A 57671-nucleotide genomic window follows, 5' to 3' on the forward strand; every position below is an offset into this window, starting at 1 on the left:
AAAGAAACAGATATTGAAATCCCACGTGAAGAAACATGTGGTACATGCAGCGGGTCTGGTGCTAAAAAAGGTACCAAAGCAGAAACATGTCAGCACTGTCATGGAACAGGACAGTTAAATATTGAGCAAAATACACCATTTGGCAGAGTTGTTAATCGCCGCATTTGCCACCATTGTAATGGTACAGGTAAAGAGATAAAACATAAATGCTCAACCTGTGGCGGCACTGGTAAAGTGAAAAAGCGGAAAAAAATACATGTTAAAATCCCTGCAGGTATTGACGATGGGCAACAGCTAAGAATTTCTGGACAAGGTGAGGGCGGAATTAACGGAGGCCCATCTGGCGATTTATATATTGTTTTCCACGTAAGAGAACATGAGTTTTTTGAGAGAGATGGCGATGATGTTTATTGTGAAATGCCAATAACCTTCGTTCAAGCGTCTCTTGGTGCAGAAATTGAAGTGCCAACACTGCATGGAAAAGTAAAACTTAAGGTTCCTGCTGGAACACAAACAGGTACTAAATTCCGACTTAAAGGTAAAGGAATTCCTAATGTACGTGGTTATGGGGTAGGGGACCAGCATATTATTGTCCGTATGATCACTCCTACGAAGTTAACGGATAAACAAAAGCAGCTTCTTCGTGAGTTTGCAGATCTTAGTGGTAACTCACCAATCGGTGAACATGAAGAAGGGTTTTTCTCAAAAGTAAAACGAGCCTTTAAGGGCGAGTAAGGATTGGAGTTGGTAGAATGAAGTGGTCTGAACTTAGTATTCACACTACAAATGAAGCGATTGAACCAATATCGCATATATTACATGAGGCCGGTGCCAGCGGCGTAGTTATTGAGGATCCTTTTGAACTAACAAAGGAAAGACAAGATCAATTCGGGGAAATCTACCAACTCAATCCAGATGATTACCCTGAAGAAGGAGTTATCGTTAAAGCATATCTGCCTGTTAACAGCTTCTTAGGTGAAACGGTAGATGCGATAAAAGAATCGATTAATAACCTTATAATCCACAATATTGATATTGGAATAAATAAAGTGACCATTAGTGAAGTGAACGAGGAAGAATGGGCAACAGCATGGAAGAAATATTATCATCCTGTTAAAATTTCAGAGAAGTTTACTATTGTTCCTACTTGGGAGATATACACTCCAGTCAGCAGTGATGAATTAATCATTGAATTGGATCCTGGAATGGCCTTCGGAACCGGAACACATCCAACAACGGTAATGTGTATTCAAGCTCTAGAAAGAACAGTAGTTCCCGGTGACAGGGTAATTGATGTTGGAACTGGATCAGGTGTGCTAAGTATTGCTGCAGCTATGCTAGGTGCAGAAGATGTTCGTGCCTATGATTTAGATGAAGTTGCTGTAACATCAGCGCGACTCAACATAAAGCTTAATAAAGTAAGTGATAAGGTAACCACTTCGCAAAATAACCTTTTAGATGGTGTAGAAGAGAATTCAGCTGACGTGGTTGTAGCCAATATTTTAGCTGAAGTTATTTTGCGTTTTACAGATGATGTAGCACATGTTGTGAAACCTGGGGGAACTTTTATTGCCTCAGGAATTATTCAGCAGAAGAAAGATCAAGTAAAAGAAGGACTCATACAGTCCGGATTTGAAATCATCGAAACCATCTTAATGGAAGATTGGGTTGCGATTATTGCTAAAAGGGTATAATGCTGAAAAAAGGGGATAATACCCCTTTTTTCTATTTCTCTGCTTTAAATGTTACATTCATTGCAGTAAAATAAAGAGTAAAATGTTTTAGAGGGGTGCATCGTGTGCAACGGTACTTTGTTAAACAACGAGCAAATGAAAATCGTTTTGTGATTGATGGTGATGACCGCCATCATATTATTAAGGTAATGCGCATGGAAACCGGGGGCAAAATCATATGTGTTGAACCTGAAGGAAAAGCAGCAGTTTGTGAAATTGCAAAAATTACCGATGAACAAGTCGTTGCAGACGTTGTACAATGGAAAGATGATAAGTCGGAGCTTCCTGTTTCAATTACGATTGCAAGCGGACTCCCAAAAGGGGACAAACTTGAATGGATTATTCAAAAAGGTACTGAACTTGGTGCCAACGAGTTTATTCCTTTTGCAGCACGTCGTTCTGTCGTAAAATGGGATGATAAAAAAGCTGGTAAAAAGGTAGAGAGATGGCAAAAAATCGCCAAAGAAGCTGCGGAACAATCCCATCGAGCCATTGTACCTGAAATTATAAGCCCGATGAATTTTAAAGCTTTGATAGAAAAAGGCAAAAATTTTCATTATAAATTAGTTGCTTTCGAGGAAGAAAGCAGAAGCGGTGAAACTTCTACTTTTTCAGCAACATTACAAAAAATGAAACCAGGGGAATCACTGCTTTTAGTTTTTGGTCCTGAGGGTGGGCTTGCAGAAGATGAGGTCCACATTCTACAGGAAAATGATTTTACCCTATGCGGCTTAGGTCCGCGTATTTTAAGAACGGAAACTGCGCCCTTATTTGCTCTAGCGGCGATTTCCTACCATTTTGAATTAATGAGGAGATGAATACAATGCCAACAGTCGCTTTTCATACACTTGGATGTAAGGTGAATCATTATGAGACTGAAGCAATCTGGCAATTGTTCAAGCAAGAAGGCTATGATCGAGTTGATTTTGAATCAATTTCCGATGTCTATATTATTAATACTTGTACGGTAACAAATACTGGCGATAAAAAAAGCCGTCAAGTGATTCGACGGGCTGTACGTAAAAATCCTGACGCCGTAATTTGTGTTACAGGATGTTATGCTCAAACTTCACCTGCTGAGATTATGGCGATACCGGGTGTTGATATTGTAGTTGGGACCCAGGATCGTGTGAAAATGCTTGAGTACATCGAACAGTATAAAACAGAACGCCAGCCAATTAATGGCGTAGGCAATATTATGAAAAATCGTGTTTACGAAGAGCTTGATGTTCCTGCGTTTACAGATCGTACACGTGCTTCATTGAAAATCCAAGAGGGTTGTAACAACTTCTGCACGTTCTGTATTATCCCTTGGGCACGCGGATTAATGAGATCCCGTGACCCAAAGGAAGTTATTCGCCAAGCTATTCAGCTTGTTGATGCAGGTTATAAAGAAATCGTATTAACCGGGATTCACACAGGCGGATACGGTGAAGATATGAAGGATTACAATTTAGCCTTGTTGCTCCGTGAGTTAGAAGCCCAAGTTAAAGGGCTAGAAAGACTTCGGATTTCATCTATTGAAGCAAGTCAAATCACAGACGAAGTAATTGAAGTAATCAAACACTCAAATATTATTGTTCGTCATTTGCATATCCCAATACAATCTGGCTCCAATACTGTATTAAAAAGAATGCGTCGTAAATATACAATGGAGTTCTTTGGTGAAAGATTAGATCGCCTTAAAGAGGTGCTTCCAGGTCTTGCGGTTACATCTGACGTTATTGTTGGTTTTCCTGGTGAAACAGAAGAAGAGTTTATGGAAACCTATAATTTTATTAATGAACATAAATTTTCTGAATTACATGTTTTCCCTTATTCTAAGCGGACAGGAACTCCAGCTGCAAGGATGGAAGACCAGGTGGATGAAGAGGTTAAAAATGAGCGTGTACACCGCTTAATAGCTCTTTCTGATCAGTTAGCTAAGGAATATGCTTCGCAATTTGAAAATGATGTATTGGAAGTAATTCCTGAAGAAGAATTCAATGATGGATTATATGTTGGTTACACAGATAATTATTTAAAAGTGGTTTTCCCTGCAACAGAAGAAATGATTGGTAAACTTGTTAAAGTAAAACTTACAAAAGCAGGTTATCCATACAATGAAGGACAATTTGTCACAATTGTTGAAGAAGATATAAAAGCAGAAGTATTTACAAAAGAAGAAGCTGCTATTTAAGGACCTAGTTTGGTCCTTTTTTTTGGGGATTTGGGTACTCTAATGTTAGTATCAAATATCTTATGAAGTTGGATTAGAAAAGGGGTATGTAAAAATGGCTACTACCAATATTGCTTCAATGATAGACCATACATTGTTAAAAGCGGACGCAACCCGCCAGCAAATTGAAACCCTGTGCCAAGAGGCAATAGAACATAAATTCTTTTCAGTTTGTGTAAATCCAACTTGGGTAAGCACAGCTAGAGAGTTACTTAGCGGAAGCGGCGTTAAGGTGTGCACCGTTATTGGATTTCCACTAGGCACTGCAACGCCGGAAACAAAGGCTTTTGAAACAAATAATGCGATAGAAAATGGCGCTGATGAAGTGGATATGGTTATCAATATCGGCGCTTTAAAGGATAAAAATGATGAGTTAGTTGAAAAAGATATTCGGGCAGTTGTGGACGCTGCAAAGGGAAGAGCGTTAACAAAGGTTATTATTGAAACAAGCTTGCTTACAAGGGAAGAAAAAGTTCGTGCCTGTGAGCTTGCAGTTAAGGCTGGTACAGACTTTGTAAAAACATCCACAGGTTTCTCAACTGGCGGTGCTACAGTAGAAGATATTAAGCTGATGAGGGAAACTGTTGGGCCTGATATTGGAGTAAAAGCCTCTGGAGGAGTCCGTAATACCGAAGATACGGAAAAAATGATTCAAGCAGGAGCAACGAGAATTGGCGCAAGTGCGGGAATAGCAATTCTGAAAGGATTAACATCCTCTTCTGACTACTAAAAAAGACGGCCAAAGGCCGTCTTCTGGCTGTCGAGATAGTTTCGATAGCCATTATTTTTTTATAAATTTGACAATGCTCCGCGTTTTTCTATTATAGACGGTTCGTAGGATTTGTCCTTAAGACCCCGGATAGAGGACTAATCTTTCTAGTGGCGCGTATTGATTTGTCCTCAAGACCCCGGATAGAGGACTAATCTTTCTAGTGGCGTGTGTTGATTTGTCCTCAAGACCCCGGATTAAGGACTAATCCTTCAAGTGGCGCGTGTTGATTTGTCCTCAAGACCCCGGATTAAGGACTAATCTTTCTAGTGGCGTGTGTTGATTTGTCCTCAAGACCCCGGATTAAGGACTAATCCTTCAAGTGGTGCGTGTTGATTTGTCCTTAAGCCCCCGGATTGAGGACTAATCCTTCTGGTGGCGCGTGTTGATTTGTCCTCAAGCCCCTGGATTGAGGACTAATCCTTCTGAGAAGCGCATATGATCTGTCATCAAAATAAAAGATCCGAGAAAAATAACCTTTCTCGACAATCAGAAGACGGCCAAAGGCCGTCTTTTAGTTAATTACTTGTTTTTCCACCATGTATCTTCAGTATCATTTCACCAAATTTAGTTGCAAATGGCAAAACCATAATGGATGAAACCACATTAAAAATTACGCTAATGTGGGCTAACTGAATCATCTTTTCATTCGCTAATATATGGGCATTTTCAGACAAATAAGGAATAAAGGGAGGTAAAAATCACAACGCCGGCAACATTTAGCCAAACATGTGCAAAAGCAGCCAATCTTGATTCTTTCCCGCCTCCAATCGAAGCGATTAGCGCTGTAATACATGTCCCAATATTTGCCCCAAATACGATCGCAATCCCAGCATCAAGATGAAGAAGACCTGCAGTTAAAAAACCCATGGTGATACCTGTCATAGCTGTACTAGATTGTATAATTGCAGTAATAAATGCTCCAGTTAAAATACTTAGTAAGATATTGTCGTTAATAGAGAGGATAAAATTATTGATAAATGGGAGTGCAGTCAATGGCTTAGCTAAAAGCTCAAAGCCTTTCATTGCTGTAAACACTGAGGCGATACCAAAGGTGACCATTCCGATACTTCTAATTTTAATTGATTTAAAAAAGGTAAGTAATGCTCCAATAATAGCGAGTGGTACTAAAACTTTATCAAGATTGAAGGTTATCAGCTCAGTTTTAAATGTGGTTCCGATATTTGTGCCTAAGATAATCCCGATGGATTGAGGAAAAGTCATGATCTTTGCTGATATTAATCCAATTGTGATAACCATCACTGCCGAACTGCTCTGTAATAATGCAGTAACAAAGGTGCCTGTCACCATACCTTTTAGTGGTGTACGTGTTAGTTTAGTCAGCCATCCTTTTAATTTATTCCCCGACAAATTAAATAATCCGAACCTTATTATGGTCATGCCAAAGATAAATAATAAGATAAATAATATAAATAATAGTATGTAAAGCATGTCTTCACCCCTCTCTTAATTGTATGCCTGAGGAAGTGGGACATGCCGGATTTATGGGGAGTTGTTCAAAAAGTTATGGAGATATGAATAAAAATATTAAAAGCTTGTTTCAACTCTACAAATACAGTTGACCTTGTTTCTATGATATATTATAATTGCAAGGTACATGGATTGAATGTAAGTGTGTTGTGTTTCGGAGGGAGGGAAAGAGAATGTCTAAAACCGTCGTTAAGAAAAACGAATCGCTTGAAGATGCTCTTCGTCGCTTCAAACGTACAGTATCAAAAACTGGTACTTTGCAAGAGGCAAGAAAGCGCGAATTCTACGAAAAGCCAAGTGTAAAGCGTAAGAAAAAGTCTGAAGCAGCAAGAAAACGTAAGTTCTAAGAGAGGGTGTAATTTATGAGTCTTCTCGAGCGTTTAAATAGTGACATGAAACAAGCGATGAAAAATAAGGAAAAAGACAAACTCACAACGATTCGGATGGTAAAAGCTTCATTGCAAAATGAAGCGATTAAGCTTGGTACAAAAGAGCTTTCCGAAGAAGCTGAGTTAACTATCCTTTCTCGCGAAGTGAAACAACGCAAAGAATCCCTCCATGAATTTGATAAAGCAGGTCGTCAAGACCTTGTTGATAAATTGCGTGCAGAGTTGGCTATCGTCGAACTGTATTTACCGAAGCAGCTTTCCGAAGAAGAGTTGTCAGAAATTGTTATAGAAACAATCTCTGAAGTCGGTGCAAAATCAAAAGCGGATATGGGAAAAGTGATGGCTGCGATTATGCCTAAAGTAAAGGGTAAAGCAGACGGGTCACTCGTAAATAAATACGTACAACAACACCTTTCATAATTATTCTGACAACCAAAGCCGCAAGCGTTTAGCTTGCGGTTTTTCACTGTTTTGGATAACTTGAAACTTATTTGGATTTAAAACGTATACATAGTGTCGACTAGAAGGGAGGGTAACCATGATTGAGTTTTTAACTGATCCAATCGTTGTAACGTTGTTATTAACCATTGCAGGGGCAGCTATTGTTTATGAGCTTTTTTCATCAAGGTTTGGGATATCAGGATTCATAGGTTTATTTGCATTACTTCTTTTCTTTTATGGACATTTTCAAGCTGGTCTTGCCGGTTTTGGAACAATTATGTTATTTGCAGTTGGGATCATGCTGATCTTTTTAGAATTTTTTCTTCCAGGAGCTATTTCGGGCACGCTGGGATTGGCTGCTTTAATAGCGAGTCTGTTTCTGGCGGGAGAAAATCCTTTGAGCATGGGAATATCTATTTTTATTTCAATTTGTGTTTCTATTGCGGTTTTATTTTTTATGATTAAGGTCCTGGTCAAGAAAATGGTTTTATTTAATCGAATGATTTTGTTTGATACTGCGAAAAAAGAAGATGGCTATGTATCTAACATAAATCGTACAGATTTACTAGGTAAAGAAGGTATTGCATTAACAGTCTTAAGACCTTCAGGAACGGCCGTTTTTAACAATGAAAGAATTGATGTTGTAAGTGAAGGCGGTTTCATTGATCAAAATGCTAAAATTACAGTAATCAAGGTCGAAGGTGTACGAATCGTGGTCAGAAAAGTAAATTAGTCCGAAAGAGGAGGTAAGTGCGGTGGAATTAACAAGTGGAAGTTTATTTATGATTGGTATCATTGTTGTTGCATTGATTTTTCTCGGAATATTATTATCTTTTGTACCGGTAATGCTTTGGGTATCTGCCCTTGCTGCAGGGGTTCGAATTAGTATTTTTACATTAGTTGGGATGAGACTTAGACGGGTTACACCGAGCCGGGTTGTAAATCCGCTTATTAAGGCGCATAAAGCTGGTCTAAATGTGACAACCAATCAGTTAGAAAGTCATTACTTAGCTGGCGGGAATGTCGATAGAGTAGTTAATGCTTTAATTGCTGCCCATCGGGCGAACATTGAGTTAACATTTGAACGCTGTGCTGCGATTGATTTAGCAGGACGTGATGTATTAGAAGCGGTGCAAATGAGTGTTAATCCTAAAGTAATTGAAACACCATTTATCGCAGGTGTAGCCATGAACGGTATTGAAGTAAAGGCAAAAGCGAGAATTACCGTACGAGCTAATATCGACCGTCTTGTCGGGGGGGCGGGTGAAGACACTGTTGTAGCACGTGTAGGTGAAGGGGTTATATCGACAATAGGTTCCTCACTTGACCATAGTAAAGTCCTCGAGAGCCCTGAACTGATTTCGCAAACAGTATTAGCTAAAGGATTAGATTCAGGCACCGCTTTTGAAATTCTATCGATTGATATAGCTGATGTCGATTTAGGAAGAAACATCGGTGCGGAGCTGCAAACGGAGCAGGCTGAAGCCGATAAGAAGATAGCCCAGGCAAAAGCAGAAGAGCGCAGGGCTATGGCTGTCGCTACAGAGCAGGAAATGAAGGCAAAAGTAGAGGAAATGAGAGCTAAGGTTGTAGAGGCCGAGGCAGAGGTACCACTGGCCATGGCAGAAGCATTAAAATCTGGAAATATCAGTGTAATGGAATATATGAATTATAAAAATATTTCTGCAGATACAGATATGCGCGGCTCTATCGGAAAGATGACAGGTGATAAAAAAGACGACCGCTAAACAGCCGATTATTTCTTTAAAGAAGGAGGGTCGGGCTTGGAAACAATATTATTTTTGATTATTGCCGGAATTCTTTCGTCCATCTTTAGTAAGGCCAAGGGTAAGAATAAGCCTGGAAGAACTAAGCCATTTACTGCAAAAGGGTTTTCTGATATTCGCACCCAAGTTGAACAACAAATGATGAAAAAGCAGCGAAAACCTGGTCAAATCTCTACAGGTCAGCCTGTGCTGCTAGATACAAATTTGCCGAGTTTAGAGGAAAAATATCTAGAAATAAAGCATAAGCCTGTGGTTCCCATAAAACAACTAGAGCAGCCGGTTGAATCCACTTTATTAAAAGTTGATTCAGCGGATGTTTCATTTGAAAAACCTGATGAAAAAACAATTATAAATGGGATCATTTGGGGAGAAATTCTCGGTGAACCACGAGCCAAAAAACCATATTTTTCGAGAAAGAGCTAAATGAATAATTGCAAATTAGTATAAATCGAAAAAGAAGTGCTAGAACCTTCCTTCATTTCATAAATATGAGATGAAAGGGGGTTCTTTTTTTATGGCAAAAAAATGGGGCCTGCGTGTCCGGAACTGGATGGCACAAAAAATGGATCTTCCTCAAGATGTCATGATGGATTTGCCCCGAATCACTATGATTGGGCAAATCCATATTTACATCGAGAATCATAGAGGGTTGATTACCTTTACTGATAAAGAATTGCGACTGTTGTTAAAGCAGGGTCAATTACAAATAAAGGGTAAGTCTTTCGTGATAAAGACCATATTACCTGAAGAAATTTTGCTTGAAGGAAAAATTGATCAGGTCATTTATATAAATGAAAATCCAGGAGGAACCAAATGAAAAACCAATGGATCGAATTCATATCTGGCAAGGTAACCGTCAAAGTATCAGGAAGAGGCATAGAAAGGTTCTTAAATGTATTAATCAGAAACGGTCTGATTATATGGAATGTAAAACGACACGGGACCGAAACGATTACCTTTACAATGAGACTTCAGGACGCATTAAGAATTAGACGTTATGCAAGAGAAAGAGATTGCTCGATTACATTCTTAAAAAGGGCAGGTATGCCTTTTTTATTTAAACGGCTATTGAAAAACAGTGGTTTTGTAGGAGGGGCTCTTCTCTTTTTGCTGATTATTATGTTTTTATCAAATGTGATTTGGGGTATAGAAATAAAAGGAGCAAAACCTGCAACAGAGTATCAGATTCGCAAAGAATTGGACAAGATGGGAGTAAAAATTGGAAAAGTCCAGTTTTTTGTGGATAACGTGGAAGGGATACAAAGGAAATTGACTAACAATGTTGGGAACCTTACTTGGGTAGGTGTGGAATTAAAGGGGACAACCTACCACCTTCAAGTGGTTGAGAAGAAAGAGCCTGAAAAGCCGGAGCAACTTGCACCTAGAAATCTGGTTGCAAAAAAGAAAGCTATTATTGATTCCATGTATGTTGAAACAGGACAAAAAATGGTTGATATACATGACCATGTAGAAGCTGGGCAATTGTTAGTATCTGGTGTTATTGGAAAAGAAGGTCAAACCGAGCAAGTTACAGCCATTGGTGAGGTTTGGGGGGAAACGTGGTATAGGAGCCATGTTGAATTGCCGTTAGAAACGAAATTCTTTGTATTCAATGGTCAGGAAAAGCAAAAATTTTCTTTAATCTTGGGTAATCTAGAAATCCCAATTTGGGGATTTGGCGAACCGGATTTCCAGGAATACGAAGTGGACAGGAATGTGAAGAAAATCCGGTTTTTAAAATGGGGGCTGCCAATCTCCATTGGGGACGAAACTTTAAGAGCACGTGAAGAGACAACTCGTATTTACACACAAAAAGAAGCCGAAAAAAATGCACTGGAATTAGCAAAAGATAAAATAAAAAGTGGTTTGGATGAAGAAGCTATCATTAAAGACCAAAAAATTTTACACAAAGAGTTGAAAAATGGTAAAGTTATCCTAGATATCCATTTTAAGATAATCGAAAATATAGCGGTTGGACAACCAATACCTAAGGAGACTACTGAATGACAGTTAACTTAAAAACAATTAATGTACAACTTGAAAATCCAGCAGAAGCGATAGCTCTCTTAGGCAACGCAGACTCAAATCTAAAAATAATTGAAGAAGAATTGCAAGTATCAATCGTCACGCGTGGCGAGTCCGTCAGCTTATCCGGCGATGAGGAAAGAGTTGTACTCGCCAGTCAAATTCTCGATAAGTTAATTTTTGTGATTAGAAAAGGTGTAACCATCAGTCAAAGAGATGTCTTGTCAGCCATTCAGATGGCTCAAAAAGGTACACTGGATTACTTTGATAATCTCTATGACGAGGAAATCGCGAAGAATGTAAAAGGAAAGACGATTCGAATTAAGACACTCGGACAAAGACAATATATAATGGCCATTAGACAAAATGACCTTGTATTTGGGATTGGTCCCGCAGGAACAGGAAAAACGTATTTAGCCGTCGTTATGGCGGTCAATGCGTTGAAGAATGGGCAAGTCAACAAGATCATTCTAACGCGGCCTGCAGTGGAGGCTGGAGAAAGCCTTGGATTTTTACCAGGTGATTTAAAAGAAAAGGTTGATCCGTATTTACGTCCCTTATATGACGCTTTAAATGACGTTCTAGGTGCCGAACATACACAACGATTAATAGAACGTGGAACCATCGAAATTGCTCCACTTGCCTATATGAGAGGGCGTACATTAGATGATGCCTTTGTCATTTTAGATGAAGCTCAAAATACCACTCATGCCCAAATGAAGATGTTTTTAACACGTCTTGGCTTTGGTTCAAAAATGGTCATCACAGGCGACCAAACACAAATCGATTTACCAAAAGGGGCAAAATCAGGACTAATCGCTGCCGAAAAGATTTTATTAGGCGTCAATGGAATATCCTTTGTTTTCTTAGAACAAAGTGATGTTGTTCGTCATCCATTAGTAGGCAGAATTATTGAGGCTTATGAGAAGAAGCCACTGCAAAATTAAAACGCATGGAATAGAGGGATAAACCTGCTTATGGTTTATCCCTTTTTGCCATATAATCATAACAATTGCCATGGAAAAATGGCTCATATTTCATTAGAGGATGAAACTTTAAGGAAAAACTGTTATCATTTTACATAAAGCGTAATTACATACTTGACTAGGGTTATTTAGATGCTTTGGGGGGAGTAAGTTGAAAAAAATCCAGCAATACTTAATTCAAATAAAAAAGCTTCTAGATTATACCTTCTTCAGATTGTTAGTTTTTGTTGTTTTAGGAGTAGTCTTATTTACCTCTATGTATGGGAATGTAAAGCCTGAGAAACTAGACATAAGTCTTTTAACAGTTGCAGATAAAACCATTCGATCTCCAGCCACGGTCGAAGATAAAATCAGTACAGAAAAAAAACGTCAAGAGGCATTGGAGCAGGTTCAGGACGTCTATACATTGAAAAAGGAATATTCCAAGAATCAAGTAGATTTAATTACATCGATTTTTGACTCTGCTTCAGAGGTAAATGATGACATAGAAGATGAAACGAAAAAACAAGATGTGCTTGATGAAGACCCTATTAATGTTATGGAACCAACTGTTGAAGAAGAAGTGACCATGTTAAAGGGTAAATTAACAGATCGTGTAATCAAGGATCTTTCAGAGCGTGTTTTTACTGCACTGGTACAAGCAAGCAACGATGAATTATCGATTGCTAAAGATCTAACGGTGACGGCTATTAATAACGTTATGAACAAACGAATTTCTGCGGATGACGTAGAAAATGCTAAAAAAAGTTTAGAAGAAGAATTAAAATTTACCACCTTAAATGGTGACTTAAAAAATGCAGCAATAGAATTAGGAAGATATGCAGTTATTCAGAATGAATTCTATGATCCAGAGGCAACAGAAGAACTGCGTAAGCAGGCGGCAGAATCTGTGGAACCTGTAAAAATTCTTCAAGGGCAAATTATTATCGAAGAAGGTAAACTAATCCGTCAGGAAGAATTTCGCCAGCTAGAACTAGTTGGTCTATTAGATAATAAACAATCGTATAAACCATTTATTGGTTTAATGATACTAATATCGATTATCCTGACCTCCGTTTACTTTTATTTTTATCAGTTGAAGGACCATCCTGAAAAGAGACAGACGGATCTTCTCTTATTTGGGATTGTTTTTATCCTGACGTTTTTTATTTTGAAAATCATCAGTATGCTCCAAATTTTTAACTATTCAGGTATAGGTTACTTATTCCCTGCGGCAATGGGAGGAATGCTAATCAAGATATTAATTGATGAGAAATTAGCGATTCTTTCCTCCATTATTTTTTCGATTTTCGGAAGTATTTTGTTTAATGAAGGTGTCTCGGGAACACTAAATTTTTCCGTAGGAATATATATATTGTTTAGTGCACTTGCTGGTGTGCTCTTTTTAAGCGGGCAAAACCAACGCTCAAAAATCCTGCAAGCTGGATCATTTACGGCTGCTGTAAATCTGTTCACCATTTGGGCACTAATGTTTTTGCCAAATGGACAATTTTCTGGATTAGAATATGGGTATTATATTTTAACAGCCATTTTTTCAGGAATTGGTTCAGCTGTCCTGACAATGGGGTTATTACCACTTTTGGAGACAAGCTTTGGTATTCTTTCAACTATGAAGTTAATTGAGCTTTCTAATCCAAATCATCCACTTTTACGGAAAATATTAATGGAAGCACCTGGAACCTATCATCATAGTGTGATGGTTGCAAACCTAGCAGATGCAGCCTGCGAAGCGATAGGAGCAAATGGTTTACTGGCAAGGGTAGGCTGTTATTATCATGATATTGGTAAAACAAAACGGCCAAACTTTTTCATCGAAAACCAAATGCACCAAGAAAATCCGCATGATCGTCTGCCGCCAGATAAAAGTGCTAATATCATTATCTCTCACGTGAAAGATGGATCTGCCATTTTAAAAAAATATAATATGCCCAAAGAAATCATCCACATTGCTGAACAACATCACGGTACCACGCTTTTGAAGTTCTTTTACCATAAAGCGCTGCAAGGTGGAGAAAATGTAAATGAAGAGGATTATCGATATCCTGGTCCAAAGGCTCAGACAAAAGAATCGGCAATTGTCGGTATTGCTGATAGTGTAGAAGCAGCGGTTAGATCTCTTAACCAGCCTACACCGGAAACCATCGAGTCACTTGTTAAGAAAATTGTTGCTGACCGGCTCCAGGATGGGCAATTAAATGAATGTGATTTAACTTTAAAAGAACTAGAAACGGTTTCCCACTCTTTTTGTGAAACGTTAAAGGGAATTTTCCACTCTAGAATCGAATATCCAGAAATGACAAAGAAGGTGGTTCAAGGATGAACAAGTTGATGATTGATTTAGTAGATGAAACGGATCAACTGTCGGACGAGCAAATGGAAGAAATCGAAAAACTATTGAACTTTGCAGCTGAAAAAGAAAGTGTCGAGGATAATAGTGAAGTTTCAGTTACATTTGTAACCAATGAAAGAATTCACGAAATTAACCGTGAATATAGAGACAAGGACGCCCCTACGGATGTAATTTCGTTCGCGATGGAAGAGCTCGGTGAAGGTGAAATTGAATTGATAGGGGAGGAGCTTCCTCGTGTGTTAGGAGATATAATTATTTCCATCCCAAAGGCAGAAGAGCAAGCAAAGGAATATGGACATTCATTTATCCGTGAACTTGGTTTTTTATCTGTCCACGGTTTCCTTCATCTTCTCGGCTATGATCATATGGAAAAGGAAGAGGAAGAAAAAATGTTCTCTCGACAAAAGGATATTTTAGATGCTTATGGACTCACGAGATAAGCAAGTTCAATTATGGAAATCTTTTTCTTATGCCTTGGCCGGAATTAAGACAGCCCTTTGGTCTGAGAGAAATATGCGCATCCATTTTTTTGTATCGTTACTCGTAATTGGGTGTTCCATATTCTTTTCAATTAGTAAACTTGAATGGTTATTTGTTATAGTAGCAATAGGTGGAATTTTCTCATTAGAATTAGTAAACACAGCAATCGAGCGTGTCGTTGATTTAGTGACCGATGATTACCACCCACTTGCTAAACAAGCTAAAGACCTAGCAGCCGGAGCGGTATTTATTTATGCAATTATAGCAGTTTTAGTTGGAAGCACCATCTTTTTACCGTATTTTTTTAGATGGTTAATTTGAAATGAAATTGCGAATTCGGTACAATACTTATCATCTTTGTCCGATATAAGTAAATTAGTTGATTTTTATGAAAATTCAAATTTTTATGTTACTTTTTCGCTACAAGTGATGATTTTATGACATTTTTAGGGTAAAATAAAGAAAGCGGCAGATTATTGCTGGAAGGGAAGAATGAACTTTGAACATCGAGAACTTAATCGAAGAATCAAAGAAAGCAAGAGAAAAAGCTTACGTTCCATATTCTAAATTTGGAGTAGGAGCAGCATTATTAACAACAGATGGAAAAATATATCATGGATGTAACATTGAAAATGCCGCTTATAGCATGTGCAATTGCGCTGAACGTACTGCATTATTTAGTGCCTATTCTCAAGGTGATCGCAATTTTACAATGCTTGCAGTTGTCGCTGATACTGACCGTCCTTGTTCGCCATGCGGGGCATGCCGGCAGGTAATCTCGGAACTTTGTCCGCAAGACATGAAGGTCGTACTAACCAACCTTAAAGGTGATATTTTAGAAATTACGGTAGCAGAATTACTTCCAGGTGCCTTTTCTCCGGAGGATTTACATGCTGAGTAATGATAATAAAGGGTATAAATCAGGTTTTATTTCAATTATTGGCCGTCCTAATGTAGGAAAATCAACATTTCTAAATCGAGTTATAGGTCAGAAGATTGCGATTATGAGTGATAAACCACAAACGACTCGTAATAAAATTCAGGGTGTATTGACGTTAGATGATACCCAAATGGTGTTTATTGACACACCAGGGATTCATAAGCCAAAGCATAAGCTCGGCGACTTTATGATGAAGGTTGCACAAAACACGTTAAAAGAAGTTGATTTAATCTTATTTATGGTAAATGCTGAGGAAGGATTTGGCCGTGGTGAAGAATTCATCCTTGAAAAATTCCAAACAATTAACACACCAATCTTCCTTGTTATAAATAAAATTGACCAAATACACCCAGATGAATTACTGCCATTAATTGAATCATATAAAGAAAAGTATCCTTTTAAAGAAATTGTTCCAATTTCAGCACTTGAAGGAAATAATGTGGAACGATTATTAGAACAAATTAAAGTTTATTTACCTGAAGGACCGCAGTATTATCCGGCGGATCAGGTAACCGATCACCCAGAAAGATTTATAATCACTGAATTAATACGAGAGAAAGCGCTGCACTTAACACGTGAAGAAATTCCTCACTCTCTTGCCGTAGTCCTTGATAAAATCGAACGGCAAAAAGGAAAGGATATTATTCATGTAATGGCAACTGTTATTGTCGAGAGAGACTCTCAAAAAGGCATTATTATTGGGAAACAAGGGGGTATGCTCAAAGAGATTGGGAAACGAGCCCGAGTCGATATTGAAAATCTTTTAGGCTCAAAAGTTTTCCTAGAGCTTTGGGTAAAAGTTCAAAAAGATTGGCGGAATAAAATGTCCCAGCTTCGCGATTTTGGCTTTAATGAAGATGAATATTAATATCTAAACCCTAACTAAAATATTAAGGATTTTATAAAATTATGCATGGACAACATTAACAAATTTTTCGTCTTATGATTTTTGCTTGGGCAGGCTATGATAATTGTAAGGTTTGGGATTCTTAAAAAGGCTAGTCTAAATCATGAAAGGTGGGGTTTTCGATGATGGATTTTACGTGGAAAGTATTCCTACAGACAGGCAATATTGACACTTATCTTCTCTATAAAGAGCTTGAGAAGGAAAACCAAGAAATACCCGGAAATCAGAATGAAGATCTAGCGCAAATGGATTTTCCCGTTTCATAAGTTTGTCTAATGTATCGGGATGGTGACTATATGCTCCAAAAATGTGAAGGCATTGTCATTAGAACTACAGATTATGGTGAAACCAATAAAATCATTACGTTATACACAAGAGAATGGGGAAAGATCGGCGTTATGGCAAGAGGAGCAAAAAAGCCTAATAGCCGGCTTTCCTCGATTACCCAGCTTTTCACCCACGGTTATTTTCTTGTCCAAAGAGGAACTGGATTAGGCAGTGTACAACAGGGAGAAATGATTACCAGCCTTCGTGGGATTGGAGAAGATATATTCCTAACTGCCTATGCTAGTTATATTGTTGAATTGACAGATAAATGTACCGATGATAAAAAACCAAACCCATTTCATTTCGAACTTCTTTTTCAAACGCTTAATTATTTGAATGAAGGTTATGATCCAGATATCCTTATGAATATCTATGAAATGAAAATGCTGAATGTATTGGGATTACATCCAATTCTAAATCAATGTTCCGTTTGCGGCAGCACAGACGGACTTTTTTCTTTTTCCATTCGGGAAGGCGGATTTATCTGCCACCGATGTATAGAAAAAGATCCATACCATTATAAATTATCGCCATCATCTGTGAAATTATTACGACTATTTTATTATTTTGATCTCTCGAGATTAGGAAATATCTCGGTAAAACAAGAAACCAAGGATGAGTTAAAGCAGGTTATAACAGCTTACTACGAAGAATATTCTGGTCTTTATCTAAAAACAAAGAAATTTCTTCAATCTATGGAAAAATTTCGAAATCAACTATAGTTCACTTATTGACATTTATTTTAGATTTCGATATTATGTGATTTAATATAATAAATAGTTGCTATGATGGAAAAGAGTACTTAGCAATCTCTGTAAAAGCGAACCTAGGATGGTGAGAGCTAGGGTATAGGGACCTAAGGAAGGCGTTCTTGAGCATAACATGTGTGTAAACACATAAAAGAGGCTGCTTTTTGACTAGCAGCAAATAGGGTGGAACCGCGGGTAACTCTCGTCCCTATGCTTATCTTAAGCATAGCGACGGGAGTTTTTTATTTTTCATTGGCTGTGTTAAAGCCAGTATTAATTTTGGCACTCTGTTGATTAAAGCGAAGTGCCTGGAGCTCCAATCAACAGACATTGTTAACACAGCCTTTTATCATTAATTGAAGAGGAGTAGTGAAAATGACAGTATCAATGGAGCAAATTGTTTCTCACGCGAAACATAGAGGATTTATCTTTCCAGGATCTGAAATCTATGGAGGACTTGCAAATACATGGGATTACGGTCCACTTGGAGTAGAATTTAAAAACAACATTAAACAAGCTTGGTGGAAGAAGTTTGTGCAAGAGTCTCCTTACAATGTTGGATTAGATGCAAGCATTTTAATGAACCCAAGAACTTGGGAAGCTTCTGGTCATATCGGCAATTTTAACGATCCAATGATTGATTGTAAAAACTGTAAAGCACGACATCGGGCCGATAAGCTAATTGAAAATGCTCTTGATGAAAAAGGTATAGAGATGATTGTTGATGGTTTGCCATTTGAAAAAATGGAAGAGCTTGTAAAAGAACATAATATCGCATGTCCGGACTGTGGCAGTCACGATTTTACAGGCATTCGCCAATTCAATTTAATGTTTAAAACCTTCCAAGGGGTAACGGAGTCCAGCTCAAATGAAATTTTCCTTCGCCCTGAAACGGCACAAGGGATTTTTGTTAATTTTAAAAATGTCCAGCGTACTATGAGAAAGAAACTGCCTTTTGGAATTGCACAAATCGGAAAAAGCTTCCGAAATGAGATTACACCTGGAAACTTTACTTTCCGTACGCGTGAATTTGAGCAAATGGAGCTTGAGTTTTTCTGTAAGCCTGGTGAAGAGTTAACATGGTTTGATTATTGGAAGAACTTTGCTGAGCAATGGCTTCACTCACTAGGGTTAAACAAAGAAAATTTAAGGCTTCGAGACCATTCGGAGGATGAACTTTCCCATTATAGTAATGCAACAACCGACTTTGAATATAAATTCCCATTTGGCTGGGGAGAACTTTGGGGCGTAGCTTCAAGAACCGATTATGACCTAAAGCAGCATATGCAATTCTCTGGTGAGGACTTCAACTATATTGATCCAGAGACAAATGAAAGATATATTCCTTTCTGTATCGAACCTTCTCTAGGTGCGGACCGGGTAACATTAGCATTTTTAATCGACGCTTATGATGAAGAACAGCTTGAAGACGGTACTTCCAGAACTGTTATGCACTTTCATCCCGCACTGGCACCATTTAAAGCAGCCGTTCTTCCATTATCTAAAAAGCTTTCAGACGAAGCCAGAGAAGTGTTTCAGACATTGGCTAAGCATTTCTCTGTTGACTATGATGAAGCAGGTTCAATCGGTAAACGTTACCGTAGACATGACGAAATTGGTACACCATTCTGTATTACCTACGATTTTGATTCAAAAGAAGACAACATGGTAACAATCCGAGATCGCGACACAATGGAACAAACCCGCGTACCAATCGCAGAATTAGTTACATTCATCCAAGAAAAAATTATGTTTTAATTCTTGAGTTTTTGAGGGTGCGGTCAGTACCGCCCCTCTAGATTATGGATTAAATGATGGTGGTGAGAAAAATAGAACTGACCAAACGCCAAGAACTTATCATTCAGATTGTGAAGGATAATGGACCGATAACCGGGGAGAACATTGCTGAACAGCTAAATTTGACACGAGCAACCTTAAGGCCGGATTTATCCATTTTAACAATGGCTGGATACTTAGACGCAAGACCTCGTGTAGGATATTTTTATACTGGAAAATCCGGGACTCAGCTTTTGACTGAAAATCTCCAGAAAATACGTGTAAGAGATTATAATTCAATCCCAATCCTAGTAAAAGAAAACGTTTCGGTGTACGATGCAATTTGTACAATGTTCCTTGAGGATGTGGGTACATTATTTGTTGTAGACCAAAACTCTCTTTTGGTTGGGGTGTTATCAAGAAAGGACCTTCTAAGAGCAAGTATTGGCAAACAAGAGCTTACTGCACTACCAATCAACATCATCATGACTAGAATGCCAAATATTACAATGTGTGAAATGGATGATAATTTAATCGATGTTGCTAAAATTATTAATTGATAAACAAATTGATGCGCTGCCTATAGTCAGGCCTACAGAAAAGGGATATGAAGTAATAGGGAGAATTACAAAGACAAACATAACAAAAGCATTCGTTGATTTAGGAAATGGTAGCACATCCTAATATTTGAATGTAGTTACTAATAATGGATTTTCTAGAGGAGCTGTTGAGGAAGAATGATTACACCAGTCATATATGTAGTATCTGATTCAGTGGGGGAAACAGCTGAATTAGTTACAAAAGCAGCAATCAGCCAATTTAATGGGTCAGGAATGACATTGAAAAGATTCCCTTATGTTGAAGATAAGGAACATATTGATGAAGTAGTTTCACTTGTTACGATGGACCACGCTATGATCGCTTTTACTTTGGTAAAACCAGATATGCGTGCGTATATGAAGGAAAAGGCCGACGATGCAGGAATTTATGCCGTAGATTTAATGGGGCCGATTATGGACCAAATTCAAATTTTCAGCGGGAAAACCCCACTGTGCGAACCCGGATTGGTAAGAAAATTGGATGAAGATTACTTTAAAAAAGTAGAAGCCATTGAATTTGCAGTTAAATATGATGATGGACGTGACCCAAGAGGAATACTAAAAGCAGATATCGTTTTAATCGGAGTGTCTAGAACGTCAAAAACACCGCTGTCACAATATTTAGCTTTAAAGCGTTTAAAAGTTGCGAATGTACCGTTAGTTCCCGAAGTTGACCCGCCTGAGGAATTGTATAAGGTTCCTGCAGAGAAGTGCTTTGGACTTAAAATCAGCCCGCAAAAACTAAATAATATTAGGCGGGAACGGTTAATCTCCTTAGGACTGAATGATCAGGCCAGCTATGCAAATATTGAGAGAATTCGTGATGAATTAACCTTCTTTGAAAAGATAGTAAATAGAATTAATTGTCCAGTTATTGATGTAACCAATAAGGCAGTTGAAGAAACAGCGAATGTTATTCTAAGTTACTTTCATAAAAGAAGGGCTTAACACATAATCTTAGATTATGTGTTTTTCATTTAACGATAAAAAACTATGGAAATGTGCAAAAGAATGTACTATAATAAAAAATTGTGATAAAAATGAATCTTTTAGGTTTAGACTTGCATGTATACGAATAAACTATTTATTGTTAGATGTCAAGGGAACCAACAGGAAAAAATTCGACATAAGTCTTTTTGGGGCCGCTCCTAAAAAGTTAGCATCTTAAAGAAGGAATATGCGGAATGATGTAGAATTATTACTAATACAGAAGGCATTCCAACTATTTTTGTAGATGCAGATTCATGCCCGATTAAAAAGGAAATTGTCGAAATTGCTTCTACATTTTCCGTTTAAAGTTCTTTTTATCGCTTCTTATGATCCTCATGGAAACAATAAGACTACATATGGTAATGCAACATAGAAATATGTTGATTCCAGAAAAGAAGCAGCGGACTTATTCATCATGAATCATACTGCAAAGGGGGATATTACTGTTATAAAGGATTTTAGACACTGAAATTTTGTCGAAAAATGCAGGAATTTAGATTTCTTTGTAGAATAAGTACAATGGAGAGATGTTTTCATGGCAGAACGGATTGCCGAAGAAAAAATTAATCAAATTCGTCAATCTGTTGATATTGTTGAAATTATTAGCGAGTATATTCAACTAAAAAAACAAGGGCGAAATTACTTCGGATTATGCCCTTTCCATGGAGAAAACTCCCCATCATTTTCCGTTTCATCCGATAAACAAATTTACCATTGCTTTGGCTGTGGAGCGGGAGGAAATGTTTTCTCATTTTTAATGGAGCTGGAAGGAATCTCTTTTCTAGAAGCAGCCATTAAATTAGCTGAAAAGGCTAATATTGACTTACAAGTAAACTTCTCAGTAAATGGGAAGGGAAAGAGCGTTACTCCGGAACTTCAGTCAATGCTTGACGCACATGAGCTGTTAACAAAATTTTACCATCATTTATTGGTAAATACAAAAGACGGTCAACATGCTTTAGAGTATTTGCTGAAGAGAGGATTTACCCGAGAATCGATTGATAAATTTCAAATTGGTTATTCCTTAAATTCATGGGACTTTGTATATAAATTCCTTAGTAAAAGGGAATTTTCTCCTGAAATAATGGAAAAAGCCGGACTGATTATCAAACGAGAAAGGGATGGGAGCTATTTTGATCGATTCAGAGATCGAATTATGTTTCCGATTTTTGACCGAAATGGAAACAGTATTGCTTTTTCAGGGAGATCTTTAGGGGCCGAGGAGCCCAAATATTTAAATAGTCCCGAAACGGCAATCTTTAATAAAAGCAAAATTTTATATAATTTTCATTTGGCCAAACCAAGTATACGTAAATTACAGCAAGCAGTGTTATTTGAAGGATTTGCAGATGTAATAGCTGCAGACAGGTCTGGTGTGGATAATGGTATCGCTACAATGGGTACCTCCTTGACAGAAGAGCACATCACACTTATACGGCAAAATACCCAGTCCATTACGATTTGTTTTGATTCGGACAAAGCAGGAATTGAAGCGGCTTATAGAGCTGGAAATATGCTTGTCGACGCTGGATGTACCATTAAAGTTGCTATGATGTCAGATGGACTTGATCCAGATGAATATATAAAAAAAAATGGTCCTGAAAAGTTCCGTAATGAGGTCATAGGTGCAAGTCTTACATGGATGGCATTTAAATTTCTTTACTTTCGAAGAGGAAAAAATCTTCAAATTGAAGGAGAACGGCTTGCCTATATCGAAACAATACTTAAAGAAATAAGTAAATTGACAAAAGCTGTTGAAAAAGATCATTATTTGCGTCAGCTGGCATCAGAATTTTCGATTTCGTTAGACGCGTTACAACAACAGCTAAAGCAGGTTTTCTTCGCAGAAAAAAGGAATTCAAGTAATCAAAATCAGCACCTGGTTAATAAGCCTCGTGTAATGGTTAAGCAGGAGAACAAATTAAAGCCTGCACATTATACTGCTGAAAGGCGATTAATTGCCCATATGTTAAGAAACAGGGACACAGCTTATAAGATTCAGGATTTATTGCAGGGTAATACGTTTAATAGTGATGATCATCAGGCAATAATAACTTATCTAATTGGTTTTTATGAAGATCATATGAATCCTGATTCAAGTGCATTGTTAACCTATATTCAAGATGAAAATCTTAGAAGAATAGTTGCTGACATCGAAATGATGTCAGTTAATGATGAATTAAGCAATCAAGAATTAACTGATTATATCAAACAGGTGTTGAATTATCAAAAATTGTTAAAGATAAAAGAAAAAGAAGTGGAACTTAAAGAAGCAGAGCGGCAAAAAGATTATGGTACAGCAGCTGCAATTGCTACTGAAATCAAACAATTGCGTAAATCGCTATAGATTCCATTTTTAATGTCTTTGATTCTCAGAAGGAGGGGGACATATGGCTGAAAAATCAGCCCGTTCAAAAGAGGCCGAGAATGAATTGACCTTCGAACAAGTAAAAGATCAGTTAACGGTACTGGGTAAAAAAACCGGAGTCCTTGCCTACGATGATATTGCGGAAAGAATGGCAAACTTTGATTTAGAGTCCGATCAAATGGATGAATTTTATGAGTTCTTAGGTGACCAAGGAATCGAATTAGTAGGAGAAAGTGACGAAGAAGATCCAAACCCTAAGCAATTAGCAAAAGGAGATGACGATGAGTTTGATTTAAATGATCTTAGCGTTCCTCCTGGTGTGAAGATAAACGATCCTGTTCGTATGTACTTAAAAGAAATTGGTCGTGTAGACCTGCTTTCTGCTGAAGAAGAAATCAAATTGGCTAACCGTATTGAAGAAGGCGACGAAGAAGCAAAACGACGCCTGGCAGAAGCTAACCTCCGTCTTGTCGTTAGTATTGCAAAACGATATGTTGGACGCGGTATGCTCTTTCTTGATTTGATTCAAGAAGGGAATATGGGACTAATTAAAGCAGTTGAAAAATTTGACTATCGCAAAGGATTTAAGTTCAGTACTTATGCTACCTGGTGGATACGTCAAGCCATCACTAGAGCGATAGCTGACCAAGCTAGAACGATTCGTATTCCTGTGCATATGGTTGAAACCATTAATAAACTTATCCGTGTTCAGAGACAATTACTTCAGGACCTTGGCCGCGAACCAACTCCAGAAGAGATTGGCGAAGATATGGACCTAACACCGGATAAAGTGAGGGAAATCTTGAAAATCGCACAAGAGCCTGTCTCTCTTGAAACTCCTATCGGTGAGGAAGATGATTCGCACCTCGGTGATTTCATAGAAGACCAAGACGCTACATCACCTTCAGAGCATGCTGCCTATGAATTATTAAAAGAGCAGCTTGAAGATGTTCTTGATACACTAACAGACCGGGAAGAAAACGTCCTTCGCTTACGCTTTGGATTAGATGACGGTCGCACTCGTACACTTGAAGAGGTTGGAAAAGTTTTTGGTGTTACTCGTGAACGTATTCGTCAAATTGAAGCAAAGGCATTGCGTAAATTACGGCACCCTAGCCGCAGCAAACGCCTCAAAGACTTCTTAGAATAAAACTTAAAAATATAATCGGTAGTTTACTTCTTAACTTAGAGGTAAACTATTTTTTTTTGAGAATAAAGTAATTGGGAATGAAAGCACTTTCTATTTACGATATTGTATTTATTTTACTGAATTGTTTTACACTTTGCAAATAGGTTAAAGTAATCTTTTTCAATATAAACATTAATCATTTTTCTAGTAAAGCCTAATCGGTATCACAATGCCTAATCAGTACATGTTATTAATAAGAAAAACATATTCAAAAATAACTTAAATTGTTTGTTAAAAGGCATATAGGGGCAGTATATAAAGACTTACTTTTTAAAAATATCAGCCAAAAAGTTGCATTTTTTATTAATATTATCGCGACAAAACAAGTTTAGGGCTTTTCCTTCTGAAGTTTTTAAAGTAAAATAGTAGTTGTTTGTAGAAGACTATTTATTTACAGCTGTACGTACATAAGGGAGGTTATATGATGAATCGAAATCCGGTTATTCCTTACATCCTGATTTTTGTATTTGGAATCGGACTAATGTTCTTATTGTCTTTCAAAGGCCTCGGGGATATGGATGAGCTTGCCAAGGAAAAGGAAGGCGGAACGGAAACAGAACAGGTTGCAAAAGCACCTGAAGACATTTACACAGCTTCTTGTGTAGGGTGTCATGGTGATGCGTACCAAGGGGGAATGGGTCCTGCTCTAAAAGGTGTTGGAGACAGATTATCCAAGGATGAAATCAAAGACGTGATTACAAATGGTAGAGGAAACATGCCAGGCGGTATGGTTAAAGCAGAAGAAGCCGATGCAATGGCTGATTGGTTAGCAAATATTAAATAATTTTTTAATGAAAAGGTCCTTTGCTTCTGTAAAGGACTTTTTTTATACTGTAAGTAATACATAAGCTCTTTTCTTAAACTTTGTTGCTTTTTGGAAACAGGATTTAATAATTGAGCCAGTTTACGCAGGAAATAGAATAAATTTATTAAGAAAAGAGCTTGCAAACTAAATTCTAAAATGCAAAATAAATATTTCTACGTTAAAATCGGCTTTAGGATTTTAACAACAAACATGATGAAAACAGTCAATATAAAAAAGTGGTGAATGATTTGAATACGGATAAATTATCAGTACGGTTAGAAACGGTAGCAAAATATGTTCCCAGAGATTCAAGGTTAGCGGATATTGGGTCTGATCATGCTTACCTGCCCAGTTACCTTGCGAAGAACGGACATATATCCTTTGGGATTGCAGGAGAAGTTGCAAAAGGTCCCTTTCAGTCTGCTGAAAAAAATGTAATGGCAGAAGGGCTTACTGAAGTGATTTCGGTTAGAATGGGTAATGGGTTAGAGGTCATTCAGCCTGGCGACGCAGATTGTATTACCATTGCTGGAATGGGCGGAAGTTTAATTGCATCTATTTTAGAAGATGGAAAAGAAAAACTCGTTTCTGTAAAGCGTCTTGTGTTGCAGCCAAATATCAATGCAATTGCGATTCGGCAGTGGCTTGTCGACAATGATTGGGAATTGATAGCAGAGGAAATTCTTGAAGAGGATAACAAAATTTATGAAATATTAGTAGCTGAAAAAGGAGATCCTTTAAGGCCTTATCGTGATGTACCATTCGAAACAGGTCTTTTAGTCGGACCTTTTCTTCTTCAAAGAAAAGAAAAGACCTTTAAGAAGAAATGGGAGTTAGAAAAAAAGAATTGGAAACGAATATACGAACAGCTTGAAAGTGCTGCCTCTTCTGTGGAAGCAGATGAGAAAAAACAAGAGGTTGCCAAAAAAATCAACCTGGTTGAGGAGGTATTGGACCATGAAGAAAGCGAATGGTCATGAAATCATTCAACTTTTTGAACAGTTTTCTCCGAAGGGTCTTGCGATGGAAGATGATAAGATAGGCTTGCAAATTGGACGCTTGAACAAGAAAATAGATAAGGTTTTGATTGCTCTGGATGTTCTTGAAGAAGTGATTGATGAAGCCATTGAAAGAAATGTACAGCTAATTATTGCTCATCATCCGCCAATCTTCCGTCCTCTTAAGAATGTTCTAACGGACACCGTACAGGGAAGAATGATAGAAAAACTGTTAAAGCATGATATAGCTGTCTATGCAGCCCATACTAACCTTGATGTGGCTAAAGGCGGGGTAAATGATCTCCTGGCGGAGGCACTTGGTTTAGAGAACCCAGAAGTTTTGGTACCTACATATGAAACACAGCTTAAGAAATTAGTTGTTTTTACACCGGCAAGTCATGCGGAGGTAATTAGAAAGGTCCTTGGGGATACAGGTGCTGGGTATATCGGTAATTATAGCCATTGCTCCTTTTCAGCTGATGGGACTGGGAGGTTTTTACCAGGGGAAAATACGAACCCGCATATTGGACAGCAAGGTCGTTTAGAATCAGTGGATGAAGTTAGAATTGAAACGATTGTACCTGAGCATCTGTTAAAAAGGGTAGTTACAGCTATGGTAAAAGCCCATCCATATGAAGAAGTGGCTTATGATGTTTATCCTGTTGAAAATAAAGGTGAGGTTCTAGGGTTGGGCAGAATCGGAACCGTCAAGGAAATGACACTCGGAGAATTTGCTGAGAGGGTAAAAGAAGGATTAGAGGTGGATAAGGTTAGGGTAGTTGGTGATTTATCATCACGTGTCAAGAAAGTGGCTGTAGTAGGCGGAGATGGCAATAAGTATTTCATGAGTGCAAAGTTTAAGGGTGCTGATGTCTATATTACAGGAGATATTTATTATCATACTGCGCACGACGCCATGATGCAGGGATTAAACATGATAGATCCGGGTCATAATGTCGAAAAAATTATGAAAAAGGGACTTACGTCAACACTTTCAAAAATGTGCAAGGAATCGGGCTATGAAGTAGAAATCTTCCCTTCAGAAGTGAACACAGATCCGTTTACGTTTGTATAAAAAAACCGGTCATGCGACCGGTTTATTTTTTTACTTTAGGTAATATTTTATTTAGCGGTACATTTTTACGACGTTCCCAAGTAGCTTCGTTATTTGGATCAAATTGTTCTAAGAAGGTAATAACTTCCTTGGTGATTGGTGTAGGAGTAGAAGCACCAGATGTGACGGCGACATTCTTCGCATCCTTAATCCACTCAATTTCTAACTCTGAGATATCGGCGATTCGATATGCCTTTGTACCGGCAATCTCTTCAGAAACCTGTGCTAGTCTATTAGAGTTATTGCTCATTGGATCACCGACAACGATGGTCACATCTGCTTCAGTGGCTTGACCAGCAACTGCTTCCTGACGCACTTGAGTTGCATTGCATATTTCATTATAGGCCTCTGCATGCGGATATTTCTCTTGAACCTTTTTCATGGTATCCGTAACATCCCATTGACTCATTGTGGTTTGATTCGTAACTATCAGTTTTTCACTTTCAAGTGTTAATGCCTCAACATCGCTAGGTGTCTCAACAAGATGGACAGCACCAGGAGCTACTCCAACAGCACCCTCGGGCTCAGGATGTCCTTTTTTTCCAATATAAATGACTTGATAACCTTCCTTTGTTTTCTCTTCAATCAAATCATGAGTTCTTGTTACATCTGGACACGTAGCATCAATAGTGACAAGACCTTTCTTTTTCGCTAGTTCTCTTACTTCCGGAGAGATACCATGTGCTGTAAAAATTACAGTTCCTGTATCTACTTTATCTAGAATGTCCTTACGATTTTTACCGTCAAGAGTAATGATACCTTCTTCGGCAAAAGCATCAGTTACGTGTTTATTATGAACAATCATCCCTAAAATGTAGATAGGGCGTGGTAATGATTTATCTAATGCAGCATTTCTTGCTATTACCATGGCGTCAACGACACCATAACAGTATCCGCGCGGTGAAATCTTAATGATTTGCATATATAAATGTCCTCCTAAGAACATGTGACTTTGAATCTATGTATTTATTATATAAAACTAATAGAAATAATACAAAGATACATTTTTCCTGCGAAAGGTACCAATAGGAATAATAGAAAAGTAAAAGGATGCTGTTTTTTCAGCATCCCATAATTAAATGTATAGTTTTGGAATAGAAGGACCATTGTGCGGCCTTCTAGATTCAGTTGTTTCACTATCAATTTCAGTATTCTTCTTCCTTTTTTGTTTTCTCTTTGGTTCTACTTCTATTGGGACAGATTGCTCTTCCATTACCGGGGTTTCTGTTTTGTCTTCTTCTGATTTTTCCTCTGTTGGCAGGTCTTTAAACCCTTTATATAATTTCCACATCATAGGAAGATTCTTAACGATTGGTCCGTACTGTTGAATCATTGGACCTAGTGATTGGGCAGTCTTTAAAACCTGTTGTGTATTATTTAGAAATCCTGTGAGACTTTCAGGATTGCTTAGGGTTTGAAGTATAGAGCCAACTCCTCTAGAACCGTTTGGAACAGCCTGAGTTGTTGTCTGTATACCTCTAGGAACACCCATTTGATTTCCCTGCTTTTTCCCGCCAAGAATTTTTGAAAGTAATCCGCCGCCATTTCTTCTTCCTTGTCCTCTTCCCATCGGTTGTCCCATCATGGCTCTGCCGCCGATAAAGTTCTGCTGGAATCCAATCATTGGCACATTACCGCCATAGGGATTCATCATTTGATGTTGACCACCATATGGCCCATGACCCATCATGTATGGACCCATACGCCCTTGTATGGGAAATCTCGTTCTAGGCTGCTGCATACGTATGTCCTCCTCTAAAAAGCCTTATAAATTATGGTATGCATTTACCTGAAATTGGTTTAGGAATTAACAAAAGAATAAACAGTAAATTTTCATGATTAAAAGTTGTTTAAAGGTAAAAGATGATAATAACTGGTTATTTAAATGAATCTTTACTATAATGATATGATGGACAGAAAAGTGGAAGCTCTTGCTAAAGTAAGGAACTTACTCCATAAACGGTAGATATTAATATATAAGGAGCAATAACATGAAGCAAAATCGTTTTGAACGTTTTAATTTTCAGCCTTTTATTATAGAAGCAGTTAAAGAACAAGGTTTTTATGAACCAACAGAAATTCAAGAACGGATGATTCCGTTAGTTTTAAAAAATGAAAGTGCAATTGGTCAATCACAAACCGGAACAGGGAAAACACTTGCTTTTGTTTTGCCGATTCTAGAACGGATCAATCCTGAGCGCAAAGAGGTACAAGCTGTGATTACGGCGCCAACAAGAGAGCTTGCTTCGCAAATCTATCATCAAATTTTAAAGGTGACAGAGCATTGCAGTCCTGATAAGGCAATCATGACTAGGTGTTATATTGGAGGAACAGACAAGCAAAGAACGATCGATAAATTAAAGGTACAGCCGCATATTGTAGTAGGTACTCCAGGTAGAATAAAGGACCTCATGGTTGAACAAGCTCTCTTTGTTCATACTTCAGAAGTACTTGTTGTCGATGAAGCAGATATGATGCTCGATATGGGCTTTATTGAGGATTTAGATCAAGTAGCTGCGAAAATGCCTGAAAAATTGCAAATGCTTGTATTCTCGGCAACGATTCCAGAAAAACTTAAACCGTTTCTTAAAAAGTACATGGAAAATCCAAAAACGATTCATATTGACGCAAAAAGAAAAACGGCAGAAAATTTAACTCATTACCTTTTACCGTCAAGACACCGAAATAAAAAGCAGCTTGTTCACGATGCGCTTATGCAGTACAACCCGTATTTAGCAATCGTATTTACTAATACAAAGAAAATGGCTGAAGACGTTGCCAACTTTTTGATTGATAAAGGTCTTAAGGTTGCACGAGTTCACGGTGATTTAAACCCGCGCGAACGAAAAAAAATGATGAAGCAAATACAAGATTTAGAGTACCAATATATTGTTGCCACTGACCTTGCTTCAAGAGGAATTGATATTGAAGGAATCAGTCATGTTATTAACTATGAGTTACCTACAGATCTAGACTTTTACGTTCACCGAGTAGGACGGACTGCGAGAGCGGGTAATACGGGGGTAGCACTTACAATATATGATATATCTGACGAGGACGCATTAAACCGCCTTGAAAAAATGGGGATTCAATTTAAGTACATCGACCTTAAAAAAGAAGAATTTGTTGAATTAGAAGATCGAAATAAAAGAAAAACCCGTGTTAGGAAAGAGGATGAGGCAGAGAAGACTGCTAAATCAATGGTTAAAAAACCACAAAAAGTTAAGCCAGGCTATAAAAAGAAAATGCAGTGGGAAATGGACAAAATTAAAAAACGTCAACGAAAATTAAAGAAGAAGTAAAGCGGGAAGGGAGAGAGAAAGTTTGTTGAAAATAGGTTCACATGTTTCAATGAGCGGTAAAGAAATGTTATTGGCAGCCAGCGCGGAAGCTGTATCATATGGTGCCAACACGTTTATGATTTACACTGGCGCTCCGCAAAACACTAGAAGGAAAAAAATTGAAGATTTGAATATTGAAGCAGGCAGAAGGCATATGGAGGCCAATGGTATTTCTGAAATTGTGGTACATGCTCCATACATTATCAATATTGGGAATACCACAAATCCTGACACGTTTGAATTAGGTGTAAGATTTTTACGCACTGAAATTGAAAGAACAGAGGCTATTGGTGCAAAACAAATTGTACTTCACCCTGGTGCACATGTTGGTGCAGGCACAGAAGCTGGTATAAAGAAAATCATCGAGGGCTTAAATGAAGTGTTAACGGGAAAAGAGCAGCTGCAAATTGCATTAGAAACAATGGCAGGGAAAGGGTCTGAATGTGGAAAGTCATTCGAGGAATTGGCGATGATCATTGATGGTGTTAACTATAGTGATCGGCTTTCAGTTTGTTTCGATACATGTCATACACACGATGCCGGATACAACATAGTTGAAGATTTTGATGGTGTCCTAAATGAATTCGATAAAATTGTTGGTTTAGACAGGTTAAAAGTTCTTCATATCAATGATAGTAAAAATGCAGTAGGTATGAGAAAAGACCGTCACGAAAATATTGGCTTTGGTCATATTGGCTTCAAAGCACTTAATTATATCGTCCACCATCCGCAGCTGACAGATATACCGAAAATCCTAGAAACACCATTCGTCGGTGAAGATAAGAATAATAAAAAGCCGCCGTATGCATTCGAAATCGAAATGCTGCGTCAACAAAAGTTTAACGAAGACCTACTGGATAGAATTATACAAGGCTAACAAAAAAGCTGTGCTTTGGGCACAGCTTTTTGAATGTCATGTCATTTGGTAAATTGAACAAAGAGCTTATTCACTTCTCTTGCTACTTCAGGTCCTGCAATTTTTGCAATTTCTTTAATCAATGCCGACCTTTCACGGTCATCAAATATATTGACATTTTTCCCTTTTAAGTATTGAGCAACTTTATATGCTTGCTGCCGATTTACTTGGATATTAAATTGTTGAGCATACTTGAATAGTTCATCACCAGTAATGGTATTAATTTTATGATTTATGATATTCTCAAAAATTTTCACACTCATCACCCCTTCATGTAATGTATGAAGGGGGAAAATAGAGTGTTACAAAATGGGAAACACGACCATTTATTAAAACACTGTAAAGTTAAAGGCTTTACATTGATAAGTTCCTATTGTATACTACTTTAAGTTAAATCGGAATGATTCTTAAAAATAAGGTGTGAGTGTATGAAATCACAATCTATTATTGAAATAAAAAATCTTTTCTATCGCTATGAAAAGGACACAGTCCTCGAAAACATTAACTTATCTATACCAATTGGCTCATTTCTTGCGATTGTTGGTCCTAATGGTTCTGGGAAGTCAACGCTATTAAAGTTGATTCTGGGACTATTAAAGCCACAAAAAGGAGTAATTCGCTTATTTGGACAGGAAATGAGTAAATTCAAAAATTGGCAGCAAATCGGTTATGTATCGCAAAAGGCAAACTCATTTAATACTGGTTTTCCGGCTACAGTTTTTGAAGTTGTTTCTAGTGGATTAACAAAGAAGCTTGGGCTGTTCCGCTTTTTTAAGAAAGAACATATAGAAAAAGTAAATGAAGCGTTGGACGCTGTAGGAATGATGAAATTTAGTAATCGAAATATTGGTGAGTTATCAGGGGGTCAGCAGCAAAGAGTCTTCATTGCCCGTGCTCTTGTGAGTGAACCCAAGCTACTAATACTTGATGAGCCAACAGTTGGGGTAGACGTTGAAAATGTAAACTCATTTTATCATATGCTTGCCGACTTAAATAAGAAGAGGGGGATAACACTCCTCTTAGTTACACATGACATCGGAACGATTTCAGATAAGGTGACCCATGTAGCTTGTCTAAACAAGCATTTACATTTTCATGGGGAAACGAGTGAATTCGAACAACATCGAAGTGAGGGGATGTCAGAATTTTATGGGACGGATGTCCATCTTCTTTCCCATCACCATGACCATGGAGGCGTTTTTTAAATGATTCAAGGAATTTTTCAATATGAATTTTTACAAAATGCTTTCTTAACGGGAATTTTGATAGGATTTCTTGCACCCCTTTTAGGTGTCTTCATCGTTGTCCGACGTCTTTCATTAATTGCCGATGCCCTAAGTCATGTCACATTGGCGGGAATTGCAGCTAGTCTATTACTTGAAAAGTACTTTATTGCATTAAGTGGTCTAAATCCCCTTTACTTAGGAATGGTCTTTTCAGTAGGGGGCTCATTGTTCATTGAAAAGCTGCGAGGCGTTTATAAACATTACCAAGAGCTCGCTATCCCGATTATTTTATCTGGCGGTATAGGCCTTGGTGTCATCTTTATTTCACTCGCTGATGGTTTTAATACGGATTTGTATAGTTATTTATTTGGAAGTGTTTCTGCGGTAAGCCGCACAGATTTATGGGTTATTTTTGTAATTAGTATCGCTGTTGTGATCACGGTCATTTTATTATATAAAGAACTATTTTTGTTATCTTTTGATGAGGAGCACGCTAAAGCCTCAGGGATAGCGGCAAAAAGCATTCACTTCATTTTTATTATCATGGTGGCACTTGTAATTGCTGCTTCTATGCGAATTGTAGGAATCATGCTTGTTTCTTCATTGATGACGTTACCAGTTGCAGCCAGTATCCGTATTGCTAAAGGATTTAAACAAACCATCTTTTTGTCGATTGTTTTTGGAGAAATAGCTGTTCTAGGGGGACTGTTTAGCTCTTATTATTTAGACCTTGCTCCTGGTGGAACGATCGTTATAATTGCAGTGGCTATTTTAGTATTTACCATTGTTTATAAAAAATTAATGATTAAAAATCAGATTTCACAAGGGGGTGCAGCAGGATGAATGTTAATGAAGCCATTCAATTCTTAAAGGAAAATGGATTTAAACAAACAGGGAAGAGAGAAGACATGCTTCAATTGTTTGCAGATAGCGATAAATACTTAACAGCTAAGGATGTTCTAGATGAATTGAAGGAAGACTATCCAGGGCTAAGCTTTGATACGATCTATCGCAATCTTTCTCTTTTTGTTAAAATGGGAATCCTTGAAATGACAGAGCTATCCGGTGAGAAGCATTTTCGCTTTTCCTGTTCACGCCACCAGCATCATCACCATTTTATCTGTATGGATTGTGGTAAAACAAAAGAAATTGAAACTTGCCCAATGACTAGCTTAAGCGAGGATTTAAAAGGGTACGATATTTCGGGACACAAATTCGAAATATATGGACGCTGTCCTGAGTGTCATTAAATAGAAAAGCGGAAGCGCCTTGTCCAGGGGCGACAGGCATAAGCCAATCCGTCAAGAAGGTTGCTCTTTAACCTTCTTGACGGATTGGCTTATGACCCCGAGCCCCTAGGCGCTGCAGCTAGACAAATAAAAACAGCATGGTATTTAAGCCATGCTGTTTTTTGCTATTTATCCAATCCAATTTTTAACCCAATTATTCGCTTCAAACCAATTATTAACACGTACTACACCTTTTGGAATAGGGTCCTGGTTATAGGGAGTATTAAATAAAAGCACCGGTATGTCACATTCCTCATGAATCATGACAGCATTGTCGTGCTTATCCTCGAGAAAAATATCAACTTGGTGCCTTTTTGCCGTTGCCACCTTATCATGCGAACCAATTAATTCTATATGATTGTAAGACAAACCTTTTTTACTAAACCATTTCTTTGTATTTTCTAATAAGTGGGAACCCCTTGCGCTAATAAAAAATAATTCATGTTCCTTTTTCCATTTGTTAAGAATTATTTCTGCCCCTTCTGCAAGCGGAGATTGCTCATAAATGACTGGCTCGTTTTCAATAAACCACTTTGAAAATGTTTCCTCAGGTACTTTTACTACCTTAGTTAAGTCATATTCTTTAACATCCTGTAATGTGATGTTTAATCCAAATCCTTTATTAATAAACGGTACAAGTGCTGATGGACACGTTACGGTACCATCAATATCAATGCCAAATCTTTTCCTCATATGTAGTCACCTTCAACTGCCAAGTTTTTTAACTTTATTTTACCATACTAAAATGATGAAAGTTACAAACAATAATAAATGCTCCTATTACTGAAAGTGAGGGATTCGGATGGAAGATAAAAAAGACACGAAAGTGGCTGGGTATCTCCCAAGTCCAAAATCTAACCAAAATGGTACAAATAACTCTTCAGAGTATAGAGAAGAAACAGCTGCTGAAATTGCAGCACCTGTTCCGATAACCCGACCAAACTTCCAGGAAAAATCAAAAGATGGTTCCGGGGCTGGCACGGGTACAAATGCTGGTACAGGAATGGGATGGGCTGCCTTAGCGTTATCTATTTTATCACTGTTTGTAATGCCGATTCTTTTTGGTGCAGCAGGTATTGTGTTAGGATTCGTTGCTAGACGTCGAGGAGCCGATAGTCTTGGTGCGTGGGCAATCGGGATAGGTGCCATTTCAATTATCGTCGGTATCTTTATCCTGCCGTTCTTTTAACAGCAGCAGTTTGCATATATAGGGGCAAAAAAGAAACCCGGCTATGCCGGGTTTCTTAGTTTTTATTTGGTTACTTCTGCTTCCTCTAATGCCTTTTTCTGAAAATATTCCTCGGCAATTTGATCGATTTCTTTTTTCAATTCATCGACTAACTGGTCTTCGGGAACTTTACGAACGATTTCACCCTTACGGAATAGCAATCCCTCACCACGTGCGCCTGCAATACCAATGTCAGCTTCTCTGGCTTCACCAGGTCCGTTAACGGCGCATCCTAAAACTGCTACTTTAATTGGCGCTTTTATTTTCGAAATATAATCTTCCACTTCATTGGCAATACTGATTAGATCAATTTCAATTCTGCCGCAGGTTGGACACGAAATTAACGTTGCAGCATTTGATGATAGACCAAATACTTTTAAAAGCTCTCTGGCAACTTTAACTTCTTCAACTGGGTCGGCACTTAAGGAAATACGGAGTGTATTACCAATACCTTTACTAATAATTGCTCCTAGTCCAGCGGCACTTTTTACAGTACCGGCAAATAAAGTACCTGACTCCGTAATACCTAAGTGCAGGGGATAATCGAACGCCTTTGAAGCTTTTTCATATGCTTCAATTGCTAGGTTAACATCTGAAGCTTTCATGGAAACAATAATGTCATGAAAATCCAGGTCTTCAAGGATTTTGATATGATGGAGAGCACTTTCGACCATTCCATCAGCAGTAGGATAACCGTATTTCTCGAGAATTCTTTTTTCAAGCGAGCCGGCATTTACCCCAATGCGGATTGGAATTCCGCGCTTCTTGGCTGCGTTCACAACAGCTTCCACTTTTTCTCTTTTTCCAATGTTTCCTGGATTAATCCGAATTTTATCAGCGCCGCCTTCGATGGCTTTAAGTGCCAATTTATAATCAAAATGAATATCAACTACTAAAGGAATATTAATTCTCTTTTTGATTTCGGGAATCGCATTTGCAGCTCTTTCATCCGGACAAGCAACACGAACAATCTGGCAGCCTGCTTCTTCAAGACGTTTGATTTCAGCAACAGTTGCTTCCACATCATGTGTTTTAGTAGTGGTCATGCTTTGTATAAATAATTCGTTACTCCCGCCAATAGTTAAGTTACCAACCTTAACGGGACGGGTTTTAGTACGATGTGTAATTTCACTCAAGGAAATTCGCTCCTTCAAATTGGATTCGAATAATAGTTAGTTTAAACATGCACCTATTATTTTATCAGCCCTTTGCTAATCTTGACAAGACTGACGCCTTTTGTTCCCCTATTTAGAGTAGTCAGGAAACTCATAAGTGGATCCAATTTGTATCTTTTCAGGAGATAACCCTGGATTTAAGCTTTGAAAATCTTCAATTAGTTCGTCAATGGATACAGGTAACGGCTTTTTTATATGATTTTCTACAATCGATATAAGCGTTTCGCCGGGTTCAACTTCAGCTTCAAAAGAATCCACCGAACTTTCAACGTTGATCATTGTCGCAACTGTTTGTTCTGGTTTTTGGGTTTCATCCTGTGGAAGAGTACCTGCAGTCAAATCAATATATATAACATAAATTGTAAGAAGTCCAAAGAGAAAAAGAAAAAATCTTTTCATGAGACATGCCTCCAAAATGGAATGTTTGTACATTCCTATGCTTGTCCACTTGTTTATAGAACTAAAAAACGCACCTAAGGGGTGCGTTTAGCTCTCAATAGTTGTTTTTTCTTTTGGTATTTCTTTTATAGCTAAAAATAAGATGATTATTTCAACAAACCAATTAATGTAAAAGCTATTTGGTACTAGGGTATTAAGGGCGCTCATAATAGTAAAGAAAACTGTTGGCAGCGTTACACTATAGGCAGCCATTCTCCATAAGTGGCGATAACTAATACTTCTGCCAGCAAGATTTTTTAATAATAAACCAATCCAAGCAAGAATGGATACTTCGATAAAGCTTACAGCACTAGATACAAGAAACATAAAAATGGATATAACAGGAATAATGATTCCTTTCATCCCATCAACTGTATCAACTATCTCTATAAAATCCGCTTTTGTAAGATTTAAGCCTTCCATCATTGAGTAGGAATAGGTATCAATTCTTCCGCCGGCTGCGACAGAAATTTCATTCTTCAGCAAAGCGATGGCATTGTCTTCGTCTTCCACATCTTCGGTCGTAATGACACCGGTAGGATCGACAATAATGGAGAAATCACCTTTATCGATGGTTATAGGCACATCCGTTTCTGCAGAGAGGCTTCCATTTTCAATGGTAAAGCCAGGGATTTCATCACTGATAACGGATTTAGTACTCTCAATTCCCTCATTAAGCATTGTACTTAAGTAATAAATCGAAGGCAAAATGGATAGGAAGGTGAGAAAAAATACATATAAAATCGTTTTTCCAATTCCCTGAAAACGGAAAGTAGCAATATCTTTTGGAGAATAAATACTTTTATAAAATTGCTTGAAAATATTCATAATTACCACCCTAATAAAGATTCACGATTCTATTGTAGCTTTAGGAGCTGATATTAACAAGAATGATGAATTATGAAACTATTTGAGGGAACGAACGTATTAGTAAGGAATAAATTTTCAAAAGGATGGAGAAATCATGGAGATCGTTTATTGGTCAATCATTTCAATTCTTTTTATCATTGGGTTTGTTGGTCTGGTTTATCCCATCATCCCAAGTGTTTTGTTTTTATTAGCTGGATATATATTATATGGTGTCTTTTTTTCATTTGAACACTTTAGCTTGTTCTTTTGGCTGATTCAAAGCTTTTTTATTATTCTTTTGTTTGTCGCAGATTATATCGCCAATATGATTGGGGTACAAAAATATGGCGGATCGAAGGCTGGCGTTTGGGGCAGTACAATAGGACTTTTAGTTGGACCTTTTATTATTCCGTTTCTGGGAATTCTCATTGGTCCTTTTATTGGCGCAGTAGCAGCAGAGCTTCTAGTTAATAAGCGAGATTTCAAAAACAGTTTAAAAATCGGTTTTGGATCTGTTATTGGCTTTATTAGCTCTGTCATAACAAAAGCTGTTATTCAAACTCTGATGATTGTGTACTTCCTGTTAGTTGTTTTTTAAATTGAAATAATCCTCCTCACAGGTCGTAAGGAGGATCATTTAATTTACACCGCAAATTTCGAAAGAACACTTCCTGCTTTTACCTTTAGTATTTGATCTGGTTTTTGAAAGAATTGTTCTAATAAACTATATATAGTGAAACTGCTCCTTAGCATATGTCCATCTCCTTTACACCCTACAACTTGATTTAATCATGTATTAACAACCTATCACCAGTTGAAACATGACAATTTATTGAAAACTTGAAAAAAAGTCATGTATAAAATGATCTTAGGAGGGATATTGTATATTTGTTAGGAGCAGAGCTTTTTATTTGAAAGAAAACACTTTCTTTGTTACTCTTAAGCTACAGAGCTTTAGGAATATTCTAAAATCGTTTGAATTTAGATATATCTTTAAGGCTAAAAAACTTTTTAATACATAGGAGGAAATACCAATGGCATTTGAATTACCACAATTACCTTACGCTTATGATGCGCTTGAGCCTCACATTGACAAAGAAACAATGAATATTCACCACACAAAACATCACAACACATATGTAACAAACTTAAATAACGCTCTTCAAGGCAATGATGAATTATTAGCTAAATCTGTTGAAGAAGTTATTGCAAACTTAGACGCAGTTCCTGAAGCAGCTCGTACTGCTGTACGTAATAATGGCGGCGGTCACGCTAACCACTCATTATTCTGGCAAATTCTTGCTCCAAATGGCGGCGGTGCACCATCTGGTGAGCTAGCTGACGCAATTAACAATAAGTTTGGCAGCTTTGAAAGCTTTAAAGAAGAGTTTGCTAAAGCAGCAACTACTCGTTTTGGTTCAGGCTGGGCATGGTTGTCTGTAAATAATGGTGAATTAGAAGTTTCAAGCACACCTAACCAAGACTCACCTTTAATGGAAGGTAAAACACCTATCCTTGGTCTTGATGTTTGGGAGCATGCTTATTACCTTAACTATCAAAACCGTCGTCCTGACTACATCGCTTCTTTCTGGAACGTTGTAAACTGGGATGAAGTTTCTAAACGTTACACTGCAGCAAAATAATAATGATGTAAAAATGGCAGCTGATTTTTCAGCTGTCTTTTTAATTTTTCGTATAAAGGCCTCCTTCTTGTTAAAGAATAACCCTTATCACAAAGGGGAGTTACTATGGCGAAAAAATTTAAGTTTTTAGGTGACGTACAATTAACAAAAGATTTATCGTTGCTGTTAATCATCGGTGGTTTATATTCTCTAAGTGTTGCACTATCAAATACTTTTGTGAATATTTATTTATGGAAACAAACGGGAGAATATTCTGACCTAGCGCTTTATAACCTTTCGATTGTTATTTTACAGCCTTTAACCTTCATCTTAGCAGGCAGATGGGCAAAAAAAATTGATCGCGTTAAAGTGTTACGAATCGGAGTCAGTTTTTTAGCGATATTTTATTTAATGGTTTTAATAACCGGGAAAAATGCTTCAACCTATCTATTACTATTAGGAAGTCTGCTTGGAGTTGGATATGGATTTTATTGGCTGGCCTATAATGTCTTAACGTTTGAAATAACTGAACCTGAAACAAGAGACTTTTTTAACGGCTTTTTAGGAATTTTATCTTCTACCGGCGGAATGATTGGGCCAATTGCCGCTGGAATTATTATTACTCGTTTTGAAAAATTTACGGGGTATTCGATTGTCTTTGGAATATCACTATCTCTCTTTGCACTTGCCGTATTCCTAAGTTTTTCATTAAAGCCTCGTCCTGCAAATGGTAAGTATGATTTTAGAAGGATATTAGAAGAAAGAAAGAAAAATGAAAACTGGCGTCTTATCACGAATGCGAATTTCTTCCAAGGGCTTAGAGAAGGGACATTTTTATTTATTATCTCGGTACTGGTATACATTTCTACTGGTAGTGAGCTTGCACTAGGCACCTTTGGACTGATTAACTCCGGAATTTCCTTCATAGCCTATTATTTTGCATCCCGGTTAATTAAAAAAAACAAGCGAAAAAAGGCGATACTTGTAGGTGGTATTATCCTTTATATAGCTGTTTTGGTTATCGTCTGGGATGTTAACTATGTAAAACTTTTAATTTACGCAGCAATGATTGCCGTTGCTTATCCTATCCTGCTTGTACCATATATGTCCACTACCTATGATGTGATTGGTTCTGCCTGGAAAGCGGCCGAAATGAGAATTGAATATATAGTGGTCCGCGAAATCTATATTAATTTGGGGAGAATCGTTTCGATATTATCTTTCTTAGCAGCAGTTACTTGGTTTAATGAAAAGCAAAGCATACCAATCCTTCTTTTATTTTTAGGTGCTGGTCACTCACTTATTTATTTGTTCGTAAGGAGAGTCCAATTACCTGCGGCTTGACACGATGAGTAGATCGTATTACTCATTGTGTTTTTTTTTATTTGGATGGTTTTTGTGTGATTTGTTGGATGTTGTCAATTGGTAAGTCTTTTTCATAGAAAGTACGACGGTTTTCCGCTAAAATAAGGCTTATCATGTCGAATTGACAAGGAAGTGAAGAACTTGGTTATAAAAAAGAAAAAGAAGCCGCATGTCACTTTTCGCTTGAACATACTTTTCTTTGTTATATTTGTGCTGTTTTCTGTTCTTATTCTGCGTTTAGGTTTAGTCCAAATCGTTTATGGAGAGGATTTTAAACGAGAAATCGAAAGAACTGAGGATATTACCGTTAACAACCCGGTGCCACGGGGGAAAATGTTTGACCGGAACGGTAAAGTTATCGTAGATAATACACCATTAAATGCTATCACATACACAAAATTTCAAGATACAAGCCAAGAAGAAATGCTCAAAACGGCTGAACGTTTAGCACAGCTGATTGATAAAGATATATCAAAAATTCGTGAACGAGATAAACAGGATTATTGGATATTAAAAAACCCGGAGAAAGCAAAAGCAAAAATTACCGAGAAAGAATGGGACTTATACGACCAAGATGAATTAGATGACAAAGAAATTTATAATCTACAGCTAAAAAGGATTAATGAGAGTGACCTTGCAAGTTTAACTCCACAAGATTTAGAAACACTTGCGATATTTAGGGAATTTAACAGTGGCTATGCCCTAACACAGCAAATTGTCAAAAATGAAAATGTCACGTCTGAAGAGTTCGCTGTAGTTAGTGAAAACTTAGAGGATTTACCTGGTGTTGATACCACCACAGATTGGGAACGATATTATGCTTTTGGAAACACCTTAAAAACCGTCCTTGGAAATGTTACATCTTCAGATGAAGGATTACCAAAAGATAAACTAGAGGAATACCTTGCTCGTGACTACAACCGAAACGACCGAGTCGGTAAAAGCTATATTGAGCTGCAATATGAAGATGTCTTACATGGGCAAAAAGGAAAAGTAAAAAATGTAACAGATAAGGCTGGTAAAATATTGTCCACTGAAGTGGTTTCAGAAGGACAGCGTGGAAAAGACCTTGTCTTAACAATTGATATGGATTTACAGCTTGCAATTGAGAAAATTATTGAAGAAGAACTTTGGAATGCAAAACAAAATTCTAAATCTGCTCTCCTAGACCGTGCCTTTGTGGTTCTTATGAATCCACATACTGGAGAAATACTAACAATGGCCGGGAAGCAAATTGCCAAAAACGATGAGACAAATAAACAAGAAATGCGTGACTTTGCGCTAGGAAATATTACTACTTCTTATAATGTTGGTTCTGTTGTCAAAGGCGCAACTATTTTAACCGGTTATAATACGGGTGCAATACAGCCAGGTTCAACCCATTATGACTCACCTTTATTGATTAAAAACACTCCTCCAAAGTCTTCTTGGAAAAACTTTGGAAATATTAACGACCTTAGAGCACTTCAGGTTTCATCAAATGTCTATATGTGGAAGACAGTAATTGAAATGGCAGGTGGACAATATGCACCGAATAAGCCGCTTCCACTTGACGTAACTGCTTTTGACACGATGCGTCAATCTTTTAGTCAATTTGGTCTAGGTACAAAAACCGGAATTGACCTTCCAAATGAGAGTACAGGTTATGCCGGACCGTTGAAACAGCCTGGTTTACTTCTTGACTTAGCGATTGGACAGTATGATACTTATACGGTTATGCAATTAGCTCAATATGTATCAACCATTGCGAATGGCGGATATCGAGTCCAGCCTCATATAGTAAAGGAAATTCGCGAACCGGTTTTGGAAAGTAACGAATTGGGTCCAATTGTTCAAGAAATTGAACCAACTATATTAAATCGTATCGATGGTAAGGATGAATGGATCGATCGAGTACAGGAAGGCTTTAGAATGGTAATGCAAGTAGGGGATGGTACTGGTGTTAGCAGCTTTAAGGGTGCAGAGTACAGTCCAGCAGGTAAAACAGGAACTGCCCAAGCTTTTTATGATGGTCCAGAGCGAAAGAAATTTGGGAAAATTCCACCTGAAGTAATGAATCTAAGTCTTATAAGCTATGCACCTTCTGATAATCCAGAGGTTGCCATGGCTGTTCTAGTTCCATGGGCATACCAAGGAGACAGTGGTCCAGCTACTGCAAATATTATTGGCAGAAGGGTTATGGATACCTATTTTAATCTAAAGAAGCAGACTCCTGTCACGGAAAACCAAGGAGCTGCAGTAAATGCTGAAAGTACAAATGAAACAACAGAAACTCAACAAAACAATCAATAGTTTTCATCCACCTGTCTCAAAAACTGAGGCAGGTTTTTTTCATAGTTTTTTTTAAAATAGACATGCTAAAATTAGTACTTTTTATTTATGATTTACAAAAGTCATACACACATTTACAAAACCTTTACAATTCATTAAAACAAGCTTTACAGAAGGGGTATATTATTAATCTTGTAAGGAAAACGAACAGGAATTAAACAAACCAATTTTCGTAGGGGGAATTAAGTAATGAAAAGCTTTAAGAAATTAGCACTAACAGCTATGATGACTGGTGTGCTAGCAATCACTGCAGCTTGTGGTGCCCAAGGAACTGAAGGTAATAAAGAACAAGCTGGCGAAGAAACAAAGCAACTTCAAGGTGAAATTAAAATAGACGGTTCATCTACAGTTTTCCCAATTATGGAAGCGGTGGTTGAAGAATATGGTATGACACAGCCAGAGGTTAAAGTTTCTGTTGGTTCATCAGGAACTGGAGGCGGTTTTGAAGCGTTTATCGCTGGTGAAACTGAACTAAGCAATGCTTCACGTCCGATTAAAGATGAAGAAGCAGCAGCTCTTAAAGAAAAAGGTATTGATTATACTGAAGTACAATTAGCATATGATGGACTTTCAGTAGTCGTAAATAAAGACAATGATTGGGTAGATAGCTTAACAATCGAAGACTTAAAGAAGATTTGGGTTGAAGATGGAACAACAAAAAAATGGTCTGATATCAATCCGGATTGGCCGGCAGAAGAAATCAAATTATACTCTCCTGGTACAGATTCAGGAACTTTTGATTACTTTGATGAAGTAATTCTTGATGGACAACCAATTGTTGAAAAAGCAACTCTTTCTGAAGATGACAATACACTCGTTCAAGGTGTTCAAGGTGACAAGAATGCTATTGGTTACTTTGGTTATGCTTACTATGCAGAAAACAAAGATACTTTGAAAATTGTTCCAATTGATGGCGGAGAAGGTCCTGTTGAGCCAACGAATGAAACAATTGAATCTGGAGAGTATTCTCCATTATCACGTCCGTTATATACTTATGTGAAAAACTCTGCTATTAAAGACCAAGAAGAAGTTTATGATTTTGTAAAGTTCTTATTAGAAAATGCTTCAACATTATCTGAAGATGTTGGATATGTAAAATTACCTGAAGAAGAGTACACAAAACAGCTTGAAACACTAGAAACTCTTAAGTAGGCTCTAGAATAATTATATAGGTGAGAAGCACTAGAAATGTGCTTCTCTTCTTGTCATGTGAATGAAAGGGGTTTTCAATTTGACTAATCAAAACACAAATTCCTTCTCGGTTCAGAAAATGATTCAAGAGAAGAAGAAAAAGAAAAGTGCTGGCGGAATTACAGAAAAAATTATGCCATATATTTTATTCCTCACAGCGGCTGTCTCTGTTTTGACAACGATTGGTATTGTTCTTACGCTCATCTTTGAAACATTTTTATTTTTTGATGCTGTATCTATTAAGGAATTTTTCACGGCTAAAAAATGGTATCCATTTTCAGAAACGGAAGGTTCATTTGGTATTCTGCCGTTAGTAATGGGAACTCTAAAGGTAACGGTTATTGCCGCCATTGTAGCTGTGCCAATAGGTTTGGCTTCAGCCATTTATTTGAGTGAATATGCATCAGATCGAGCTCGCAGAATTATTAAACCGATATTAGAAGTTTTAGCGGGAATTCCAACGATTGTTTATGGATTTTTTGCTCTAACCTTTGTTACTCCTATATTACGTGAAATAATTCCATCCCTTGAAATTTTTAATGCTTTAAGTCCTGGTATTGTAATTGGAATCATGATAACACCGATGATTGCTTCTCTTTCAGAGGATGCGATGACTTCGGTTCCTAATGCTATGCGTGAAGGTGCACTTGCGCTAGGGTCGACTAAATTTGAAGTAGCCATTAAAGTCGTTCTGCCAGCGGCTATTTCAGGAATTATTGCCTCAATCGTTTTAGGGATTTCACGAGCAATCGGAGAAACGATGATTGTGGCGGTTGCCGGTGGTTCAACGCCTAATCTTGAGTGGAATTTGACAAGCTCCATTCAAACGATGACAGCATATATTGTCCAAGTCAGCCAAGGTGACGCAGGCTATGGTACGACGATCTACTATAGTATTTATGCCGTTGGAATGACGTTATTTGTATTTACATTGGTGATGAATTTATTAGCACAATACATCACTCGTCGCTTTAGGGAGGAATACTAATGAATTTAATTAATCATGATTCCGTTGTAAAACGGATGAAACCAAGATTATCAAAAAATTCAATTTCAAAATGGATATTTTTTGCTTTAACTATGTTTGTTTTACTAATATTAGGAGTATTATTATATCGGATATTCTCTCAAGGACTTGGCTATTTAGATTTGCAATTTTTGCAAAGCCTTCCTTCAAGGAAGCCTGAAAATGCAGGTGTTTATGCTGCACTAATTGGTACAATTTGGCTTATGGCAGTTGTTGCACCTGTTTCTTTACTACTTGGTGTGGGTACTGCGATCTATCTCGAAGAATATGCAAAAGAGAATGCGATAACAAATTTTATTAAAGTGAATATCTCAAACCTAGCGGGTGTCCCTTCTATTGTTTTCGGATTACTTGGTTTAACCGTATTTGTTCGTGCGTTAGCATTTGGGACAAGTGTCCTGGCCGCAGGTCTTACTATGAGTTTACTTGTGTTGCCTGTCATAATAGTAGCTTCACAAGAGGCTATTCGCGCGGTGCCTAATCAATTAAGAGAGGCGTCATTTGGGCTAGGGGCAACTAAATGGCAGACCATAGTTCGTATTGTTCTTCCTGCTGCAATTCCAGGAATACTTACCGGAGGGATTTTGGCACTTTCCCGTGCAATTGGAGAAACAGCGCCGCTTGTTGTCCTTGGTATGCCATTATTCCTTGCATTTTTACCAAAAACATTTTTTGATATGATTACCGTATTACCTTTACAAATTTACAATTGGACAGGCCGTCCTCAAGCAGAGTTCCATGCTTTAGCTGCCGCAGGGATTATCGTTTTACTGGTAATGTTAATTATCATGAATTCGATCGCTGTGTTAATTCGAAATAAATTCCAGAAGAGATATTAAGGCAATGATAGGGAGGCAAACTACTATGGAAACAACAACAGCCACTGCAAAAATAATTAATCCACAAGAGAAGCAAATTGTATATAAAACAAGCGACTTAGATTTATGGTATGGTGATAATCAGGCGCTAAAGAAAATAAATTTAGATATTATGGAAAATGAAGTTACCGCAATTATCGGACCTTCAGGATGTGGAAAGTCAACATATATTAAGACGTTAAATCGTATGATTGAACTAGTACCAGGTGTAAGAACTTCTGGTGAAATTGTCTATCGAGGAAAAAATATCCTCGATAAGTCATACCAAGTAGAGGAATTAAGAACTAAGGTTGGCATGGTATTCCAAAAGCCAAATCCATTTCCGAAATCAATTTACGAAAATGTGGCTTATGGACCAAAAATACATGGTATCCGCGATAAAAAAGTCTTAGATCAGATTGTTGAAAAGAGCTTGAGAGGGGCAGCGATTTGGGATGAAGTAAAGGACCGTCTTAACCAAAATGCATATGGATTATCCGGAGGGCAGCAACAGCGTCTTTGTATTGCCCGCTGTCTTGCGATTGAACCTGATGTTATTTTAATGGACGAGCCAACTTCGGCACTCGATCCAATTTCAACCTTAAAAGTAGAAGAACTTGTGCAGGAATTGAAAAAGGACTTTAGTATTATTATCGTTACTCATAACATGCAGCAGGCTGCACGTATTTCTAAAAAAACTGCTTTCTTTTTAAATGGAGAAGTGGTAGAATTTTCAGAAACTAATAAAATCTTCTCTACTCCAGAAGATAAGAGAACCGAGGACTATATTACAGGAAGATTTGGATGATGAGGTGATAGGATGAGTACGAGGTCAAAATTTGATAGTAAATTAGCAGATTTAAAAGCAAAACTTTTAGAAATGGAAAGTTTAGCGGAGACGGCTGTTCGTGATTCACTAAGTGCCCTTATAAATCACGATATTGAAAAAGCCAATACGGTTATTGATGGTGATGATAAAATAGACGCATTAGAACATGAAATTCATGATAAAGCCTTGCTTTTAATTGCAAGAGAGTCGCCTGTTGCCAAAGATTTAAGAACACTCAATGTCGCTCTAAAAGTTTCATCTGAAGTGGAACGAATGGCTGATATGGCTGTTAATATAGCAAAAGCGGCGATCCATATTGGTCAAGAAAAGCACTTTAAAGAAATTCGTGACATACCAAAAATGATGGATCAAGCGCTTGAGATGGTAGGCATGTCGGTTAAAGCATATATTGATGAAGATGTCATGCTTGCACAGAAATGTGCAGAAAAAGATGATGAAGTGGATAACATGTTTGGTAAATTGGTACACGAATTAATCAGCATGGTCCCAGAGAATCCTAATGCAACGAACCAGATTATCCAACTGTCATTTGTTTGCCGATTTATCGAAAGAATTGCGGACCATTCAACTAATATTGCAGAGAATGTCATTTACCTGGTAACTGGTAAACGCTTTGAATTAAATGAATAAGAAATAATACTTCACCTTAGATGAGACTGATTAATTTGTCTCATCTTTTTTATATTCTGAGAAAATTGTCACTTTATGTGAAGCAAAATACGACAAAATACGTTTATTGTACAGTTCGCCTGCCGATGTTACCATTAAGATTATCTATGAAAGAATATTTAGATTACTTTTGCATATATATGTGTTTGCAGAATGGAGGAGAACAATGATTGAAGAAATTATTAAACTAAGAGAGGGTGGTTTATCGTTCCGAAAAATCGCCTCACAACTAAATACTACGGTTGGAAAAGTCCAATATAGATGGAATAAATATGTAAATAGCCAGGATAATCAAATAGAAGATTGTACTGTAGGACCTGAAAACCAAAAGGAAGAATCCGTTATCGAACAGCCAACGTTTGATTTTGCTCCAATTAAAGGTGAACTTCAAGTAAAACTAGTTACCCCAAGGAAGATCATCGTCTTTTGGGAAACATCGGAGATTCCCGAGAAAGTTATATCTTTATTTTATAACAGAAAGTTCGAGGAATTGATCCACATTGTTAGACTCTATGATGTTACCGATCTCATTTTCACAGGTAAAAATGCACATCATTACTATGATATTGCGGTACCCTACAATAAGGGGCATTGGTTTATTAAAGGACTCACAGCTAATAGAAGCTATATAGCCGAATTAGGTGTTAAATTTAACAATAATGATTTTTTTCCAATCCTTCGCTCTGATTCTGTTCATACCCCGACATTAGGAAATGTAAATGGAAGTGAAATTTATAATAATTTAGTACACTATCAACAAATTGATCAGTATTCGCCTAAATGGATTGATCATGTAAGTACATACAGCTATTACGGCGAATCAAAAAATACGGAGCATAAAAATGGATAATAAAATAATTACTGAAATGCCCCAAAAACATTCCTATGACTGGCAACTGAAAATTTTAATTCTATCATGGGAATACCCGCCAAACATTGTAGGCGGGCTCTCTAGGCATGTTTATGGTCTTTCTGTTCATTTGGCCGAGCAAGGTCACCAGGTCCATGTGGTGACCGCACGGAATGGCAGCCTAGCGGCATACGAGATGATGAATGGTGTTCATGTCCATCGTGTGGCTCCACTCAACAATCAAGACGATGATTTTCTCTCTTGGATAGTGGGTCTAAATTTAGCGATGAGTTTTCTGGTTGAAAAAATTGCAACAGATACAAAGTTTGATATCGTCCATGCTCATGACTGGTTAGTAGGATCATCTGCTATTACAGTAAAGGAATTCTTATCCATTCCTTTATTATCCACAATTCATGCAACTGAACATGGTCGGAATAATGGAATACATACAGACATGCAGCGGTTCATCCATGAAAAAGAACATCAGCTAATTACGGAATCGGATCAGGTAATTGTGTGCAGCCAATATATGAGAGAAGAACTTTTAGCAAATTTCCAACTCTCAGACAAAAAAATGACCATTATTCCAAACGGTATCGAACAAAGTGATGTTAAAGTAAATCCAAACGAGATTTATCCATTCATTAAGAATAGAAAATATATTTTTTCAGTCGGTCGAATCGTAAAGGAAAAAGGGTTTGAGACTCTTATCGAGGCTGCACAAGCAGCAAAGGATAGGGGACAGGATATTTATTTTGTGATTGCTGGAAAAGGACCCATGCTGGAAAGATATAGTAAGATGGTAACAGAAAAACAATTAGACAATCATATTGCTTTTATAGGCTATGTTACGGACGAGGAAAGAAATGCGCTATTAGCGAATTGTGAAATTGCTGTGTTTCCTAGTTTATATGAGCCCTTTGGGATTGTAGCTCTCGAAGCCATGATTCTTGCAAAACCTACCATTGTTTCAGAAACGGGCGGGCTGAAAGGAATTGTGATGAATAGGCAAACTGGCTTACTAATGATTCCAGGTGACGCAGAAAGTCTCCTTACTAATATCGACTACCTATTGGAGAATCCCCAAACAGCAAAAGAGATTGGTATAAAAGGAATGAAAATTGTTAAGAGTTTATATGGATGGAAGCGAATCGCTTCTCAAACGGTTAATGTAATGGAAGATACACTTTTAGATAAAAGGGCAAATACGAGCGGAAAGACAAGATAGTTTTTGTATAAATAATTTTAAGGTTAGCGTAAAATGGGTAGGAAAATGACCTTTTAAAAAACATACTAGCATTTCCTTTTGAAAAATGATATTATAGAAAAGTCGTATGAACGAACTAGCTTAATCGTTTGGAGGGAAATTGACATGCGTGTAAATATTACGTTAGCTTGCACTGAGTGTGGAGATCGTAACTATATTTCAACAAAAAATAAACGTAACAACCCTGATCGTCTTGAGCTTAAGAAATATTGCTCAAGAGAGAAGCGTACAACAGCACATCGTGAAACAAAATAAGCAGTAGGGCTTCCTGCTGCTTTTTTTGTTGTAAAAAAATAAGGAGATTCTGATTAACATGACTGAAAAAAAGCTTATTCGTAAAGAAATGAAGGAGTGCCTGGCGCTTCTTACTAAACCTTATTATGAACATTATTCCCATATAATTGCTAACACACTTTATAAAGATGAAGATTGGCTAAATGCAAACGTAATTGGGATTACAATCTCGAAGGAACCTGAAGTTGACACATACCAAATTATCCGAAAAGCCTGGGAAGAAGGAAAAGAGGTTGTCGTCCCGAAGTGCAACCCCGAGACAAAGACTTTATCCTTCAGAAAAATAACGGAATTTTCACAACTAGAATCCGTTTTTTATGGATTACTCGAACCGATAATTGAACTGACCATGAAGGTAAAGCCTGAGGAAATCGATCTTTTATTTGTACCAGGTTTAGCCTATACAAGAGAGGGGTTTCGGCTTGGTTTTGGCGGTGGTTACTATGATCGCTATTTAACGAATTATAAAGGAAATACACTATCTCTAGCGTTCTACTTCCAAGTTATTCCTCAATTTCCTATCGAAAAGCATGATATCCCAGTCTCGAAGATTATCACAAATGACGAGGTAATAAAAATAAAATGATTAAAACTATAATCATTATCATGTTTATTATTTTAGGTGGTATTGCAGGCTATCGGGAGCGGTCATTAAGTGGTAATGGGGCCACTGCTGCCGTAATCGTAGGGTCGGCTGTCTTTTTGGGGTTTGGAATAAAAGGGCTTATCCTACTTGGACTATTTTTTATAACATCAAGCCTTTGGTCGAAATATAAAAGCTCTGTCAAAAAAGATATTGAAGAAAAAATAGCTAAGGGAGCAACAAGAGATTGGCGTCAGGTGGCAGCAAATGGTGGTTCTGCAGCTTTAATAAGTATTATATATTATTTTCAACAGGATTTATTTTGGCTGATTGGGTTTATCGTGTGCCTTGCTAGTGCGAATTCAGATACGTGGGCATCAGAAATCGGTACGTTAAGTAAAAGAAAACCTGTATACATACGTACTTTTAAGCCAATTGACAAAGGAACATCGGGAGCTGTCAGTTCGTTAGGGACTACTGCTGCCATTTTTGGTTCCATGTTAATTGCTCTTGCAGGTACTTGGCTATTTCATTTACAGTTATTCCATTTTTTTATCATTTTCTTATTCGGCTTCTTAGGTAATGTCATTGATACTTTATTTGGTGCCTTTTATCAACAGGTTTATATTTGCACTATATGTGGGATTGAAACGGAGAAAAAAGTCCATTGCCAAAAGGCAGGAAAAAGAATAAAAGGGTTCCATATAGTGGATAATGATATGGTGAATTTTTTATCTGGATTAATTGCTGCACTGTTATCTATGATTGTCATTTATTACGTAACCATTCGTTAACTATAGCGATTTAAAGATAGCTAATACTGAGAAAAACTTGTGTGGTAGTGTACCATTGAAGTATGAATATATTCACTATGCCTAGGAGGAAATGCAATGGTAAAAGTAAATAGAGTTGTCCTTGTTGGAACTGGTTTCGTTGGATCAAGCTATGCCTTTGCTTTATTAAATCAAGGAATAACGGAAGAACTAGTATTAGTAGATTTAAATGAAGCCAAAGCAGAAGGGGATGCAATGGATCTAAATCATGGGTTGCCATTTGCACCTTCACGCACCAAAATTTGGTATGGCAGCTATACAGATTGTGATCAAGCTGACCTTGTCGTCATTACTGCAGGGGCTAATCAAAAGCCTGGTGAAACCCGGCTTGATCTTGTAGAGAAGAATACCAACATTTTTAAAGGAATAGTTGAACAAATAATGGCAAGTAGCTTTGATGGTATTTTCCTTGTTGCAACGAATCCTGTTGATATTTTAACATATGCAGTATGGAAGTTTTCTGGTCTGCCAAAAGAGAGGGTGATTGGCTCTGGTACGATTTTAGATACTGCACGATTCCGCTTTTTATTGGGACAGTATTATGATGTCGATACACGTAACGTTCACGCCTACATTATTGGTGAGCATGGAGACACGGAACTTCCAGTATGGAGCCATGCAGATATTGCCGGAATGAAAATATCCGAATGGACTAGTAAGCATGAAACGAACCAAGAAGACCTTGACAATATATTTATTAATGTCAGGGATGCAGCGTATCATATTATTGAAAGAAAAGGCGCCACCTATTACGGAATTGCGATGGGACTCGTTCGATTAACAAAAGCGATATTGCGTGATGAAAATTCCGTATTAACTGTTTCTGCCTATTTAGATGGGGAGTACGGTCATAATGATGTCTATATTGGCGTACCTGCAGTGGTAAATCGCAGTGGAATCAGAGAGGTCGTTGAACTTGACCTGAATAAAAAGGAAAAAGAAAAATTCTCCAATTCCGTAAAGGTATTAAAGGAAACTATGGACCCTGTTTTAAGTAAGTACTGAAAAAGGGTTGGATAAAAATAGCCTCCTGTTCACACAATATGAATAGGAGGGATGACTCATGTCTCGTATGTTAACATCCATATTTATGATAGGGTCAATTGGTTATTTTGCATTCCGCTTTAGGTATCGAATTATTAACTTAATGCTAAGGTCCGGCTGGATGCGTCGCATTGCCGTAGGTTCAATCATGAGCTTTCCAGGCGTGAAAAACAAAATGATGCAGACTGTATTTGGAGGACCAACTGAAAACCCATCTGAATGGTGAAAACCACAGATGGTTTTTTTTTGTTATAAAAATGCCAACTTGTTTAGCCATTATTAGACTTGTTTTTCGTTTATAATGATATAAACTAGTGAAAAATGGATACATATAGTCCTAAAAGAAAGTAGTGGGGGTATTGAACAATAGAGAAGATTACATCTTTTGGAGATTGGCCTATTTCTTCATTTCGGAACAAGGCTATCGAATCATTCAATTATTTGAAAATCAAAAAGAATTATGGCTGGAAAGACTTGAAAACAAAAAGGCCCCAGTTGTTCGGTTGCTGCGGCAGGATTTTGACTGGAGCAACAACTTGCAAAGAGATATAGAATTTACAGCCTCAAATGGTGAAAAGGTTCGAAAACAGCTTGGCCATGTGGAGCTTTCGATTGTGAATATCTACATTAGTCAATTTCCTCCTGTTGATGAGTACCAATTTCGGTTGGAACATCCTTTTATTTTTCCACAAGGTAATAAAACAAGTGTCAGCTCTGTACTAATAACCCGTGATCAATATGAGTCAGGATTTAAATCTTTATCAACTATAGTAGAAAGGGAATTCTCTTTCCCCATTCATGATGAGTATTCAGAGCAAGATGTATACGCTCAAAAGAAGGCAACGTTAGATTTTGCGGTACAAATGGCAAAGAAAGAAAAAGAAATATTTACGAACGGGAAGCCATTTTTCACTTACTTTTTTATGATCATCCAGGTGGCTGTTTTTTTGTTGTTAGAATTGCAAGGGGGAAGTACAAATACATCTACTCTCATTAAATTTGGGGCAAAATTTAATCCCTATATCTACGATGGAGAATGGTGGAGATTCATTACACCCATATTCCTGCACATAGGTTTTTTACATTTAACCATGAACACCTTAGCACTGTATTTTTTAGGTCCAGCTGTAGAAAGAATCTTTGGAAATATACGTTTTTTATTTATTTATCTTTTTGCGGGTATATCAGGGGTTATCGCTAGTTTCATCTTTAGCCCAAATATTTCTGCAGGAGCCAGCGGGGCAATTTTTGGCTGTTTTGGAGCATTGCTTTATTTTGCCCTGATTTATCCGAAACTTTTTTTTCGAACAATGGGACCAAGTGTCATAACCGTTCTTGTCTTCAACTTAATCTTTGGTTTTACCGTTTCGATTGTAGACAATGCCGGTCATTTAGGCGGATTAGCGGGTGGCTTTCTGGCAGCAGGAATATTGCATTTCCCAAAGAAGAAAAAGCCATTCTTGCAACTGATATTTTTATTGGTTTCTGCCGCTATTATTTATGGCTCGCTATACTATGGCTTTCGGCATTCGGAGTCCGGTGGAAATGAAAGTTCCACTATGATGTTAGCTCAAGAGTATATTAAACAAGAAAATTATGAACAAGCATATGACGTTTTAACAACATACGCAGAATCCAATAAACCATCTGCAGAGGTATATTTTGCATTATCCTTTATTGAAATTAAGCTTGGTGAGCTAAAGGAAGCGAAATCACATCTCCTTCAAGTGATAGAACTGGATCCGGATTTACCTGAAGCATACTATAATCTAGCATTAATTTATTTAGAGGAAAATGACATATTGAACGCAAAAGAAAATGCTGAAAAGGCAGCAGAAAGAAGACCAAGTCAACAGGAATATGCTGAATTGGCCGAAGAACTTAATCGACTGCTCCCATCATCTGACGAAGGAGAATAGGCTCCCCCGAAGCCGTTTCTGTTAATACCAATAGATGAGTTTTATCAGTTGCAACTAAAATAAGCGGAAGGGTACTGCCTTTTGGACTTTCACTAGTACCGTCTGCTTTTTTAATTCCTAGAATATAGTTTTTATATAAACCCTCCCAAAGATTTCCTACAACCGCAGCAGTTTCTGATTTTGTAAAACCCGGCAATACATCCTTTGCCGCTTCATTGAATTGGCTGAGGGGAAAAGCCTGATAGTTTTCCAAATTTATTGCAAAAAAGCGGAGTCCTTTGTTCCAGCTAAGCTGAAGCATTCTCTCGGTCTGTTGGTCCAGTTGTTTTTTTATATTTACTTCATCCGCAGGAGCTGTAATGAAGTACATTTGATCTGACGACATTGTTTGTGAGCTGGAAATTTGATCTTCCTTATCATGAAGCTCTGCATGGTGAAAAGTAATCGCTTGTAACAGCGCACTTTTATCAATAGACATTCTTTTTTCCTGCTCAAGCACTGCCGTATTTTGTTTCCAATTCCATAATCCCTCTAATAGTCGGCCATTGGCATATAATAGGGCTGCATCCTGCCTTAAGTAGGCTTTACGGTCTAGGATGGAATGTTCCTTCCAAAGGATAGTATTTGCTTGTTGATTCATTAATGTAAGTGTGGTCTGGGCCGTTTTGAAGGTTACATTTGGGTCAATCGGGAAGTACGTAATACTTTCCTGTGCCTGTGGGTTCGTATGCTGATAGATTACAAAGGCCAGAATGAGGAGAATTGGTATCCCTAGCACCAAGTAGATTTTTTTCATCTGATCCCATCCTTCTTTTTTACTATTAATAGAGTAGTAGTAATATTAATATTATGGGGAAAACTGGCTGGACATGCCTGATTTTTAGCCGGATTAGGGTTGCTATGTAAGAACATCTTGAGGGCGGCGGGGGCTTAAGGTATACTTTACATGTAAAGTTTCTTATTCTTTAGGTAAGAGGGCTAAAAGAAATGAAGTCAATCTATGATATTCAAAAATTTTTAAAGCAGTTTGGAACGATTATTTATATTGGTGATCGAATAGCTGACCTTGAATTAATGGAGTCTGAAATAAAAGATTTATATCAAGCTCAGTTAATAGAACCAAAAGAATACTCGACTGCATTGTTAATTTTAAGACATGAAATAAGATTCTTAAACGAAAAAGAAGAAAAAGATAGGTGATTACAATGTCAGGACAATGGATAGTAGGAGTTGACCTTGGAGGGACAACTACTAAATTGGCGTTTATTAATATGGACGGAGAAATTCTACATAAGTGGGAAATTCCAACAGATAACTCGAACGAAGGTCAAAATATTACGATCAACATTGCAAATGCTATCGATGATAAATTAGGAGAATGTAATGAGAGGAAAACAAAATTAGCAGGTATTGGCATGGGGGCACCTGGACCTATAAATTATGAGACAGGTGTTGTCTTAAATGTTGTTAATTTGGGTTGGCAGGATAACTTTCCATTACAAGAGAGTCTGCATTCTTTAACAGGATTACCAGTTGCTATCGAAAACGATGCTAATTGTGCTGCATTAGGTGAAATGTGGAATGGTGCTGGTAAGGGGGCAAGCGATCTAGTATGCGTAACACTTGGAACCGGTGTAGGTGGCGGAGTCATTGCGAATGGTAATATTGTTCGAGGTATTAACGGTGCGGCTGGGGAAATTGGTCATATAACCTCAATACCTTTTGGTGGTGCACCTTGTAACTGTGGTAAGTCCGGCTGTCTTGAAACGATTGCTTCTGCAACTGGTATTGTTCGATTAGCGGAAAGTGAACTTTCAAAGCCCGAATCAAAGGGACAGCTTGCTGTAGTGTTTGCCAAAAATGGAAAAGTTACAGCAAAAGATGTTTTTGATAATGCTCGTAATGGAGATGAACTCGCTAAAAAAATCCTCAATGAAGTCACTTTTCATTTAGGATTTGCTCTGGCAAATATTGCAAATACTTTAAATCCAGAAATGATTGTTCTCGGCGGTGGAGTCTCGCGAGCTGGTGATATTTTATTAGACGGTGTAAAAGCAAATTTCTCTCAGTTTACTTTTTCAGCGGCTAGAGAATCTACAAAGCTTTCGCTAGCCACACTAGGAAATGACGCTGGAGTAATAGGCGCAGCATGGTTGATAAAAAATAAACTAAACCTATAAGAAGTATCCTAAAAACCTGTACATAAATGCAGGTTTTTGTTTTGCTCATTTTCTACCGCCTTTTGTCATATTATTTTTATGATGGAAGGAGGAAGAAATATGGAGGTTAGAGTCCGGGAAGGTGACTCCTGCGCGTATTTATAGTCGATTATTTATGGTCCCGCTTGAACTCATTATCGATTCAAACGAGAACATAAATCCAGCTAATTTGATAACTGGTACAAAAATAATGATACCAGGCTATGTTTCCGTTCCATACACGATAAAAGAAGAGGATACATTATGGAAAATTGGAAAGGCAAGAAACTTATCCATCGATGCCATGATGATACTAAACCAAATGCAAAATCCCAATCAATTAGCACCGGGTGACACCCTGTACTTACCTGAACGTATAACACAACACCATGTTAGCTCAAAATTGCCTTACGGTTCGGGGATCTTAACGAAGCAAATCAAAACCTTAAAAAAGTTATATCCATTTATAAATATAGAATCAATCGGTACTAGTGTTCTCGGTAATCCCATACAAGAAATAAGGATTGGAAAGGGATTGAAAAAAGTTCATATGAATGCTTCTTTTCATGCGAATGAATGGATTACATCCATGGTTTTAATGAGGCTTGTTAATCAATACCTTATTTCTTTAACGAATCGAAGCACGTTTAGAAGTGTCAATACCATAAATTTATATAATGAAACTGAACTATCCATTGTTCCGATGGTCAACCCGGACGGGGTAGACCTGGTATTAAGTGGACCGTCAACAAGCAATCGACAAGAGGTTATCGAGATAAATGAAGGAAGTGATGAATTCGTTCATTGGAAGGCAAACATACGGGGGGTAGACTTAAATAATCAGTTTCCGGCAAATTGGGAGATTGAGCAGGAAA

General features: G+C 37.6%; 63 protein-coding genes, 1 pseudogene and 1 other annotated feature (2 of these 65 only partly in view). Of the genes and pseudogenes, 54 read left to right on the plus strand and 10 right to left on the minus strand.

Annotation, left to right across the window (positions count from 1 at the left end; all coding sequences use genetic code 11):
• From dnaJ to deoC, 5 genes are all read left to right on the plus strand, one after another.
• Window positions 1-735, plus strand: the 3' portion of a protein-coding gene (gene dnaJ, locus QFZ28_RS09555) for a molecular chaperone DnaJ (protein ID WP_307194411.1). Its footprint begins 396 nt before the window's first position; only the last 735 of its 1131 coding nucleotides appear in the window; its start codon lies off the left edge, out of view; the stop codon is at window positions 733-735.
• Window positions 736-752: 17 nt separating this feature from the next.
• Complete coding sequence (gene prmA / locus QFZ28_RS09560; RefSeq protein WP_307194412.1) at window positions 753-1694, plus strand: 50S ribosomal protein L11 methyltransferase; 942 nt, start codon at window positions 753-755, stop codon at window positions 1692-1694.
• Between the two features lie 104 nt (window positions 1695-1798).
• Entirely contained in the window at window positions 1799-2551 is a 753-nt protein-coding gene (locus QFZ28_RS09565) for a 16S rRNA (uracil(1498)-N(3))-methyltransferase (protein ID WP_307194413.1), read from the plus strand.
• Between the two features lie 5 nt (window positions 2552-2556).
• The gene (gene mtaB, locus QFZ28_RS09570) at window positions 2557-3912 is read left to right on the plus strand and encodes a tRNA (N(6)-L-threonylcarbamoyladenosine(37)-C(2))-methylthiotransferase MtaB (RefSeq protein ID WP_307194414.1); all 1356 of its coding nucleotides are present in this window, start codon (window positions 2557-2559) and stop codon (window positions 3910-3912) included.
• Between the two features lie 94 nt (window positions 3913-4006).
• On the plus strand, window positions 4007-4681 hold the full coding sequence (gene deoC, locus QFZ28_RS09575) for a deoxyribose-phosphate aldolase (RefSeq protein WP_307194415.1): 675 nt from the start codon (window positions 4007-4009) through the stop codon (window positions 4679-4681).
• A 557-nt stretch (window positions 4682-5238) separates the two neighbouring features.
• Here deoC and QFZ28_RS09580 read toward each other — a convergent pair.
• Both QFZ28_RS09580 and QFZ28_RS09585 read right to left on the minus strand, forming a co-directional pair.
• On the minus strand, window positions 5239-5361 hold the full coding sequence (locus tag QFZ28_RS09580; protein ID WP_307196989.1) for a hypothetical protein: 123 nt from the start codon (window positions 5359-5361) through the stop codon (window positions 5239-5241).
• Between the two features lie 28 nt (window positions 5362-5389).
• A complete protein-coding gene (locus QFZ28_RS09585) occupies window positions 5390-6172 on the minus strand; it encodes a Na/Pi symporter (protein ID WP_307194416.1) in 783 nt (260 codons plus the stop codon).
• Between the two features lie 212 nt (window positions 6173-6384).
• Here QFZ28_RS09585 and rpsU point away from each other — a divergent pair, with 212 nt between their 5' ends.
• The 23 genes and pseudogenes from rpsU to QFZ28_RS09700 all read left to right on the plus strand — a co-directional run bounded on the left by rpsU (window position 6385) and on the right by QFZ28_RS09700 (window position 27392).
• The gene (rpsU, locus tag QFZ28_RS09590) at window positions 6385-6558 is read left to right on the plus strand and encodes a 30S ribosomal protein S21 (protein WP_075686208.1); all 174 of its coding nucleotides are present in this window, start codon (window positions 6385-6387) and stop codon (window positions 6556-6558) included.
• A 15-nt stretch (window positions 6559-6573) separates the two neighbouring features.
• Window positions 6574-7020, plus strand: a complete 447-nt coding sequence (locus tag QFZ28_RS09595) for a GatB/YqeY domain-containing protein (RefSeq protein ID WP_307194417.1) — start codon at window positions 6574-6576, stop codon at window positions 7018-7020.
• A 118-nt stretch (window positions 7021-7138) separates the two neighbouring features.
• Entirely contained in the window at window positions 7139-7774 is a 636-nt protein-coding gene (locus QFZ28_RS09600) for an NfeD family protein (protein WP_307194418.1), read from the plus strand.
• Between the two features lie 49 nt (window positions 7775-7823).
• Window positions 7824-8789, plus strand: a complete 966-nt coding sequence (gene floA / locus QFZ28_RS09605) for a flotillin-like protein FloA (protein WP_307196990.1) — start codon at window positions 7824-7826, stop codon at window positions 8787-8789.
• Window positions 8790-8825: 36 nt separating this feature from the next.
• Window positions 8826-9251: a hypothetical protein gene (locus QFZ28_RS09610; protein WP_307194419.1), complete on the plus strand. Its 426-nt coding sequence runs from the start codon at window positions 8826-8828 to the stop codon at window positions 9249-9251.
• Window positions 9252-9342: 91 nt separating this feature from the next.
• Complete coding sequence (gene yqfC / locus QFZ28_RS09615) at window positions 9343-9645, plus strand: sporulation protein YqfC (RefSeq protein WP_307194420.1); 303 nt, start codon at window positions 9343-9345, stop codon at window positions 9643-9645.
• On the plus strand, window positions 9642-10835 hold the full coding sequence (gene yqfD / locus QFZ28_RS09620; RefSeq protein WP_307194421.1) for a sporulation protein YqfD: 1194 nt from the start codon (window positions 9642-9644) through the stop codon (window positions 10833-10835). The genes yqfC and yqfD overlap by 4 nt, the downstream gene beginning before the upstream one ends.
• Window positions 10832-11800, plus strand: coding sequence for a PhoH family protein (locus tag QFZ28_RS09625; protein ID WP_307194422.1), 969 nt, complete (start codon window positions 10832-10834; stop codon window positions 11798-11800). The genes yqfD and QFZ28_RS09625 overlap by 4 nt, the downstream gene beginning before the upstream one ends.
• Window positions 11801-11990: 190 nt before the next feature.
• Window positions 11991-14159, plus strand: coding sequence for an HD family phosphohydrolase (locus QFZ28_RS09630; RefSeq protein WP_307194423.1), 2169 nt, complete (start codon window positions 11991-11993; stop codon window positions 14157-14159).
• On the plus strand, window positions 14156-14629 hold the full coding sequence (gene ybeY, locus QFZ28_RS09635) for an rRNA maturation RNase YbeY (RefSeq protein WP_307194424.1): 474 nt from the start codon (window positions 14156-14158) through the stop codon (window positions 14627-14629). The genes QFZ28_RS09630 and ybeY overlap by 4 nt, the downstream gene beginning before the upstream one ends.
• A complete protein-coding gene (locus tag QFZ28_RS09640; protein ID WP_373428055.1) occupies window positions 14613-14990 on the plus strand; it encodes a diacylglycerol kinase family protein in 378 nt (125 codons plus the stop codon). Before ybeY ends, QFZ28_RS09640 begins: the two co-directional genes overlap by 17 nt.
• Before the next feature lie 178 nt (window positions 14991-15168).
• Window positions 15169-15570, plus strand: coding sequence for a cytidine deaminase (locus QFZ28_RS09645; protein WP_307194426.1), 402 nt, complete (start codon window positions 15169-15171; stop codon window positions 15568-15570).
• On the plus strand, window positions 15560-16477 hold the full coding sequence (gene era, locus QFZ28_RS09650; RefSeq protein ID WP_307194427.1) for a GTPase Era: 918 nt from the start codon (window positions 15560-15562) through the stop codon (window positions 16475-16477). Before QFZ28_RS09645 ends, era begins: the two co-directional genes overlap by 11 nt.
• Window positions 16478-16638: 161 nt before the next feature.
• Window positions 16639-16782: a YqzL family protein gene (locus QFZ28_RS09655; RefSeq protein ID WP_081954416.1), complete on the plus strand. Its 144-nt coding sequence runs from the start codon at window positions 16639-16641 to the stop codon at window positions 16780-16782.
• A 30-nt stretch (window positions 16783-16812) separates the two neighbouring features.
• Window positions 16813-17565: a DNA repair protein RecO gene (gene recO, locus QFZ28_RS09660; RefSeq protein ID WP_307194428.1), complete on the plus strand. Its 753-nt coding sequence runs from the start codon at window positions 16813-16815 to the stop codon at window positions 17563-17565.
• Between the two features lie 54 nt (window positions 17566-17619).
• Window positions 17620-17805: a binding site (T-box leader), on the plus strand.
• A 162-nt stretch (window positions 17806-17967) separates the two neighbouring features.
• Entirely contained in the window at window positions 17968-19350 is a 1383-nt protein-coding gene (locus QFZ28_RS09665) for a glycine--tRNA ligase (RefSeq protein WP_307194429.1), read from the plus strand.
• Window positions 19351-19403: 53 nt separating this feature from the next.
• Window positions 19404-20052, plus strand: a pseudogene (locus tag QFZ28_RS09670) (helix-turn-helix transcriptional regulator).
• A gap of 53 nt (window positions 20053-20105) precedes the next feature.
• Window positions 20106-20915: a pyruvate, water dikinase regulatory protein gene (locus tag QFZ28_RS09675; protein WP_307194430.1), complete on the plus strand. Its 810-nt coding sequence runs from the start codon at window positions 20106-20108 to the stop codon at window positions 20913-20915.
• Between the two features lie 577 nt (window positions 20916-21492).
• Window positions 21493-23304: a DNA primase gene (gene dnaG / locus QFZ28_RS09680; RefSeq protein WP_307194431.1), complete on the plus strand. Its 1812-nt coding sequence runs from the start codon at window positions 21493-21495 to the stop codon at window positions 23302-23304.
• A 43-nt stretch (window positions 23305-23347) separates the two neighbouring features.
• Window positions 23348-24475 (plus strand): RNA polymerase sigma factor RpoD, encoded by a 1128-nt coding sequence (rpoD, locus tag QFZ28_RS09685; RefSeq protein ID WP_034675043.1) that lies wholly within the window; start codon window positions 23348-23350, stop codon window positions 24473-24475.
• Between the two features lie 463 nt (window positions 24476-24938).
• Window positions 24939-25298, plus strand: a complete 360-nt coding sequence (gene cccA / locus QFZ28_RS09690; RefSeq protein ID WP_307194432.1) for a cytochrome c550 — start codon at window positions 24939-24941, stop codon at window positions 25296-25298.
• Between the two features lie 269 nt (window positions 25299-25567).
• Entirely contained in the window at window positions 25568-26299 is a 732-nt protein-coding gene (locus QFZ28_RS09695; RefSeq protein WP_307194433.1) for a tRNA (adenine(22)-N(1))-methyltransferase, read from the plus strand.
• Window positions 26277-27392: a Nif3-like dinuclear metal center hexameric protein gene (locus QFZ28_RS09700; protein ID WP_307194434.1), complete on the plus strand. Its 1116-nt coding sequence runs from the start codon at window positions 26277-26279 to the stop codon at window positions 27390-27392. The genes QFZ28_RS09695 and QFZ28_RS09700 overlap by 23 nt, the downstream gene beginning before the upstream one ends.
• A gap of 22 nt (window positions 27393-27414) precedes the next feature.
• On the opposite strand, the gene QFZ28_RS09705 is transcribed toward QFZ28_RS09700, so the two are convergent.
• Both QFZ28_RS09705 and vrrA read right to left on the minus strand, forming a co-directional pair.
• Window positions 27415-28353, minus strand: coding sequence for a 4-hydroxy-3-methylbut-2-enyl diphosphate reductase (locus QFZ28_RS09705; protein ID WP_307194435.1), 939 nt, complete (start codon window positions 28351-28353; stop codon window positions 27415-27417).
• A 153-nt stretch (window positions 28354-28506) separates the two neighbouring features.
• Window positions 28507-29172 (minus strand): VrrA/YqfQ family protein, encoded by a 666-nt coding sequence (vrrA, locus tag QFZ28_RS09710; RefSeq protein WP_307194436.1) that lies wholly within the window; start codon window positions 29170-29172, stop codon window positions 28507-28509.
• Window positions 29173-29422: 250 nt separating this feature from the next.
• Between vrrA and QFZ28_RS09715 the strand changes: the two genes are divergently transcribed.
• The gene (locus QFZ28_RS09715; protein WP_307194437.1) at window positions 29423-30733 is read left to right on the plus strand and encodes a DEAD/DEAH box helicase; all 1311 of its coding nucleotides are present in this window, start codon (window positions 29423-29425) and stop codon (window positions 30731-30733) included.
• A 22-nt stretch (window positions 30734-30755) separates the two neighbouring features.
• Window positions 30756-31649 (plus strand): deoxyribonuclease IV, encoded by an 894-nt coding sequence (locus QFZ28_RS09720; protein ID WP_307194438.1) that lies wholly within the window; start codon window positions 30756-30758, stop codon window positions 31647-31649.
• 41 nt (window positions 31650-31690) lie between these two features.
• Here QFZ28_RS09720 and QFZ28_RS09725 read toward each other — a convergent pair whose 3' ends face one another.
• Window positions 31691-31945 carry a DUF2624 domain-containing protein gene (locus QFZ28_RS09725; protein WP_307194439.1) on the minus strand — a complete coding sequence of 85 codons (255 nt, stop codon included), beginning with the start codon at window positions 31943-31945 and terminating at the stop codon, window positions 31691-31693.
• A gap of 171 nt (window positions 31946-32116) precedes the next feature.
• Between QFZ28_RS09725 and QFZ28_RS09730 the strand changes: the two genes are divergently transcribed.
• The 3 genes from QFZ28_RS09730 to QFZ28_RS09740 are packed head-to-tail and all read left to right on the plus strand — an operon-like array spanning window position 32117 to window position 34164.
• Complete coding sequence (locus QFZ28_RS09730) at window positions 32117-32893, plus strand: metal ABC transporter ATP-binding protein (protein WP_307194440.1); 777 nt, start codon at window positions 32117-32119, stop codon at window positions 32891-32893.
• A complete protein-coding gene (locus QFZ28_RS09735) occupies window positions 32894-33757 on the plus strand; it encodes a metal ABC transporter permease (RefSeq protein WP_307194441.1) in 864 nt (287 codons plus the stop codon). It begins immediately after the preceding gene.
• Window positions 33754-34164, plus strand: coding sequence for a Fur family transcriptional regulator (locus tag QFZ28_RS09740; protein WP_307194442.1), 411 nt, complete (start codon window positions 33754-33756; stop codon window positions 34162-34164). Before QFZ28_RS09735 ends, QFZ28_RS09740 begins: the two co-directional genes overlap by 4 nt.
• Before the next feature lie 168 nt (window positions 34165-34332).
• On the opposite strand, the gene QFZ28_RS09745 is transcribed toward QFZ28_RS09740, so the two are convergent.
• Window positions 34333-34896, minus strand: a complete 564-nt coding sequence (locus QFZ28_RS09745) for a hypothetical protein (RefSeq protein ID WP_307194443.1) — start codon at window positions 34894-34896, stop codon at window positions 34333-34335.
• 109 nt (window positions 34897-35005) lie between these two features.
• Between QFZ28_RS09745 and QFZ28_RS09750 the strand changes: the two genes are divergently transcribed.
• On the plus strand, window positions 35006-35392 hold the full coding sequence (locus QFZ28_RS09750) for a DUF4190 domain-containing protein (RefSeq protein WP_307194444.1): 387 nt from the start codon (window positions 35006-35008) through the stop codon (window positions 35390-35392).
• 62 nt (window positions 35393-35454) lie between these two features.
• Here QFZ28_RS09750 and ispG read toward each other — a convergent pair whose 3' ends face one another.
• The 3 genes from ispG to QFZ28_RS09765 form a co-directional block, all read right to left on the minus strand.
• Window positions 35455-36558: a flavodoxin-dependent (E)-4-hydroxy-3-methylbut-2-enyl-diphosphate synthase gene (ispG, locus tag QFZ28_RS09755; RefSeq protein ID WP_306073827.1), complete on the minus strand. Its 1104-nt coding sequence runs from the start codon at window positions 36556-36558 to the stop codon at window positions 35455-35457.
• Window positions 36559-36675: 117 nt separating this feature from the next.
• Window positions 36676-37005: a hypothetical protein gene (locus QFZ28_RS09760; protein WP_307194445.1), complete on the minus strand. Its 330-nt coding sequence runs from the start codon at window positions 37003-37005 to the stop codon at window positions 36676-36678.
• Window positions 37006-37092: 87 nt separating this feature from the next.
• Window positions 37093-37872 (minus strand): DUF1189 domain-containing protein, encoded by a 780-nt coding sequence (locus tag QFZ28_RS09765; protein WP_307194446.1) that lies wholly within the window; start codon window positions 37870-37872, stop codon window positions 37093-37095.
• Between the two features lie 136 nt (window positions 37873-38008).
• On the opposite strand from QFZ28_RS09765, the gene QFZ28_RS09770 reads away from it, so the two are divergent.
• The 17 genes from QFZ28_RS09770 (at window position 38009) to QFZ28_RS09850 (ending at window position 54598) form a co-directional block, all read left to right on the plus strand.
• Complete coding sequence (locus QFZ28_RS09770) at window positions 38009-38491, plus strand: DUF456 domain-containing protein (protein WP_307194447.1); 483 nt, start codon at window positions 38009-38011, stop codon at window positions 38489-38491.
• A 436-nt stretch (window positions 38492-38927) separates the two neighbouring features.
• The gene (locus QFZ28_RS09775) at window positions 38928-39536 is read left to right on the plus strand and encodes a superoxide dismutase (protein WP_307194448.1); all 609 of its coding nucleotides are present in this window, start codon (window positions 38928-38930) and stop codon (window positions 39534-39536) included.
• A 105-nt stretch (window positions 39537-39641) separates the two neighbouring features.
• Window positions 39642-40859, plus strand: coding sequence for an MFS transporter (locus QFZ28_RS09780; protein ID WP_307194449.1), 1218 nt, complete (start codon window positions 39642-39644; stop codon window positions 40857-40859).
• A 162-nt stretch (window positions 40860-41021) separates the two neighbouring features.
• Window positions 41022-43172, plus strand: a complete 2151-nt coding sequence (locus QFZ28_RS09785) for a peptidoglycan D,D-transpeptidase FtsI family protein (RefSeq protein ID WP_307194450.1) — start codon at window positions 41022-41024, stop codon at window positions 43170-43172.
• 228 nt (window positions 43173-43400) lie between these two features.
• On the plus strand, window positions 43401-44363 hold the full coding sequence (locus QFZ28_RS09790) for a PstS family phosphate ABC transporter substrate-binding protein (protein ID WP_307194451.1): 963 nt from the start codon (window positions 43401-43403) through the stop codon (window positions 44361-44363).
• A 118-nt stretch (window positions 44364-44481) separates the two neighbouring features.
• Entirely contained in the window at window positions 44482-45390 is a 909-nt protein-coding gene (gene pstC, locus QFZ28_RS09795; RefSeq protein ID WP_373428122.1) for a phosphate ABC transporter permease subunit PstC, read from the plus strand.
• Window positions 45390-46268 (plus strand): phosphate ABC transporter permease PstA, encoded by an 879-nt coding sequence (gene pstA, locus QFZ28_RS09800; protein ID WP_307194453.1) that lies wholly within the window; start codon window positions 45390-45392, stop codon window positions 46266-46268. The genes pstC and pstA overlap by 1 nt, the downstream gene beginning before the upstream one ends.
• A gap of 25 nt (window positions 46269-46293) precedes the next feature.
• The gene (pstB, locus tag QFZ28_RS09805; protein WP_307194454.1) at window positions 46294-47094 is read left to right on the plus strand and encodes a phosphate ABC transporter ATP-binding protein PstB; all 801 of its coding nucleotides are present in this window, start codon (window positions 46294-46296) and stop codon (window positions 47092-47094) included.
• Window positions 47095-47106: 12 nt separating this feature from the next.
• Window positions 47107-47766, plus strand: a complete 660-nt coding sequence (gene phoU, locus QFZ28_RS09810) for a phosphate signaling complex protein PhoU (protein ID WP_307194455.1) — start codon at window positions 47107-47109, stop codon at window positions 47764-47766.
• A gap of 205 nt (window positions 47767-47971) precedes the next feature.
• On the plus strand, window positions 47972-48655 hold the full coding sequence (locus QFZ28_RS09815; protein ID WP_307194456.1) for a DUF4912 domain-containing protein: 684 nt from the start codon (window positions 47972-47974) through the stop codon (window positions 48653-48655).
• Window positions 48648-49886 (plus strand): glycosyltransferase family 4 protein, encoded by a 1239-nt coding sequence (locus tag QFZ28_RS09820; protein ID WP_307194457.1) that lies wholly within the window; start codon window positions 48648-48650, stop codon window positions 49884-49886. The genes QFZ28_RS09815 and QFZ28_RS09820 overlap by 8 nt, the downstream gene beginning before the upstream one ends.
• Before the next feature lie 144 nt (window positions 49887-50030).
• Window positions 50031-50180 (plus strand): 50S ribosomal protein L33, encoded by a 150-nt coding sequence (rpmG, locus tag QFZ28_RS09825; RefSeq protein ID WP_307196991.1) that lies wholly within the window; start codon window positions 50031-50033, stop codon window positions 50178-50180.
• 58 nt (window positions 50181-50238) lie between these two features.
• Entirely contained in the window at window positions 50239-50805 is a 567-nt protein-coding gene (locus QFZ28_RS09830) for a 5-formyltetrahydrofolate cyclo-ligase (protein ID WP_307194458.1), read from the plus strand.
• The gene (locus QFZ28_RS09835) at window positions 50802-51596 is read left to right on the plus strand and encodes a DUF92 domain-containing protein (RefSeq protein WP_307194459.1); all 795 of its coding nucleotides are present in this window, start codon (window positions 50802-50804) and stop codon (window positions 51594-51596) included. The genes QFZ28_RS09830 and QFZ28_RS09835 overlap by 4 nt, the downstream gene beginning before the upstream one ends.
• A 96-nt stretch (window positions 51597-51692) precedes the next feature.
• Window positions 51693-52640 (plus strand): L-lactate dehydrogenase, encoded by a 948-nt coding sequence (locus tag QFZ28_RS09840; protein WP_307194460.1) that lies wholly within the window; start codon window positions 51693-51695, stop codon window positions 52638-52640.
• A gap of 58 nt (window positions 52641-52698) precedes the next feature.
• Window positions 52699-52905 (plus strand): hypothetical protein, encoded by a 207-nt coding sequence (locus QFZ28_RS09845; RefSeq protein WP_307194461.1) that lies wholly within the window; start codon window positions 52699-52701, stop codon window positions 52903-52905.
• Window positions 52906-53029: 124 nt separating this feature from the next.
• Complete coding sequence (locus QFZ28_RS09850; protein ID WP_307194462.1) at window positions 53030-54598, plus strand: rhomboid family protein; 1569 nt, start codon at window positions 53030-53032, stop codon at window positions 54596-54598.
• Here the strand turns inward: QFZ28_RS09850 and QFZ28_RS09855 are convergent.
• Entirely contained in the window at window positions 54561-55394 is an 834-nt protein-coding gene (locus QFZ28_RS09855) for a hypothetical protein (protein ID WP_307194463.1), read from the minus strand. The two genes, QFZ28_RS09850 and QFZ28_RS09855, sit on opposite strands and share 38 nt — an antisense overlap.
• 191 nt (window positions 55395-55585) lie before the next feature.
• Between QFZ28_RS09855 and QFZ28_RS09860 the strand changes: the two genes are divergently transcribed.
• From QFZ28_RS09860 to QFZ28_RS09870, 3 genes are all read left to right on the plus strand, one after another.
• The gene (locus QFZ28_RS09860; protein ID WP_307194464.1) at window positions 55586-55798 is read left to right on the plus strand and encodes a YqgQ family protein; all 213 of its coding nucleotides are present in this window, start codon (window positions 55586-55588) and stop codon (window positions 55796-55798) included.
• A 5-nt stretch (window positions 55799-55803) separates the two neighbouring features.
• Entirely contained in the window at window positions 55804-56778 is a 975-nt protein-coding gene (locus QFZ28_RS09865; protein WP_307194465.1) for an ROK family glucokinase, read from the plus strand.
• A 154-nt stretch (window positions 56779-56932) separates the two neighbouring features.
• Window positions 56933-57671, plus strand: the 5' portion of a protein-coding gene (locus QFZ28_RS09870) for a M14 family metallopeptidase (RefSeq protein WP_307194466.1). 395 nt of this gene lie beyond the right edge of the window; only the first 739 of its 1134 coding nucleotides appear in the window; its start codon is at window positions 56933-56935; its stop codon lies beyond the right edge, outside the window.

The organism is Neobacillus niacini, assembly GCF_030817695.1.
GTDB lineage: Bacteria > Bacillota > Bacilli > Bacillales > Cytobacillaceae > Neobacillus > Neobacillus niacini_F.

Coding starts and splice junctions, on each gene's coding strand:
- prmA (WP_307194412.1), top strand. CDS start 753: ATGAAGTGGTCTGAACTTAGTATTCACACTACAAATGAAGCGATTGAA.
- mtaB (WP_307194414.1), top strand. CDS start 2,557: ATGCCAACAGTCGCTTTTCATACACTTGGATGTAAGGTGAATCATTAT.
- deoC (WP_307194415.1), top strand. CDS start 4,007: ATGGCTACTACCAATATTGCTTCAATGATAGACCATACATTGTTAAAA.
- QFZ28_RS09580 (WP_307196989.1), bottom strand. CDS start 5,361: ATGATTCAGTTAGCCCACATTAGCGTAATTTTTAATGTGGTTTCATCC.
- QFZ28_RS09585 (WP_307194416.1), bottom strand. CDS start 6,172: ATGCTTTACATACTATTATTTATATTATTTATCTTATTATTTATCTTT.
- rpsU (WP_075686208.1), top strand. CDS start 6,385: ATGTCTAAAACCGTCGTTAAGAAAAACGAATCGCTTGAAGATGCTCTT.
- QFZ28_RS09595 (WP_307194417.1), top strand. CDS start 6,574: ATGAGTCTTCTCGAGCGTTTAAATAGTGACATGAAACAAGCGATGAAA.
- QFZ28_RS09600 (WP_307194418.1), top strand. CDS start 7,139: ATGATTGAGTTTTTAACTGATCCAATCGTTGTAACGTTGTTATTAACC.
- floA (WP_307196990.1), top strand. CDS start 7,824: ATGATTGGTATCATTGTTGTTGCATTGATTTTTCTCGGAATATTATTA.
- yqfC (WP_307194420.1), top strand. CDS start 9,343: ATGGCAAAAAAATGGGGCCTGCGTGTCCGGAACTGGATGGCACAAAAA.
- yqfD (WP_307194421.1), top strand. CDS start 9,642: ATGAAAAACCAATGGATCGAATTCATATCTGGCAAGGTAACCGTCAAA.
- QFZ28_RS09625 (WP_307194422.1), top strand. CDS start 10,832: ATGACAGTTAACTTAAAAACAATTAATGTACAACTTGAAAATCCAGCA.
- ybeY (WP_307194424.1), top strand. CDS start 14,156: ATGAACAAGTTGATGATTGATTTAGTAGATGAAACGGATCAACTGTCG.
- QFZ28_RS09640 (WP_373428055.1), top strand. CDS start 14,613: ATGGACTCACGAGATAAGCAAGTTCAATTATGGAAATCTTTTTCTTAT.
- era (WP_307194427.1), top strand. CDS start 15,560: ATGCTGAGTAATGATAATAAAGGGTATAAATCAGGTTTTATTTCAATT.
- QFZ28_RS09655 (WP_081954416.1), top strand. CDS start 16,639: ATGATGGATTTTACGTGGAAAGTATTCCTACAGACAGGCAATATTGAC.
- recO (WP_307194428.1), top strand. CDS start 16,813: ATGCTCCAAAAATGTGAAGGCATTGTCATTAGAACTACAGATTATGGT.
- QFZ28_RS09665 (WP_307194429.1), top strand. CDS start 17,968: ATGACAGTATCAATGGAGCAAATTGTTTCTCACGCGAAACATAGAGGA.
- QFZ28_RS09675 (WP_307194430.1), top strand. CDS start 20,106: ATGATTACACCAGTCATATATGTAGTATCTGATTCAGTGGGGGAAACA.
- dnaG (WP_307194431.1), top strand. CDS start 21,493: ATGGCAGAACGGATTGCCGAAGAAAAAATTAATCAAATTCGTCAATCT.
- rpoD (WP_034675043.1), top strand. CDS start 23,348: ATGGCTGAAAAATCAGCCCGTTCAAAAGAGGCCGAGAATGAATTGACC.
- cccA (WP_307194432.1), top strand. CDS start 24,939: ATGAATCGAAATCCGGTTATTCCTTACATCCTGATTTTTGTATTTGGA.
- QFZ28_RS09700 (WP_307194434.1), top strand. CDS start 26,277: ATGAAGAAAGCGAATGGTCATGAAATCATTCAACTTTTTGAACAGTTT.
- QFZ28_RS09705 (WP_307194435.1), bottom strand. CDS start 28,353: ATGCAAATCATTAAGATTTCACCGCGCGGATACTGTTATGGTGTCGTT.
- vrrA (WP_307194436.1), bottom strand. CDS start 29,172: ATGCAGCAGCCTAGAACGAGATTTCCCATACAAGGGCGTATGGGTCCA.
- QFZ28_RS09715 (WP_307194437.1), top strand. CDS start 29,423: ATGAAGCAAAATCGTTTTGAACGTTTTAATTTTCAGCCTTTTATTATA.
- QFZ28_RS09730 (WP_307194440.1), top strand. CDS start 32,117: ATGAAATCACAATCTATTATTGAAATAAAAAATCTTTTCTATCGCTAT.
- QFZ28_RS09735 (WP_307194441.1), top strand. CDS start 32,894: ATGATTCAAGGAATTTTTCAATATGAATTTTTACAAAATGCTTTCTTA.
- QFZ28_RS09740 (WP_307194442.1), top strand. CDS start 33,754: ATGAATGTTAATGAAGCCATTCAATTCTTAAAGGAAAATGGATTTAAA.
- QFZ28_RS09745 (WP_307194443.1), bottom strand. CDS start 34,896: ATGAGGAAAAGATTTGGCATTGATATTGATGGTACCGTAACGTGTCCA.
- QFZ28_RS09750 (WP_307194444.1), top strand. CDS start 35,006: ATGGAAGATAAAAAAGACACGAAAGTGGCTGGGTATCTCCCAAGTCCA.
- QFZ28_RS09760 (WP_307194445.1), bottom strand. CDS start 37,005: ATGAAAAGATTTTTTCTTTTTCTCTTTGGACTTCTTACAATTTATGTT.
- QFZ28_RS09765 (WP_307194446.1), bottom strand. CDS start 37,872: ATGAATATTTTCAAGCAATTTTATAAAAGTATTTATTCTCCAAAAGAT.
- QFZ28_RS09770 (WP_307194447.1), top strand. CDS start 38,009: ATGGAGATCGTTTATTGGTCAATCATTTCAATTCTTTTTATCATTGGG.
- QFZ28_RS09775 (WP_307194448.1), top strand. CDS start 38,928: ATGGCATTTGAATTACCACAATTACCTTACGCTTATGATGCGCTTGAG.
- QFZ28_RS09780 (WP_307194449.1), top strand. CDS start 39,642: ATGGCGAAAAAATTTAAGTTTTTAGGTGACGTACAATTAACAAAAGAT.
- QFZ28_RS09790 (WP_307194451.1), top strand. CDS start 43,401: ATGAAAAGCTTTAAGAAATTAGCACTAACAGCTATGATGACTGGTGTG.
- pstC (WP_373428122.1), top strand. CDS start 44,482: ATGATTCAAGAGAAGAAGAAAAAGAAAAGTGCTGGCGGAATTACAGAA.
- pstA (WP_307194453.1), top strand. CDS start 45,390: ATGAATTTAATTAATCATGATTCCGTTGTAAAACGGATGAAACCAAGA.
- pstB (WP_307194454.1), top strand. CDS start 46,294: ATGGAAACAACAACAGCCACTGCAAAAATAATTAATCCACAAGAGAAG.
- phoU (WP_307194455.1), top strand. CDS start 47,107: ATGAGTACGAGGTCAAAATTTGATAGTAAATTAGCAGATTTAAAAGCA.
- QFZ28_RS09815 (WP_307194456.1), top strand. CDS start 47,972: ATGATTGAAGAAATTATTAAACTAAGAGAGGGTGGTTTATCGTTCCGA.
- QFZ28_RS09820 (WP_307194457.1), top strand. CDS start 48,648: ATGGATAATAAAATAATTACTGAAATGCCCCAAAAACATTCCTATGAC.
- rpmG (WP_307196991.1), top strand. CDS start 50,031: ATGCGTGTAAATATTACGTTAGCTTGCACTGAGTGTGGAGATCGTAAC.
- QFZ28_RS09830 (WP_307194458.1), top strand. CDS start 50,239: ATGACTGAAAAAAAGCTTATTCGTAAAGAAATGAAGGAGTGCCTGGCG.
- QFZ28_RS09835 (WP_307194459.1), top strand. CDS start 50,802: ATGATTAAAACTATAATCATTATCATGTTTATTATTTTAGGTGGTATT.
- QFZ28_RS09840 (WP_307194460.1), top strand. CDS start 51,693: ATGGTAAAAGTAAATAGAGTTGTCCTTGTTGGAACTGGTTTCGTTGGA.
- QFZ28_RS09845 (WP_307194461.1), top strand. CDS start 52,699: ATGTCTCGTATGTTAACATCCATATTTATGATAGGGTCAATTGGTTAT.
- QFZ28_RS09855 (WP_307194463.1), bottom strand. CDS start 55,394: ATGAAAAAAATCTACTTGGTGCTAGGGATACCAATTCTCCTCATTCTG.
- QFZ28_RS09860 (WP_307194464.1), top strand. CDS start 55,586: ATGAAGTCAATCTATGATATTCAAAAATTTTTAAAGCAGTTTGGAACG.
- QFZ28_RS09865 (WP_307194465.1), top strand. CDS start 55,804: ATGTCAGGACAATGGATAGTAGGAGTTGACCTTGGAGGGACAACTACT.